Raw genomic sequence first — 57,186 nt, 5'->3', positions numbered from 1 at the left:
CCGCTTGCAAACCCCGCCACAATGCTTCGCGATGCTCCGCGGAACGGAACGGCGGGCTCATCACGTGCGCCGCCGCGCGGGTCCAGTCGGGATCGCGATACACCGCTTCGTCGATCACCAGATGGCCCGGCAACACTTCGCCGAATACGCGAAGGCCTTCGCTGCGGGCACGCGCAATCGCGTCGACCGCATCCTTCGCGGACACGTGGACGATATACACCGGCACGCCTAACACTTGCGCAATGCGGATCGCCCGATTGGCGGCCTCTCCTTCTACTTCAGGCGGCCGTGACAACGGATGCGCCTCCGGACCCGTAAAGCCTTTCGCCAGCAATTGACGCTGTAACTGAAACACCAGTTCACCGTTCTCCGCATGCACGGTGGGCAGCGCGCCGAGTTCGAGCGAGCGCGAGAAGCTGTTTACCAGCACTTCGTCGTCGGCCATGATGGCGTTCTTGTAGGCCATGAAGTGCTTGAAACTCGACACGCCGTGTTCGTGCACCAGCGTACCCATGTCGCGATAGACCGAATCGTCCCACCACGTCACCGCAACGTGAAAGCCATAATCTGCCGATGCTTTCTCAGCCCAGCCGCGCCATTCCTTGAAGGCCTCCATCAGCGATTGCTTCGGGCTCGGAATCACGAAGTCGATGATGCTGGTCGTGCCGCCGGATAGACCCGCGGCCGTACCGGTATAGAAATCGTCGCTGGCCGTGGTGCCCATGAACGGCAACTCCATATGCGTATGCGGATCGATGCCGCCGGGCATCACATACTGCCCGCCCGCATCGACGATCGTCGCGCCGGCCGGCGCCTCCAGGTCCGCTCCGATCTGCAGGATCGTGCCGCCGTCCTGCGGGTCCGCGCATAACACGTCCGCACGATACGTGTTCTCCGCGTCGATAATCGTGCCGCCGCGAATCAGGGTCGTCATGGTGCCGCCTCCTTATGAACTGCTGGTTTCGGTGCTACGTACTTCATCTGCTTCGTGCGTGGCTTATGGACACTCTCAGGCACTCGCCACGCGCGCACTCGGTCCTTTGCTCAACCTCATCCACGCGCTGTATACGATCGACGCCAACGCGAGTCCGACAAACCATGCATACGTATAGAGCGTGTTGAAAATCGCCGGCACGTTCGGAAACGATGCCGGAAACGCGGTGTGCAGGAAGCCCGGCAGATTCGGCAGCACGCCGACCACGAGCGCCACCACCGCGCCGATATTCCAGCCGCCCGTGTAACTGTACTCGCCATGCTCGTCGAACAGTTCGCGCGTGTCCAGCCGTGTGCCGCGAATCAGGAAGTAGTCGACCATCAGAATGCCCGCCACCGGACCGAGCAAAGCCGAGTAACCGACCAACCAAGTAAAGATATAACCCTGCGTGGTGGCGAGAATCTTCCACGGCATCATCACGATGGCAATGGTCGCGGTAATCATGCCACCGACGCGATACGAAATACCCTTCGGCCACAGGCTCGAAAAGTCATAAGCCGGGCCGACGAGATTCGCCGCCAGATTGCAGCACATCGTATCCAGCGTCAGGATGATCAGTGCAAGGCCGACGCCTATGCCCGTCATGCGGCTCGTCAGATCGATCGGGTCCCAGATCGCCTTGCCGTAGATCACCACGGTCGCCGATGTCACCACCACGGAGATCACCGAGAGCAAGGCCATCGGCACCGGCAAACCAATCGACTGGCCGATGATCTGGTCGCGCTGCGTTTTGGCAAAGCGCGTGAAGTCGGGAATGTTCAGCGCGAGCGTCGCCCAGAAGCCCACCATTGCCGTGAGGCCGGGCCAGAAAGTCGCCCAGAACATTCCTTCTTTCTTGCCGCCCGGCACGAATTGCGACGGCGCCGACAACATCGAGCCGAGACCGCCCGCCTTCGAGGTGGCCCACCACACCAGCGCGATACACATCACGATCTTGATCGGCGCGGACCAGCTTTCGAGCCAGCGGATCGAGTCAGTGCCGTGCACAATAAAATAGATCTGCAGCGCCCAGAACACGAGGAAACACGCGAGCTGCGTGAGCGAGATGTCGAGGAACGGCAAGGCCGCGCCGTGCAGCGCGTTGCCGGTCAGAATGTTCAGCAGCGTGTAGATCGCGCTGCCGCCAAGCCATGTCTGAATGCCGTACCAGCCACACGCGACGATCGCCCGCAGCATCGCCGGCAATTTCGCACCCTGCGTGCCGAAGGAAGAACGCACGAGCACCGCGTACGGAATGCCGTGTTTCGCGCCCGCATGCCCGATCAACAGCATCGGCACCAGCACGATCAGATTGCCGAGCAACACGGTTGCCACCGCCTGCCACGGCGACATGCCCTCCTCCGTCAATCCGGCCGCGAGCATGTATGACGCGATGTTCATCACCATCCCCACCCACAACGCGGCGAAGTGATACCACCGCCACGTGCGCTGTGCGACGCCGGTCGGCGCAAGGTCATCGTTGTAAAGACTGCTGCCCTGCGCGCCGGCCGCAAACTGCGGATCGACGGGTTGCGCTGTCTGCTTCATCGAAAGATCTCCACTGATCGTTGAGGCCCGCGCGGCTTCTGATGGCGCGTCAGGCCCTAAGGGAAAATTACAGGTTCAGTACAAGCGCTTCGCTTCGTTTCTTTTCCTACAGGTCGCTCACGTTTCAGGCTGCTTTTGCTGCGTGGGCATGCTCGGCGGTTTCAGCCGCGTCTGACTTGTCGCTTTCACCGGCATTCACCCGTGCAGGGTTGTTCGGATGCGTAGTCCAGTTCGCGTACTCGCCGCTGTCCACGCGCTCCATCGTGATGCACTGCTCGACCGGGCACACATGCATGCACAGATTGCAGCCGACACATTCGGAGTCCATCACTTCAAAATGCCGGACGCCGTCTTTTTCTTTCATGATCGCCTGGTGAGCGGTGTCTTCGCAGGCGATATGGCAGAGGCCGCACTGGATGCATTTGTCCTGATCGATGCGCGCCTTGATGTCGTACTTGAGGTTCAGGTACTTCCAGTCAGTGACGTTCGGCACGGCGCGGCCGCGAATGTCGTCGAGCGTCGCGTAGCCTTTTTCGTCCATCCAGTTCGAGAGGCCGTCGGCGAGATCGGACACGATGCGGAATCCGTAGTGCATCGCCGCCGTGCAGACCTGCACGCTGCCTGCACCGAGCACCATGAATTCGGCCGCATCACGCCACGATGAAATGCCGCCGATGCCGGAGATCGGCAGATTCGGCGTTTCGACGTCACGCGCAATTTCGGCCACCATGTTCAGCGCGATCGGCTTGACCGCCGGACCGCAATAGCCACCGTGCGTGCCTTTTCCGTCAACCATCGGCAGCGGCGACATCGCGTCGAGATCCACCGCGACGATCGAGTTGATCGTGTTGATCAGCGACACGCCGTCCGCGCCGCCTTTATAGGCCGCGCGCGAACCGAGGCGGATGTCGCTGATATTCGGCGTGAGTTTGACGAGGCATGGCAGCTTCGAGCCTTCCTTGACCCAGCGCGTGACCATCTCGATGTACTCGGGCACCTGACCGACCGCAGCACCCATGCCGCGCTCGCTCATGCCGTGCGGGCAGCCGAAATTCAGTTCCACCGCATCGGCGCCGGTGTCTTCGACAAGCGGCAAAATCCACTTCCAGTCGCGCTCGTTGCACGGCACCATCAGCGAGACGATCATCGCGCGGTCCGGCCAGTCGCGTTTGACCTGGGCGATTTCCTTAAGGTTGACGTCGAGCGGACGATCGGTGATCAGTTCGATGTTGTTCAGGCCCGCCATGCGCTGGCCGTTCCATTGCACCGCGCCATAGCGCGAGCTGACGTTCACCACATGCGGGTCAAGGCCCAGTGTCTTCCATACGACCCCGCCCCAGCCCGCTTCGAACGCGCGGTTCACGTTATAGGCTTTGTCGGTCGGCGGCGCGGAAGCGAGCCAGAAAGGGTTTGGCGACGTAATGCCGGCAATCGTACAGCGCAGATCGGCCATGTTCGGCTCCTTGGGGACTGCTGTTTTATCTTGGTGTGATACGTGGCTTAAGCGGCTTTGTGCAGTCTTACGCGGCTTTAACTGCAGTGCGGGCGAACTGCGCGTCAATCGCGGCGGCGGCAATCTTGCCGTCCTGCACCGCTTGTACCGTCAGATCGATCCCGCCAGTCGCCGCGCAATCGCCACCCGCCCATACGCCTGGCAACGAGGTTTGTCCGTTGGCATCGACCGCGATACGGCTGCCGTCCAGCGTCAACAGTTCGCGCTCGATACCGACCGGCACCAGTGTCTGCCCGATTGCCTTGAGCACCATGTCGGCTTCGACCACGAAGCGCTCCTGACTGCCATCGCCTGACGTGCGCTCGAATTCGACACCCGTCACCACGCCGCCTTCTCCGATCAAACGCACCGGCTTTGCATGCGTGACGAGCGTGACGCCGTTGGTCTGCGCGAAATCACGCTCGGCCCACGTCGCGCTCATCGACTCGACGCCGCGCCGATACACCATCGTCACCGAGGTCGCGCCGAGCTTGTGGCTTTGCACGGCGGCATCCACTGCCGTATTGCCGCCACCGATCACGACAACTCGCCGGCCCACCGGCACCGTGCCGAAGTCATTCGCCGTGCGCACCTGTTCGATGAAATCCACTGCGTTCATCACGCCGCTCAGGTCCTCGCCTTCCATCGCCAATGCGCGCACGCCTGTGAGACCAATCGCGAGGAAGACCGCATCGTGCTGCTTGCGCAGCGCGTCGAGCTCCACATCACGTCCAAGCACGACGCCGTTTTTGATCTCAATGCCGCCGATCGAGCACAACCACGCCACTTCACGCTGCGCAAAATCATCGACGGTTTTATAGGCAGCGATGCCGTATTCGTTCAGGCCACCGGCTTTCTCGTGGGCGTCATAGATCGTCACGTTATGGCCGGCCAATGCAAGCCGATGCGCACAGGCAAGTCCGGCCGGGCCCGCACCGACCACCGCGACATGCCGGCCCGTTTCAGCCGCGCGTTTGAATAGCACCTCGCCGCGCGCCATCGCCCAATCGGTCGCATGACGCTGCAACGCACCGATCGCCACCGGCTTCGCATCCTGATGGTTGCGCACGCAAGCACCCTCGCAAAGAATCTCGGTCGGGCAAACGCGCGAGCACATGCCGCCCAGCGGATTCGCCGACAGAATGTCAACGGCCGCGCCCTTCAGATTACCGTTGCTGATCTTGCGAATGAAACTGGGAATGTCGATCTGTGTCGGACACGCGTTCACACACGGCGCGTCGTAACAGTAATGACAGCGGCTCGCTGCTGCGGCCGCGGCACTCGCGTCGAGTAACGGTGCGATATCGGAGAACTCGCACGAGAGTTGATCGGCCGATAGGCGCTGAGGCGCAATATCGCCGGTTTGCTTGATGGCCATACACGTTCCTTCTTCGATGTGAGGACGTAGCCGGTCCCGCCGACTACGCTGAAGCGGAGCCGGGGCGGCATGTTTTATGGGCACTACGGTGAGGCTAGGGAAGCACTAAAACTCGCAACCACAACCCGCTACGGCTACCGCTAAAGCGTTATGAAACCGGCTCGCACGCTCGTCCGAGCATGGCGTGCAGCAAGACGTTCGCGCCCGCTTCGATCCATTCGAAGGTCGCGTCTTCGATCTCGTTGTGACTGATCCCGTCGACGCACGGCACGAACACCATCGAAGTCGGCGCGACTTGCGACAGATAGCAGGCGTCATGTCCCGCGCCTGAAACCATGTTGCGATGCGGATAACCGAAGCGTTCCGCCGCGGCGCGCACTGACTTCACGCAGGCTTCGTCGAAAGCGACCGGCGCGTAGTAGAAGATCTGCTCGAGTTCGGTTTCCAGACCGATGGTGCTGGTGATTTTCTCCACGCCCTCACGTAACGCCGCGTCCATCTTCGCGAGTACCGCGTCGTCCGGATGACGGAAGTCGACGGTGAAAAACACGCGGCCTGGAATCACATTGCGCGAGTTCGGATAGACCTGCATCATGCCGACCGTCGCACAACCGAACGGCGCGTTATCCAGCCCGATGCGATTGACCAGATCGACCACGCGCGCGGCCCCGAGCAATGCATCGCGACGGCGCGGCATCGGCGTCGGACCCGCGTGCGCCTCCTGCCCCGTCAGCGTGATTTCGTACCAGCGCTGACCTTGTGCGTCGGTCACCACGCCGATGGTTTTGTGCTCGGCTTCGAGAATCGGCCCTTGTTCGATATGCAATTCGAACGCGGCATGCAAGGGACGTCCACCGCAAGGCAGATCGCCCGCATAACCGATACGTTTGAGTTCCTCGCCGATGGTCTTGCCGTCCACATCCTTGCGCGAAAGACCGTAATCCAGTGTGAAAACGCCGGCGAACACCCCCGAAGCGACCATGGCAGGCGCGAAACGCGAACCCTCCTCGTTGGTCCAGATCACCACTTCAACCGGATGCTCGGTCTCGATGTCGTGATCGTTGAGACTGCGGATCACTTCGAGCCCACCTAGCACGCCGTAGATACCGTCGAAGCGGCCGCCGGTCGGCTGCGAGTCCGCATGCGAGCCGGTCATGACCGGCAACGCATCGGGGTTGCGCCCGGCGCGGCGCATGAACACATTGCCCATCTGATCGACACTGACCGTGCAGCCCGCTTCTTTCGCCCAACTGACGATCAGGTCGCGTCCCTGTTTGTCGAGGTCGGTCAGCGCCAGCCGGCAGACGCCGCCTTTGGGCGTCGCGCCGATCTTCGCCATCGTCATCAGGCTGTCCCACAGCCGCTTGCCATCAACCTTGATCGACGTAGCGGGTTCTGCGTGCTTCAGCGCTTCGGATACCGCGTTCATTCGTCTCGCTCCTTTCGGTGAACCGACATGAAACTGGTGCATCGGCGGCGGGTTTTGGGGCGCGGCCGCACGGCGGCGGTGCACACTCGATGCCTTTGATCGCCTCTTATACAGAGGGCAAACCCTGGGGCATCTCCCGCTCTCTCAATCCTGTCCAGTTGGACAGGTTGTAGACGATTAAGCCCGCCAAATCAACACCTTTCGTACGGCGACAAACATAGCGAGAAGCGTGCCATTGCACTGCAGCACGCATTTTTCGACGACCTCGAATGCGCGTGTCCATCCGCGCTCAAACGACTAGAATGAAGCGCGACGCGGCACACATGCCGATGCAGGCCAACATGAGAGACGACAACGTGGCTGCCGACATCACGGAAAACGACGAGACACTGGACGAAACTCGCGCGCCTTTGCGGCGGCGCAAGGCGCACATTCGCGAGTCGAATGAAGCGCATTTGCTGGCGTGCGCCGAAGCGGTTTTCGCCGAGCGAGGACTCGATGGAACCAGCACGGCGATGATTGCGGAGCGTGCAGGCTTACCGAAAGCTAACCTGCATTACTACTTCCCGACAAAACTCGCGTTGTACCGGCGCGTGCTGGAAGACCTGTTCGAAGACTGGCATCGCGCGGCGGATACCTTCGAATGCAGTGACGATCCGGTCGAAGCGATTGGCGGATACGTACGCGCGAAAATGGAGTTATCGCGCCGCCGGCCTTTAGGTTCGAAGGTGTGGGCGAGCGAGATCATCCACGGCGCGGAGCATATGGAGGACATTCTCACGGGGCGCGTGAAGCCGTGGCTGGATAGCCGGGTGAAGGTGATCGACAACTGGATTGCGCGCGGGCTGCTGGCGCCGGTGGATGCGCAAACGCTGATGTACATGATCTGGGCAACCACGCAGCATTACGCCGACTTCGACGCGCAGATTCGCGCGCTTAAAGGCAAACGCGCGCTGACACAGAAGGCGTTTGAGGTGACGACGGAGGAAGTCGTGCAGTTGGTGATTCGTGCGTGTGGGGCGGTGTCGCCGGCGCAAGGGAAAGGGTCAGCCGTTCAATGACTACTTCCATCTAGTCATTTTGGAGTACAATAGTGACTATAGGCAAATGACTATAGGAGCTACTGTGCAAGGCAATCTGGTATCGAAGTCTGAATTCAAGGCCAAGGCGCTCGAATTGTTCCGGCAAGTGGAGGCGTCCGGTGAAAGCTTGATTGTCACCGACCACGGCAAGCCAGCGCTTGAAGTCCGGCCCTATCGCGGTGTAGAACGCAGTCCGCTAGACGTGCTACGCGGCTCGGTCGTGCGTTACGACAATCCCACCGCTCCCGTTGGAGAGGATGACTGGGAGGCGACGCAGTGATCGTTCTGGATACCCATACTTTGGTCTGGTGGGTCACCGGCGATCCGACGTTAAGCAAGAAAGCAAAGACTGCCATCGCGCACGAAATGGCCGGCGGGGAAATCGTCGTGTCGGCCATTTCCGCATGGGAAATAGCCATGCTGGTGGAGCGCGAGAGGCTCCTACTCTCGATGGATGTCAGCAGTTGGCTCGCCACCGTCTCGGCAATCGAAGCTGTGCGCTTTATACCTGTCGATGTGGAAATCGCAACGAAGTCCGTCGATCTTCCCGGTGAGTTCCACAGAGACCCAGCCGACAGGATGATCGTCGCGACCGCTCGCAAGTTTGCCGTACCGCTAGTGACAAAAGACGAAAAAATTCGCGCGTATCCACACGTCAAAACGATCTGGTAAAGACCATGAGGCCCGCAGGCATGCGGGCCAATTCATGGCCAGACATCAGTCAATCAATACGTCTCCAGATGCAGCCGCCCTTCCCGCTTCAGCTTCATCCATAGCGCTTCCCAGTCGAGCTGGTGCTGTTCGCCGATTTCCTTGAGCGCTTGCAGCACGCCGTCTTCCATCCCCTTCAAGCCGCACACGTAGATATGCGTGTTGTCGTCCTTGAGCATCTGTGCGACATCGACCGCACGCTCACGCATCGCGTCCTGCACGTAGCGTTTGGGCTGTCCCGGCGTGCGCGAAAACGCCAGATTCGTGTCGATGAAATCCTTCGGCAGATTCGTCAAAGGACCAAAGTAAGGCAGCTCTTCTTTCGTGCGCGCGCCGAAGAACAACATCAGCTTGCCGGTCGCCCCTTTCAGACGACGCCGCCTACGATATTCGGTCATCGCGCGCATCGGCGCCGAGCCTGTGCCCGTGCAAATCATCAGCAGATGCGAGTTCGGATGGTTCGGCATCAGGAAGGTGCCGCCGAACGGGCCTATTACGCTGACCACGTCGCCCTTCTTCAGATCGCACAGATAATTCGAGCAGACTCCATCGAGCGCGTCGCCGTGCTGCTGGGACACGCGCTTCACGGTGAGAGAAACATTGTTGTAGCCGGGCCGCTCGCCATCGCGCGGACTCGCAATCGAATACTGCCGCGCGTGATGCGTGCGGCCATCGGCGGTCGCGCCCGGTGGCAGGACGCCGATCGACTGGCCCTCAAGCACAGGGAAAGGCATCGAGCCGAAATCGAGCACGATGTGATGGATGTCGCTATCCGTCGAGCCGTCCGTGAGCCGGTAGTTGCCGACCACTGTCGCGGTAGTCGGCGCCTTGTGCGTATAGAGATTCACGTACGGTTTCGCCGCGGACCATGGCGGCACGACCGACCCACGCACGGTATCGACTTCAATACCGCTTGCGTCCGCTGGCGCATCGCCTGAGGCTCCGGCCGCGACCGATTCATCTTCCGCAGCAGGCACCGCCATTGTGTTCTGCTCGGGCAGCACGTCCCATTTGAACTGCTCGTCAATGGAATACGCATCGGCTTTCAGCACAGTGCGCCAGTTATCGATCGAGCCAGTCGGACACGGTGGCACGCACGCCATGCAGCCGTTGCAGACATCCGCCTTGACCACATAATTGTTCTCGTCGTGCGTGATCGCATCGACCGGGCAAGTCTCTTCGCAGGTATTGCAGCGAATGCAGATTTCCGGATCGATCAGATGTTGCCTGAGAACTTCGATCGATACTGGGCCGTTCATGACTTCCTCCACCAGATATTCGTGCGAATACGACGCCGCACGTTTTCAATCGCCGTGCTCAGTTAAAGCGCACGTATTCGAAATCGACCGGCTGACGGTTCACGCCCATTGCCGGCGGCGCAATCCAGTTCGCGAACTTGCCCGGTTCGACGACGCGACCCATCAGCGAGGCGACATACGCACGATCTTCCGGCGAGGCGAGCCACTTCGCTTCATTGGCGGCCCATTCGGTCTCGCTGATCACGCGGCCGTCCGGCGACACACGCGTACCTGCAAACGTGCCGATCTGCCGGTTGAACGCTTTATGCGGCACTGTCATGCGGAAATCGATGCCAGCCTTTTCGAGCACCTTGTTCCAGCGGCCGACACCCGCCACCGAATCTTTAATGTAGTCGTCGCGCAGCACTTCATTCATCGCGTTGAGCATCGGCACTTCGCGCTCGACCAGTTTGCCGTCCTGCACGTCGAGCAGCTTGTAGCTTTGACCGTTCAATTGATGATCGTCGTCGCGCTTGTTCTCTTCATAGCGGCCCTTCAGGCCCGAGCTGTAGAACGTGGCCGCATTAGACGAATGATCGGCGCCGAACAGATCGATCGTCACCGAGTAATGAAAGTTCAAGTAGCGCTGGATGGTCGGCAGATCGATCACGCCGGCCGCGCGAATCTTCGCGACGTCGTCCGTGCCCAGTTCGTTCATCACTTGCGCCGTGCGCTGGATCACGCGCGACACACCCGATTCGCCGACGAACATGTGATGCGCTTCTTCGGTCAGCATGAACTTGGTGGTGCGTGCAAGCGGATCGAAACCCGACTCGGCGAGCGCCGACAACTGGAATTTGCCGTCGCGGTCGGTGAAGTACGTGAACATGTAAAACGCGAGCCAGTCCGGCGTTTTCTCATTGAAGGCGCCGAGAATACGCGGATTATCTTCGTCACCCGAACGGCGGCCGAGCAGTGCCTCTGCTTCCTCGCGACCATCGCGGCCGAAGTAACGGTGCAGCAGGTACACCATCGCCCACAGGTGGCGGCCTTCTTCCACGTTCACCTGAAACAGGTTGCGCAGGTCGTACATCGACGGCGCGGTCAAACCCAGATGCCGTTGCTGCTCGACCGAAGCCGGCTCCGTATCGCCTTGCGTGACGATAATGCGGCGCAGATTCGCGCGATGCTCGCCGGGCACGTCCTGCCACGCAGCCTCACCCTTGTGCTCGCCGAAATGAATCTTGCGGTCCTGTTCACCGGGCGTGAGGAAAATGCCCCAGCGATAGTCCGGCATCTTCACGTGATCGAAATGCGCCCAGCCGCCCGCGTCGACGCTCACCGCCGTGCGCAGATACACGTCATAGCCATGCGAGCCTTCCGGGCCCATATCGCCCCACCACGACAGAAAATTCGGCTGCCATTGTTCGAGCGCGCGTTGCAATGCACGGTCGTCGGCGAGATTGACGTTGTTCGGAATCTTTTCGCTGTAGTTGATCGTTGACATGGTCGGTTCCTTGGTCGGAATACAGAGCTTGCGGATGAGAGGCGCGTATCAGGCAGGGGGCGTCGGTTTCAGTTACGTTGTGTCGCGTCGAAAGAATCAAACGCGCGAGACGTCGAATTGCGCCTTGCTGCCTTTGCCGTACACCTTGAGCGCGCCCTTCTCGCCCACTGCGTTCGGCCGGTTGAAGATCCAGTTCTGCCATGCGGTGAGACGCCCGAAAATACGCGTCTCCATCGTTTCCGGGCCATTGAAGCGCAGATTCGCTTCCAGTCCGGTCAATGCATCCGGCGACATCGCCGCGCGTTCTTCGAGCGCGATGCGGATTTCGTCGGCCCAATCGATATCGTCGGGCGACGCGGTCACGAGACCCAGGCGCTCGGCTTCAACAGCTTTGATCGCCTGGCCGATCTTCGAGCGCACCGCGTCGAGCGGTTCGGCTTCTTCATAGAAGCGACGAGCCAAACGTGATTGATGCGTGACCATCGGATAGAGACCGAAGTTGACTTCCGAGAGCGTGATCGCCGGCTCTTCGTCTTCGTTGCTCGTCAGTGCCGCCATATAGCTGCGGTCGCAGGCAAACGCGAGTTCGGCGAAGGTGCCGGCAAAACACGAACCCGGCTCGATCAGCGCGAACAGCGAACGCGACGACACGTCGATACGTGCCAGCGTGCGGCGCAAGAGGCCGATCGTCTCGCGCACGAACCAATGGTCCTTGTGCTGCATCAGGGTAGCGTCGGTGGCGAGCAGATTACGGGCATCGCCTTCGGTCTTGAAGACCCAGGTGCCAACCTCGAGCTCGTTAGTGCGCATCGAGAGGATCGCGTCGTCGAGTTCGCGGGCGAACTGCAATGGCCACCAGCTCGTGCCGGCGGCGACGATCGCGTCGATCTCGGTAGGTTGTCCGGCTTGTGGCGCTTTCGCCGTGAAGGTGGCGATGCGCTTCGCACGATCGATCGTAACGTCGAGTGTTTTATAAGTCAGGCCGTCTTCGCGGTTGGTGCGTTCGATACGCGTCAGCACGACGCCTTGTGCGTCCGACGGGCGATCGCTTTGTTCGGCGAGTTCGAGCGCGCGCGCCTGAATCGTCTGATCGAACTGATTCGGCTTCACGACTTCATCCACGAGACGCCATGCTTTCGCCCGCTCACCGCGAATGCCTTCGACTACAGTACAGAAGATGTCCGCACGATCGTGACGCACCTTGCGTTTGTCGGTAACACGCGTCAGACCGCCTGTACCCGGCAGCACGCCCAGCAACGGCACTTCCGGCAGCGAAACCGACGACGAGCGGTCATCCACGAGATAGATCTCGTCGCAAGCGAGCGCGAGTTCGTATCCGCCACCGGCGCATGCACCGTTCACGGCGGCGAGAAACTTCAGACCTGAATGACGCGATGAATCTTCGAGACCGTTGCGCGTTTCGTTGGTGAATTTGCAGAAGTTGACCTTCCAGGCGTGCGTGGACAAACCCAGCATGAAGATGTTCGCGCCCGAGCAGAACACGCGATCCTTCAAGCTCGTCAGCACCACCGTTTTGACTTCAGGATGCTCGAAGCGGATGCGTTGTATCGCGTCGTGCAGTTCGATGTCGACGCCAAGGTCGTATGAATTCAGCTTCAGCTTGTAGCCGTCCCGGATCCCGCCGTCCTCGGCGATGTCGATGCCAAGGGTTGCGACAGGACCGTTGAAACTCAGCTTCCAGTGCTTGTACTGAGAGGGATCGGTGCGGTAGTCGACCGGCGCGATTGCGGTTTCTGCTGTGGGCATGGGGCGTCTCCTGACTGGACGATGCAAAACTTGTTTTTTGAACAATAGTGCATCGTCATCCCCGAGTAAAGCACTTTAGTGCATGTTTGCTAGTAAACCCTAGCTCGCACTGCATTTCAACTCACCCGTACTTCGTCCGGCGATTCTGCCGCGAGCCTTGCAGCCAGCCGGTCGCGCAGCTGCAAATAGGCGTCGGCCAAGGTTTTTTCGCTGGTGTCGAAGGTCATATCGGCGCGGCCGTATAGTTCGCTACGCCCCGCCAGGATGCGCTTCAGGTCATCCATCGCCTCCTTGTTGCCGGACATCGGCCGCAGGTCGCCTTGCGCGACGACGCGGCGCATATGCTCTTCCGGCGTGGCCTGCAGCCATACGGTAAAGCAGTGCGACAGCAGCGCGTTGAAGGTGCCCGACTCCGACACCAGCCCGCCCGGCGACGCGATCACAGCGCGCTCATGCTCGTGAATCACCGCCTCCAGCGCGCGGTGCTCATAACGCCGGTAAGCGCTCGCACCGTAAAGCGAATGAATCTCCGACGGCGGACAGCCGGCGAGTTGCTCGATCACCCGCGTCAGCTCGACGAACGGCACTTTGCGCTCCTGCGCCAGCATCCGGCCGAAGGTCGACTTGCCGGCCCCGCGCAGGCCGATCAGCGCGATCCGGTCCTTGCGATGCGGGTCACGCGGCGCCTGCGCGAACATCTCGGCAAGCGCCACGCGGGCGCGCTGCAGCGCCGCCTGGTCGCGACCCTGCAGCAGTTCACGGATCAGCAGCCATTCGGCGGAAGCCGTGGTTTCGTCGCCGATCACTTCGGCCAGCGGGCAGTTCAGCGTCGCCGCGATTTGCCGCAACACCAGCACCGATGCGTTGCCCATGCCCGACTCCAGATTCGCCAGATGACGCTCCGACAAGCCGGTTTCAGTCGCCAGCGTCTTGCGTGTCATGCCACGGCGCGCGCGCAGCAAACGCACGCGATCACCCATCGCGGTTAGAAAAGGATCGCGCTCCGCCCCACGCTCAGCCCCGCTGTCGGCACCGCGGCTGGCCCCGGTGGCGCGGCTCGCGTCCTCATCGGCAGGATCGTCCAGCGGCGCGGAAGAGTAATTTTGGTTCATGTTTAACTGCCTATTGAATACGTTACATGTACTATAGTGCTTGACATGGCATTGGTGAACAGTTAATTTTCGCCAAATATTGATCCAATAACAAACGCTGTCGAGGTTTTTCGGCGGCGTCACGGAGACGGCGCAACGGCACGCATGAATTAAGGTGCGTGCGCGTGCTGATCTGGAGGCTTGCATGTCCCCACATGACTTTCAACGCCTGATTGCGGGCGTGACAGAGCAACTCGCCGGCCGCCCGCTCGACGGCACGCTGACCACGTGGCTCAACGACACGTATCCCGCAAACGGCGCGACCTTCCGCGAACTGGCGGATGCCTGCCGCACCGGCGTGGCCGAAGGCTGGCTGTGCAATCGCGAAGGCGGCGGCATTCGTTATGGCCGGATCTTCAAGGCCTTGCCGGAAACCCACGGCTTTTCCGTCGACGTGGTCGATATGAAGGATATTGCCGGTCCGCATCATGTGCATCCGAACGGCGAAATAGATCTGATCATGCCGCTCACCGAAGGCGCTACCTTCGACGGTCATCCGGCAGGTTGGTGCGTGTACGGTCCCGGCAGCGCGCATCGGCCGACCGTTGCGAATGGCCAGGCGCTGGTGCTGTATCTGCTGCCGCAAGGCGCGATCGAATTCACGCCCACCGCAGCGTAGCGGCACGAGACAAGCTTCACACGATCAGACAGTAAGCATCGAGCGGATCAAGAGCACATAACCGCCAGACCGCCCCCACCCGATGGAGGAGACATATGGAAGCCCTGCTGGAAACGGCTGCGAGTCGGCCCGCGCCGACTGTCGAAGCGCCGCCCGCGATATTCAATTTCGCGGCCTACCTGTTTGGATTGAATGAAGCGCGCGCCGCCAAGACTGCCTATATCGACGACACCGGCACGACCACCTACGGCGAACTCGAAGAACGGGCCCGGCGCTTCGCAAGCGCATTGCGCACGCTTGGTGTGCATCCGGAAGAACGCGTGCTGCTGGTGATGCTCGACACCATCGAACTGCCAATCGCCTTTCTCGGTGCGCTCTATGCGGGCGTCGTGCCGGTCGTCGCGAACACCTTGCTCACCACGGCCGACTATGTGTACATGCTGACGCACAGCCATGCGCGCGCCGTGATCGCATCCGGCGCATTGCTGCCGAATGTCACGCAGGCGATGGATACCACCGAACACGACGGTTGCCAGTTGATCGTTTCACAGCCCCTTGACGGCGAGCCTTTGACGGCGCCGCGCCTCAACGATCTGATCGACGCGGCCACACCGGCCACCAAGCCTTCTGCGACAGGTTGCGACGATATCGCGTTCTGGCTGTATTCGTCCGGCTCGACCGGCAAGCCGAAAGGCACCGTCCATACGCACGCGAATCTGTACTGGACCGCCGAGTTGTACGCGAAGCCGATTCTTGGCATCGTCGAAAGCGATGTAGTTTTCTCGGCGGCCAAGTTGTTCTTTGCATACGGTCTGGGTAATGGGTTGACGTTCCCGCTTTCGGTTGGCGCTACGGCTGTATTGATGGCGGAACGCCCCACCGCCGACGCGATTTTCACGCGCCTCGTGCGGTATCGCCCGACCATTTTCTACGGCGTACCGACGCTCTACGCGAGCATGCTCGTCTCACCCAACTTGCCCGAGCGCGCCGCTGTCGCGATGCGCGTGTGCACGTCGGCGGGCGAAGCGCTGCCGCGTGAAATTGGCGAGCGCTTCACCGCGCATTTCGGCTGCGAAATTCTCGACGGCATCGGCTCGACCGAGATGCTGCATATCTTCCTGTCGAACCGCACGGGTGAAGTCGAGTACGGCACCACGGGCCGGCCCGTTCCCGGCTATGAAGTCGAATTGCGCGACGAAGCCGGACATCCGGTGCCCGACGACGAAGTCGGCGATCTGTTTATCAAAGGACCGAGCGCGGCGCTCATGTACTGGAGCAATCGCGAGAAATCGCGTGCGACCTTCCTTGGCGAGTGGATCCGCAGCGGCGATAAATACCGCCGCCTCGCGAATGGCTGCTACGTGTACGCGGGCCGCAGCGACGACATGCTGAAAGTGAGCGGTCAGTACGTATCGCCCGTCGAAGTGGAGATGGTTCTGGTGCAGCACGAAGCGGTGCTCGAAGCTGCGGTGGTCGGCGTGGATCACGGCGGCCTCGTCAAGACCCGCGCGTTCGTGGTGCTGAAGCGTGAATTCACACCGTCTGAGATACTCGCGGATGAGTTGAAGAATTTCGTCAAGGGACGGCTCGCGCCGCACAAGTATCCGCGCGATATCCTGTTCGTCGACGATTTGCCGAAAACCGCTACCGGCAAGATTCAACGCTTCAAACTGCGCGAACAATCATAAGGTGATCCATGCAGAAGCCCGCAACCGCAACCCTTGCTAGCGAATTCGCTGAACTGCCCGCCACGGCATCGCATGGGCCGTTGCGCATCGAATATCGTTGGGTGAATGAAGCGGCGGTCGATGCACCTATCGCCGTCTTCCTGCACGAAGGACTGGGTTCCATCGCGATGTGGCGCGACTGGCCGCAAGTCTTGTGCGAGCGGCTCGGCATGCGTGGTCTCGTTTATTCGCGACCCGGTTATGGACTATCCGCACCGCGTGCGCACGACGTCAAATGGCCGGTCGATTTCATGACCTCACAAGCGCGCGACATCCTGCCCGCGTTGCTCGATGCGCTCGATATCGGCACGCAGGAACGCAAGCGCATGTGGGTGATCGGCCATAGCGACGGCGGCTCGATCGCGCTGCTCTACGCGGCGCAGCATCCGGATGAATTGGCCGGCGCGATAGCAATCGCACCGCATGTATTCGTCGAAGACATCTCTGTGGAAAGCATCGCGCAAACCAAGCAACTCTACGAGACCACCGATCTGCGCAGCAAACTAGCCCGCTATCACGCCGACGTCGATTCGGCGTTCTATGGCTGGAACGATATCTGGCTGAATCCGGCGTTCAGGGAATGGCGCATCGTGGATGAACTCGCCGCCATCAAGCAGCCTTTACTCGCAGTGCAAGGCCACGACGACAACTACGGCACCATGGCGCAAATCGATACGATCGGCGAGCGCGTGCCGCATGCGCAATTGGTGAAGCTCGATGCTTGCGGACACTCGCCACATCGCGATGCACCGGATGCGTTGAATGACGCGATTGCGGGGTTCGTTGCAAAACAGCGCTAGCCCGAAACGACCGCACCGAAACGCCGTACAACTGCGCCGCCCCCGGCGCAGTTTTTTATGCGACATAAATAGAAAAGCGTGCCACTCGCAAAGCACCTCCACGATCAAGCGCTTTAATCCCCCGCTCTAAAAGATACCGTTGCGCAAGCATTCAATATGCTTGTAGACTTCGCCACAACCTCGCTGATTTCTTTAATCGCCAGAAACATAAAAAACAACAAATTCGCTTAATGATTTCGCACCGCTTCAATGCAAACGAACAAACTGGCGTTCTTTGATAACACTCGGCCATACGGTCTATTGAGTGCGCTCATCGCGCTGCGTCGGGCGGCTCAGCCAGTTCGTTCCCATTTCAGATTCGCCAAACGCTCTTTCCGCTTTCCGTCTCACCTCCGCATGAGGCCGGTCGAACGACGTGTGTAACCAACCGGTCATTCTCTCCTTTTGTGTTCTCTCACCTGAAGATCATCGACATGGGCCAGATTATTGTTGTTCTTTTCTTCGCCGCCATTATCGGCGCGGCAGCTGTATTCGCTTCTAAATCGCTGCGCAAAGACCATGAGCCGCAAATGCGCTACGGCGTTATCACATTCGTCCTGGTTGTAGCTGTCGGCATGCTGTTTTCGTGCTTTACGCAGGTCTCGCAATCGCGCATCGGCGTAGTCACAACCTTCGGGCATATCGAATCGGACACGCTGTCCGAGGGCCCTCACCTCGTCAGCCCGGTATCGCGCGTGCATGAGGTATTCATTGGACTCGACGTCGCCAAGGTAGAAGGCGCGCAAGCTGCATCGAAAGACCTGCAGTCGGTGCATACCGACCTGACGATGAACTATCGCGTCGATCCCAACAAGGTTCGCGCACTGTTTGCGATGGCGCCGTCGCTCGAATATGAGGCGTCGTATGTGCAGCCTGCGATGTTCGAAGTGTTCAAGGCGGTCGCCGCGCGCTACACCGCGGAAGAACTCGTCACAAAGCGCCAGCAGGTATCGACCGACATCATGAGCGGCCTGATCACCAAGCTCAAAGGCTACGGCTTTCTGATTCAGGACATCAACATCACCAACTTCAAGTTCAGCGCCGCATTCGATCAGGCGATCGAGGCGAAGGTCACCGCCAGTCAGCGCGCCGAACAGGCCGAACGCGAACTCGCGCGCGTGAAGTTCGAAGCGGATCAGCAGATTGCCAAGGCACGCGGTGAAGCGGAATCGATCGCGATTCAGGCGCAGGCCGTCAAGACCAATGGCGGACAGGAGTATCTGCAGTTGCAGGCGATCAATCGCTGGGACGGCAAGCTGCCGACCTATATGGGCGCCGGTGCGCCGCTGCCTTTTCTGAACATCGAGAAGTAAGGCGCAACGTGGCCGCTGCCCGATGGATGGGCAGCGGCGTTTCTACCTCTCCCCGCTCAAATCACGGTCGAAAGTCCCAACGTCAATACGAGCGCCGTGACCGAAATGATCGTTTCGCAAACGGTCCACGTCTTGAAGGTTTGCGGCACAGTCATCCCGAAGTACTCCTTCACCAGCCAGAACCCGCCGTCGTTCACGTGCGACAGAATCAGCGATCCCGCGCCGGTGGCCAGCACCAGCAACTCGGGCCGCACACCGCCCGCCGTACCCACCGCCGCTGCCGCGATCGGTGCAATGATGCCGGCCGCCGTTGCCATTGCCACAGTCGCCGAACCCGTCGCCACACGAATCAACGCCGCCACCAGCCACGCGAGAATCAGCAGCGGTACGTGCGCGCCCGTCGCGACATCGACGATCGCCTTCGACGCGCCGCTATCGATCAGGATGCGCCCGAAGCCCGCACCCGCTCCCACCACCAGCGTGATACTTGCCGTCGGCGCCAGACACTCGTTGGTGAACTTGAGGATCTGCTCGCGATTAAAGCCACGCGACTTGCCGAACGTGTAGAAGCTCAACAGCACGGCCAGCAACAGAGCCATGTCCGGATGGCCAATCAGACGCAGCGCGTTGTTCATCGACGATTTGGCCGGCACAATCACGTCGGCCCAACTGCCGACCAGCATCAACAACACCGGCAACAGCACCGTCAACAACGTGATGCCGAAGCCCGGCAGTTCCTGATGCGAGCGCTTCGCGTCCTGTTCGATGAACTGCTGCGCCATCGGGTTAAAGCCGTCGAGCACGACAAAGCGCGCGATCAGCTTCGAGAACAGCGGGCCGGCCACAGCCGCGGTCGGAATGCCGACAATCAGCGCGTAGAAAATCGTGTGACCGATATCCGCGTTGTAGGCCGTGACCGCGAGCAACGCAGCCGGGTGTGGCGGAATCAGACCGTGCACGACGGACAAACCCGCCACCATCGGAATGCCGACGCGAATCATCGACGTACCGGTCCGCTGAGCGACGTTGAATGCAATCGGAATCAGCAGCACGAAACCGACTTCAAAAAACACCGGCAGGCCGACGAGGAACGCGATGCACATCATCGCCCAATGCACGTTCTTCGGCCCAAACAAGTCGATCAGCGTACGCGCGATACGTTCCGCACCGCCCGATTCGGCCATCATCTTGCCGAGCATCGTACCGAGCCCAACCACGATGGCAATATGGCCGAGCGTGCCGCCCACGCCGGTTTCGAACGACTTGAGAATCGACGTCGCCGGCATGCCGACGGCGAGTGCCAACGCCACCGACACCATCATCAACGTGATGAACGGATTCATCTTGAAGCGCGCGATCAACACGACCAGCGCGATGATGGCAATCAATGCATAGACGAGTAACAGACTTCCTTGAACGGTCGCCATAGGTGCTCCTGAAGAGAAAGAGCCGCGCCGCAGCTTCCGTTAGCCGGAATGTTGTATGCGCAGCGGCGCGGGCGACAGACTTAGAACTTGTGACGGATGCCGGCGACGGTCACGAACTGGCCGTTGTTGCTCGACGGATTCGAAATGCCTTCGACCCATGCGTGCGAACCGGACGCGCGTTGGTAGATGCCGTTCAGGTAGAGGTCCGTGGTCTTCGACAGGAAGTACTCGCCGCCCACGCTCAGCTGGTTGTAGTGAGCGTTGGTCGCTGTGGTGCCGCTGGTGTTCTGCGTCGTGTAGATGTAGCCGAGCGCGAGCAACGTGGCCGGCGTGAACTGATACTTCAGGCTGGCCTCATAGTTGGCGAAACGCAGGCTGCCGCCGCTCAACAACTGGAACTGCGAGTTCGTATACAGCAGCGCGACGGTTGCCGGGCCGAACACGTACGAACCGCCCGCGCCCCACACCTGGTTGCGCTTCACGCCGCTGATGATCGACGAACTGGTGCTGTAGTAGTTGTCAGACGGCGCCGCACCCGCGGTGCTGGTAGCCGGCTGATTGACCAGCGAGTACGCCGCGTCCAGGTGCAGCGGACCGTTCACGTAATCGGCGCCGACGCTCCATGCGCGATTGTTGGCGAACTCACCCGCCGTATTCGAGAACGCGTACATTGCGTTCGCGGTGAAACCCGCATAGGTCGGCGTGGTGTACTTGACCGCATTGTTGGTGCGGTACGTGTTGTTGATATCGTCGTTGTCGTAGATCGCGTTGCCGTACTGGCTCATCGCGCCGACGCCATTGATCTGCATGTTCGACAGATAGTCCTGCACGCTGTTGTACTGACGGCCGAGCGTGATCGTACCGGCCTTGCTGTTGGAGAGCGCCACCCATGCGCTACGGCCAAAGATGCGGCCGCCCTGACCGGCTGCGCCACTCTCCAGGCTGAAGCCGTTTTCGAGCTTGAACAGAACCTTGTTGCCGCCGCCCAGATCTTCGCTGCCGAGCAGGCCCCAACGCGAGCCCTGCACATTACCCTGCGTCGCCTGATAAGCCTTCTCACCCTTCTGATTATTGGTGAAGGTAAAGCCGGCATCGACAATGCCGTACAGCGTCACGCTGCTTTGTGCGTGGGCGGCCTGCGCGGCGAGTCCGGCGGCAGCGAAAGCGATGGCCGTACGAAGAATCTGCTTGTGCATCATGGTTTCCTCAAGTCGAAAGAAAAGCGAACGCCGGTCACACAATGGTGTTCCGGCGATATGAGTAGTACTAAGCGGGCAAGTCAAAGCGGCACCGGAATTAAATCCGGCGCTACGGTCAAACAACGGTCATCGATCAATCGATATGAACCGGGAGAGAATCAACCCGGCCAATTACGGCGCGCCGCAATGCGGCGCGCGTCGCGCTGGTAAAACGGCGTAACCACGGGTTCGGGCGACTGTCGTGCGCGCTCGAGCTCGGCAGTCAGCCGCGCCAGTACGGTCTGCTCTTCGCCCGGGTGCAGATTGCACGGGTCGATGAAAAAGAAATGCAGTTCCGCTTCATGATCACGCACGATCACCGGCGCCTCGCCTTCGGGTGGCCGCGCGAGCGCATCGGCGAGGTCCCACGCAGTGATACGGGCCTGCCGGGGATCGATATGCAGTTTCAGACGATCGAGCGGATTGCCGGTCGGATCGGCGTCGATCTCAGCCCAGACGCCGTCGCAACGATTCAAGGTCTCGCGCCACAGCGTGAGATAGCCGCGTTCGCGAGCGCGAACCGCGACATGGTCGCGCTGCTGCCATTGTTCGAGCGCGGTAATCGCGCCCACAATGCCTTCCTTGCCGACTTTCATGCCGCGGCCAATGCCGCCGTTCTGGAAATACGCGGCACGTACCAGCGTTTTATTACCCGCGACGATGCCGGCGGTCAGCCCACCGAGAAATTTGTGCGCCGAATAAAGCGCAAAATCAGCGCCGGCTTCGATAAAGCGTTTGAGGTCGTATTCGGAAGCCGCGTCGACGATCACAGGCACACCCTTCGCGTGCGCAACCGCAATGAATTCTTCGAGCGGGATCATGCCGAATTGCACCGTATGATGCGAAACCACGTAAAGCGCCGCAGCCGTGCGTTCGGTGATGCCGGTATTCAACTGGTAGCCGTGCGCTTCGGTTGCCGCACCCACCGGCACGACGCGCGCGCCGGACAAACGGATCGCCTGGTCCACCGGTGCGCCATAATTGACGAGGTGACCGGTTTGAATCACGACTTCGTTGCGCTGCAGGGCGCTCGTATCGGGCAGCCGTTCGATCAGGCCGTGGTCATCGCCCGTCATGGTCGCGGCGATGCAAAGCGTGATCGCCGCCGAGCACGACGCGGTGATATACCCGGCTTCGCTGCCGCACGCCTCGGCAATCGCCGCTGAGGCTCTGCGTTGCAGATCGTCGATCTCGACGAATTGCGGCAGCACCTGCGCCACCGCGTCGATTACCGGCGCGCTAACGATGGACGCGCCCAGACTCGTCATCGTGCCTGAAGCATTGATGACAGGGCGTAAGCCAAAGCGAGAGCGAATGTCCATGAAGCGCCTCCGACCGGGTATTTCTTAATTATGGAATATATGTTGTAATTGCGGATCAGTCTAGCATACAATCACCCTGCGTCAACTGGACAAAAACATCTCGCGTCAGAGGAGCACGATGGCTCGCACGTCCCGACCTTCCGCGTCCGAAGCAGTACCCGCGGCGCCTTCAGCCAGCACCGAAGCACAGGCTGAAACTGCCGCGCCGCGCACGCGCACCAGCGCGATCGAGCGCGCCGTGCAGATTCTCGACGCGCTCCAGCAGGCAAACCGCCCGGCCACCGCGTATGAAGTCGCGCGCATGGTCGGCGCGCCGCTGTCCACCGTGTATTCGATCATCAACGATCTGGTCGAGAAGAACCTATTGGCGCGGCGCATGGACGGCACGATCTGGCTCGGCTCGCGTCTGTACGGTTACGGTTTGACGTACGCCAGCTCGCTCGACTACCTCGCGGTCGCTCATGAAGAAATGCAGCGGCTCTCCGCCGAAGTCGAAGAAACCGTGCAGGTCTGCGGACTCGAAGACGGCATGATGGTCGTCCAGCAAATGGCCGAAGGGCCGGGCCACTTCCGTGTGACCTCGCGAGTGGGCAGCCGCGTGCCGCTCAATTGGACCGCGTCGGGACGCTTGCTCGTCGGGCACCTGCCGGATGCCGAACGGGTCGCGTTTTTTGCGCAGCACGCGCAAAGCTCGCCTACCGGTCGCGCGGAAACCCGGCCGCAAGTGCTCGCGCAGATTGCCCGCGAGGCGCTGGAGGCGCGGCTGTCGATTCAGATCGGCGAATCGGATGCGTCCGTGGCGTGTCTCGCGGCGCCCGTGCTCGACAACACCGGCGCGTGCGTTTTCACGATTTCGATCGTGATGCCCGAGGCGAAAGCCGAGCTTGGCACCGAACGGTTCGCACAAGCTGTGCAGGCGGTGGCCGCCCGGATCGAAGCGCGCCTCGGCTGGCGGCATCGCGAGCAGGACCCGGCGGCGTAAGGCCGCCCGGGCCCGAAGCACGAAGAAGCATTAAAGAAGCATGAACTCCAAACCCGCGCGCAACGCTGACTCCTTAAAGACCGCTCACCATCACTTCCCCACCGATGAACTGCTACGACCGGCTGCACACGCGCGGCCTCAAGCTCCCGCAAGTGCCGACGCCGATCGGCAATTTCACGCACTGCACGCGCGAGGGCAATCTGCTGTTCCTATCCGGCCAGGGTCCGCTCGACGAATCCGGCTCGCTGATGACCGGCAAGGTCGGCGCCACCGTCAGTGCGGACGAAGCGTACCGGCACGCTCAGATGGTCGGCCTGAATCTGCTTGCCGTGCTGCATAACGAACTGGGCGATTTACGGCGCGTGAAGCAGGTCGTCAAGCTGCTTGGCATGGTCAACGCGGCGCCGGATTTCACCGAGCATCCGCGCGTGATCAACGGCTGCTCGGATCTTTTCGTCGATGTATTCGGCGATGCCGGTCGGCATTCCCGCTCGGCGGTCGGCGTGGGCTCCCTGCCGGGCAATATTACCGTCGAGATCGAGGCGATCGTCGCGATCCAGGATTGACCGACGCCCAATTCTCAACAAATACCCAAATTTCCACATCTTCACAAAAGTTACACAGGTAAGCGACTATTCTTGCGCATCGCTGACCTGGGCGCGTGGATGCCCTGGCGCATCCTCCCCGTGCCGGAGACATTGCCATGTCTGTTGTGTCGAAGCCGTCCATTGCCTTCTATCGCAAACGTTTGGTGGGCGCACTGGCCGCCGTGTCGCTCTGCATGCTGCTCGGCGCTTGCGGCAACGACGATCCCGCACCGGACACGGGCACCACCCATTCTACCGACGGCGCCGGCGATAACGGCGGCGCTTCACAGGTTCTGTCAGCGAATCCTTCTTCCGCTTCACCAGCGTTACCCGCAGTCACGATTCAAACCCCAGCACTGCCCGCATCAAGCGCCGACGCGGCGCTGTCCGCTGCCGCTTCGACGCCGCTCGCTACACCCGTCATCCACACCGTAGATTGAGTTCCGCGCCCCATGCGGCGCGTGGCTCACGCGCCGCATGGCTCGTTCCTCTTATGAAGATCGAAAGCCAAAACCATGACTTCAAAAAATCGCCGTGATTTTCTGCGCTCCGCCGCGCACGCCGCCGGTTCCGCCACCGCGTTGAGCATGTTGCCGCTGGGCATTCGCAACGCCCTCGCCATTCCAGCCAACAATAAGACCGGCACGATCCGCGACGTCGAGCATATCGTCGTGCTGATGCAGGAAAACCGCTCGTTCGACCACTACTTCGGCACGCTCAAGGGCGTACGCGGTTTCGGCGACACGCGCGCGATCAACCTGCCCAACGGCAAGCCGGTCTGGTACCAGCCGCTCGCCGCGGATGTCGGCTATGTGTTGCCGTTCCGCCCCACCGCGCCAAACCTCGGTCTGCAATTCCTGCAAGATCTCGCGCACGACTGGACCAGCACGCACGCTGCATGGAACGGCGGCCGCTACGATCAATGGGTGCCGTCCAAGGGCACCACGACGATGGCCTACCTCACGCGCGACGACATTCCGTTTCACTATCAACTCGCCGACGCCTTCACGATCTGCGACGCGTATCACTGCTCGCTGATGGGCCCGACCGACCCGAACCGTTACTACATGTGGAGCGGCTGGGTCGGCAACGACGGCAACGGTGGCGGCCCGGTGATCGACAACTCGGAACTCGGCTACGGCTGGTCAACATATCCGGAAGTGCTGCAGAACGCCGGCATCACCTGGAAGATCTATCAGGACATGGGTACAGGACTCAACGCCAGCGGCTCGTGGGGCTGGACGCAGAATCCGTACATCGGCAACTACGGCGATAACTCGCTGCTCTACTTCAACCAGTACCGCAACGCGCAACCGGGCAACCCGCTGTACGACAATGCCCGTACCGGTACGAACGTGGCGAATGGCGACGGCTACTTCGACATCCTCAAGCGCGACGTGCAGAACAACGCGCTGCCGCAAGTCTCGTGGATCGTCGCGCCGGAAGCGTATTCCGAGCACCCGAACTGGCCGTCGAACTACGGTGCGTGGTACGTCGATCAGGTTCTGCAGATTCTCACGTCGAATCCTGAGGTGTGGAGCAAGACGGTACTGCTGATCAATTACGACGAAAACGACGGCTTCTTCGATCATATGGCGCCGCCGTTCGCGCCGGCATCGAGCGCAAACGGCTTGTCGACCGTCGACACCAGCAATGAAAACTATGCGGGCAGCGGCAGCACGCCGGCGGGTCCGTATGGACTCGGACCGCGTGTGCCGATGCTGGTGGTCTCGCCGTGGTCGAAAGGCGGCTACGTGTGCTCGGAACTGTTCGACCATACGTCGGTGATCCGCTTTATCGAAAAGCGCTTCGGCCAGCAGCATAATCTCGGCGAATCGAACATCACACCGTGGCGTCGTGCAGTGTGCGGCGATCTGATGTCGGCGTTCAACTTCAGCACCCCGAACGACGCGTTCCCGACTCTGCCGAGCACGGCCGGCTATGTGCCGCCCGATCAGAATCGTCATCCGGACTATGTACCGCTGCCGCCGCTCGTACAAGCCGTGCCGAAGCAGGAACCCGGCGTGCGCCCGGCGCGCGCGCTGCCGTACGAACTGTTCGTACGCGTGCACGGTGAAGGCGCGGAGAACAAGCTGACGATGCGTTTCGTCAATTCGGGCCGCGCGGGCGCCGTGTTTCTCGTCTATGCAGCCAATGGTCTCGCTGCGCCGCTCACCTACACGGTTGAAGCCGGCAAGCGGTTGCAGGATCAACTGCCGTTGAATATCGACGGCACGTACGATTACACGGTGTACGGCCCGAACGGCTTTCTGCGCCGCTTCGCGGGCAAGCCGGTCGCAAGAAGCTGGTGGCACGGCTCCGACATTGCACGGCCGGAAGTCGCCGAAGGCTACGACGTCGCCAACGGCAATCTGCAATTGCGACTGGAAAATGTGGGCAGCGCGCGCTGCCAGTTCACCATCGTCAATGCCTATGACGCGCACAACGTGGTCAAGCATTCGGTGCGCGGCGGCGATACTGAACAGCTGTACCTCGATCTGCGTAACGCATACGGCTGGTACGACCTTGTGATCACCGTCGACACGGATCCGTCGTTCGCACGACGCTTCGCCGGACACGTGGAAACCGGCCGGAGCAGCATGAGCGATCCGGCGCTGGGGAGCTAAGCTTCAGTTCGGTTTCGATTCAGTCCGTACGAAAAGAAGCGGCCGCTGCGATAAAAAGCAGCGGCCGCTTTTTTGTCTTCGCGTCTTGATGTGTAAGCCTTAATCTCAAGCCGCCACAGCCGACCTCACCGACTCACGCTCGCGCATTTTCTCTCGAATCGCCTGTACGACGAACTCCGCATCACGCGCCACGCCCGAGAAGCGCCCCGATCCCCATGTATGCAGCCACGGCAAACCGACGAAATACAAACCGTCGATCGGTGTAATGCCACGGACATGCGCCGGATAACCGCGACCGTTGAACACCGGCGCGTCGAGCCAGCTAAAGTCGGGAGTAAAACCGATGCACCAGATAATTGCCGAAATGCCGCTAGTGTGGAGATCAAGTGTCGTACGTTCTTCGGCTGGTCTCCAGACGGGTTCGTAGACTTCACCCACCGGTGCGTCGATGCCATGCTTTTCAATGAAACCGTCAATGCTCGCGTTGATCCGGTTGTACGTGTCATCCGCGGCGTCGAGATTGGCGGCGAGCGTCGGGGCGAAATGGAATTGCCCGTCGCACAGGTCGTCGAGCCTGCCGTATAGCTCCATGCCTTCAGCGGCGAACTTGCGCAGATCGATGTCACGTCCGCCGTCGCGGCCGGTCACATAGTGATTGGTGTTGTCCCGCACGCCTTCGCGCAGGGGATGCTTTTCCACCGGCATGTCGTAATACTGCATGTCGGCGAGCCAATCGACCACGTCACGTCCCCGATAGAAACGCGCACAGCGTGGCGCCTCGCCGACCGCGAGCACAACCTTGCGTCCGGCCAAATGCAGGTCTTCCGCGATCTGCGCGCCGGATTGCCCCGTGCCCACTACCATGACCGCGCCGTCGGGCAAGGTCTCTGGATTCCGATACGCTGACGATTGCAACTGCACGATGCTTGCGGGCAAGCGCTCGGCGAGACGCGGCACGATCGGCGTGTGATAGCCACCCGAGGCGACCACGACCTGATCCGCTGTGAAATCGCCTTGCGTGGTCACGATCGCATAGACGCCGTCGTCGCGCTGCTTCACGCGTTTGACTTCCGCGTGCTCGATCACCGGTGCTTCGACGTGCGCGATGAAACCGTCGAGATAGCCGATGATCTCGTCCTTCTTCATGAACCCGTGCGGATCGTCTCCCAGGTAGGGGTAACCGGGCAACGCACACTGCCAGTTCGGCGTCACGAGACAGAACGCGTCCCAGCGTTGCTGCCGCCACGTATGCGTCACCGTGTTCTTTTCCACAACCAGATGGTCGATGCCGGCCTGCTTGAGGTAATAGCTGACCGACAGGCCCGCCTGCCCGCCGCCGATGACGAGCACGCTGTAATGCCCGTCAGCGCGCCCAGGATGGGTTGGATTCGACATGATGCGTCCTCTGCAAAAATAAGCGCCTAGCTGAATTCGATAACCTTGACGGTCGCTTCGGGTCGATCGCGAAAACGCTCGGCTTCGCGTTCGATCTGCGCGAGCTGATCCATCGCCGCCGAGCAGGCAAAGCCGTACTTCTCGCGCACGCGCTCCGAAGCGATACCCAACGCCTGCCGCGAACGTTCGACGAAGTCGTCCAGCGCATAGGCCTCGCCAGGTTTGAAGAAATCACCAATGACGAGCGACGGCGAATAACAGTTCGCTTCATCGCCATCGGGCCACTGAATCCGAAAGTGCATGACAGGCATCGCAAATCCTCAATTGATCAATGAATAGCTAATGCGCGCGCTGCCAGCAATTGGCGGTACACGTCGACGTGACGCCGCGCGCTTGCGGCCCAACTAAAGCGTGCGAGTAACCTGGGCACGGCCTGCTCGAAATCAATTCGACTACCGCTGCCGCCGAGAGCACGTAGCAACGCCGCCGCTATCGACTCGACATCGGTCGGATTCGCCCAGTAACACGTGGAGTCGTCGAGATACTCGGTGAACGGCGCGATTGCCGAGGCAACCACCGGCGTGCCACTAGCAAGCGCCTCCAGCACCACCAGACCGAAGCCCTCGCGCAACGACACCATCGACAACACGTCTGCGCTGCGAAAGAGTGCGGGCATGGCAGCGTCTTCGAGCGGCCCGGTGACGACCACGCTTTCGTCCGGGCCAATCGAAAGCCCCAGCTCCGCCGCTCGCTTAAGCACGCCGCGAGCGTAGGCGTCATGGTTGAGGAGGCTCGCGCCGCCGGCAATCACAAGTTGCGCGCCCGGCAACGTGCGCAGCACCAACTCGAATGCTTCGAGCAGTGCAAGTGTGTTCTTGCGCGCCTCGATTCCGCCCACTGAAAGGACGATCGGGCGGCCATCAATGCCTAAGCGCTGCCTGATCTGCGCATCGTGCGCATCTTCGTCAGGCGTGAAACGTGCGATGTCGACACCGTTCGGCACCGTCAGCGCCGCAATACCGAAAGTCGAACGCATCTCTCGCGTCCATGTATCGCTGACACACAACACTTGCTCCGTATCCTCGTACGCCCGCCGCTGCCATGCAGCAAGCCGGGGATCGTCGAAATGATCCAGGTGATGAACGGTGCGCATGAAACCACGAATGAGTCCTTGCGCTCTCAGTTCCGCGAGTGCGTTGCCGCTGATACTGTCCTGCGCGTGCAAGACATCAAACGACCACGCGTCGTGTTCCATCAAGGTCTGCTTGAATGCATGGATACGCGCCTCCACCATGGCAACCGTGCTGGTCTGCGATAGCGTGATCGGCGCATAGACCACGCGGCATGGCGGCAGGCGAAACAGCGTCTCGCCCGGCGCAGCCGGCGCAAACACGGTCACCTCATGACCGAGCGCGGTCAACGCGGTCGCCAGTTCAAGCGTATGCACAACCCCGCCACGCGGATTGACAGAATGCGTCAGCAACGCGATACGCAACGGGTTCATCGCAAACCGTCCTTCGCGATCATGAACGGCTCGCGATTAAAATCCCACAACACCGCCGGCTCATCGTGGTGACGCAAAACCACCTCACACGTCGCATCGACCGAACCGATCACCGCGCAAGCGAGCGAACGCGAATCGAACTGCGCCTGCACGGCGTCCACCTGATCTTCTCGAACCGATAGCAGATAGCCGAAGCTCGGAAAAGCGGTGACCCAACGCTCCAAGGGGACGTCAGCAGGCTTCGGAATACGCTCGAGATTGATTCGCGCACCCACTCGTGAACACTCGAGAAGCATCAGCGCCGTGCCGAGTGTGCCGGCCATGCTGATGTCCTTCGCCGCGTCGCATAGGCCACTTTCCGCCAGCCGCGGAAGCAGTTCGAGATCCGTTCTCAAACGTTCAGGCGGCGCACCCACCGACGCATTCCAGAACGGATACGGTTCCTCGAAGTGCCCGCGCAGATCGACGGCCATCATCAAGCGGTCACCAGGCTTCGCATTGAAGCTCGACAAGAGCGCTTTCGCGCGCCCCACGATCGACACCGCCAGTTGCGCCGCATCGCTGCGCGTATTCGTATGACCGCCGACTAGCGGTACGCCATAAGCAACGGAGGCCGCCGCCATGCCGGCGAGCACCTCCTCGGCGGCGCCGATGCCTCGACTCCATAGCGCATCGACCACCGCCAGCGGCCGTCCGCCCATCGCGTAGATATCGCTGATGTTGACCATCACGCTGCTGTAGCCGGCGAACCACGGCATAGCGCTCACGAAATCGCTGACCATGCCTTCGATCGCGAACAACAGGTAGCCATCGCCATCGGCAATGGCCGCGCAATCGTCGCCAAGTGCAACAGCCTGAGCGAGGTCCTGCGTGCCACCAGGCAAACGCCGGGCGAGTGAGCCGACCACGTCGACGATATCCGTCTTGTGCCGAAACCCGCGACTTTCGCGCAGGCTGGCGACGAGATCGGCCACGCTTGTCATGCCGCGCTCCGTGCGGAAGCTGCGCGGTGCGGTTGAGTATGTGTCACGAAGCCGCTATACGGCGTCACGCATGGCGGATACCAATCCAGTTGCGCCTGCATCAGATGATGCGGCCGGCCCAACAACGTTTCCTCTGCAAGCACGTCCCAATGCATTGCGCAAAAGAGCGGCACGTTCTGGCTCTGCACATGGGCGAGAAAAGTCTCGCAGCCGAGCGCATGGGCACTGCTCACGGCGAGACGAATCAGCGTCGCGCCGACTTTTCCGTAGCGGCGAAACGCGGCATGCACGGCCAGACGTGAACCGAACCACACGCTGCCCTCATCGCGATGAATCCGCACCGTGCCGACCACCTGCTCCGGCATGCCGGCAACACAGCTCACTGCCACCAGTTGCTGCGCGTGCGTGTCGATATCGTCGCGATCGTCGCCAACAAAAATGCCCTGCTCGATGCAGAACACCGCGCGCCGCAACTTGTACGCTTCATCGGCTTCCCAATCCAGCGTCGTCCACTTGATCCGGAATTCGCTCGGCGCATAAGGCGCGAAACCCGCGTCGCCTTCCAGTGCCTCGCCCGCGATCGCTTCACCGAACATGATCACTCCTCGTACGACGACAACGACGAACACGCGCCGCATTTACCGCAGCCGGCTTTGATATCGCTTGAGCGCATCGCGGCCACGTTCAGCATTGCGCCGAGCGGTTGCAGAACGGACTTCATGAATTCAGGCGTGGGTGCGGGATGATCTTCGAGCGGCGTCCCACTGATCGGCACGAAGGGCACAACGAACGGATAGACACCAAGCTCGATCAACTCGCGCGACATGGACAGAATGGCCTCCGCGCTATCACCAAGACCGGCGAGTATGTACGTACTCACCTGACCGCGTCCGAACACAGCAACTGCCGCCTTGAACGCTTCCATGTAGCGCGCCAGCGGCACGCTCGCCTTGCCTGGCATGATGCGTTCGCGCAACGCGGGCGTCACCACTTCGAGATGCATGCCGAGCGTATCGATGCCGCTCGCTTTCATGCGCGCGAACCAGCGGTCGTCGTCGGGTGGTTCGCATTGCGCCTGGATCGGCAGATCGACCGCCGCTTTGATAGCGAAGGCGCTTTCGCACAGAATCTGCGCGCCGCGATCGGACGTGGGCGGCGTGCCGGTGGTCAGCACCATATGCTTGACGCCGTCGAGCAATACGGCCGCGCGCGCCACTTCGGCCAATTGCTCCGGCGTCTTGCGCGCAATCGTGCGGCCTGCTGCGAGCGATTGCCCGATCGCACAGAACTTGCAACTCTTGCGACGACTCTCGTAGCGGATGCAGGTTTGTAGCACCGTCGTGGCCAACACGTCCGCACTATGCAGTGCGGCAATGTGCGAGTAAGGCACGCCGTCGAGCGTCTGCATGCCGTAAAAGCGCGGGGCTTTAGGAAAGCTGATATTGGCAATCGGGATCGTGCCGCGCAGCAAGGCGCTCGAGCCGTTTGCGTCCGGCGTCTGTGCGACGAACGGCGAGTGCCAGGCGGTGCTCGTATGCACCGGCACCATGATCGTCACGCCGTCCACCGTCACAGCCTTGTGGTCCGATGGTCCTGCGCCGCCGCGCCGGCTCGCCGCGCCCGCATCCGGAGACACGAGCCGCAAACCAGCCGACTGCAATTCAGTCATCAATTGCCGGCTCGCTGCCGACAGTGTCTCGCTGGAGCTCATCGCGCCATCCCTCGTTTGAATTGAAACCCGTGCTCGAAGCACTGGACCAGGCCGGCATCGGCGCGACGGTTTCCGCCGGCCGCCGGTTGATCGCAAGACTCAGCAATTCCGGCCGCGCGTAGTGGCCGACCGAATCCATCATGCGTTTGCGCTTGGTGATCAAGGCCATGTCGAGATCGGCGATCACCATGCCTTCGCCTTCACGAAGCGGCTGCGCCAGATGCTGTCCTTCCGGCGACACGATCGCGGTGTTGCAGCCGCCACGCAGCGCCTTCTGCAAATTCGTATCGGGTGTGACCGAGGCAATCTGCACTTCGCTCAGCCAGCCCGTTGCATTGACCACGAAACAGCCCGACTCCAGTGCGTGATGCCGGATCGTCACTTCGATCTGATCGGCGAAGATCGGTCCCACCAGTGACCCGGGAAACTGGCTGCAATGAATCTCCTCGTGCTGCGTCATCAACGCATAGCGCGCGAGCGGGTTGTAATGCTCCCAGCACGCGAGCGCGCCGACACGCGCCACCGCCGTTTGCGCGACCTTCAGGCCGGCCGCATCGCCCTGCCCCCAGATCATCCGTTCATGAAACGTCGGCGTGATCTTGCGACGTTTGAGCACCAGTTGGCCGTCCACGTCGAAGATCAACTGCGTGTTGTAGAGGCTGCCGTGATCGCGCTCATTGACGCCGAGCACCACCACCATCCGATGCAAACGCGCCTGCTCGGCCACCGCTTGCGTCACCGGGCCCGGCACGATCACGGCTTCCTCGTAGAGCTTCATGTGATCGGCGCCGGAAGCAACCGGTGGACGCACGAAAGAAAAGTACGGGTAGTACGGCACGAAGGTTTCGGGGAATACGATCAGTTGCACGCCTTCGCGCGCAGCTTTCTCGATGGCCTCGCATACCTTCTCGAGGGTGCCGCCGCTGCGCTCGAAGTCCGGTGCGATCTGGACCGCGGCGGCACGCACGATGCGTTTGTCGGACATAGTGGTCACCCGCCTCTCGTCAAACCGTCCACGTGTGGATGATCAGCGCGTTGTCCTTGCGATGAAGCAGCTGGATATCGAGCACGTCGAGCGGACTGATCGGGCGAATACCTTCGATCAGCGACGCTTCGCCGTGCCCGTACAAGGCTTGCAGCGCGAAGCGGCAGGCGTACACCTTGCCGCCCTCTTCCATGAACTTCATCAGTTGCTTGTTGAAGTTCAGGTGGCCGGGGAACGCTTCGTCGCCGAGCGTTGGAAAGCCGCGTTGCAGACCGAGCGTGACGCCCGGCCCGTAAAGGAGCACCGACGTCTCGAAGCCTTTGCGTTGCAAGCGCGTGGCTTGCAACAGATTGACGAAACCGATCGACCCCTCGAACGCGACCGTATGAAACGTGACGAGTGCCTTCTCGCCTGGTTCGGCCTTCACGTCTTCGAAGACTTTCTCTTCGTAGTCGACAAGGTAATCGCCTTTCTGATGCAGCGGTTTATTGACGGCTGGCATGACACTCTCCGATCAGGGTTGCTAAGTGAAAGATGGCGCGCTCAATCCGTGCGCGCTTCTCTCAATGCAACGGCCGTGCCATTGATCGGTCATGCCAATGCGATCAATCAGCAATCAATTCCGCCTCGATTCGACATGCGACTCGAAAAATTTTTAGGCGTGAAGCTTGCATACAGCCGGGGCGTCGCGGGCAAGAGTTCCCACTCCCGCGATATCGCACCAGCCAAGTGCGAATTTCCTGCCGGGACGAGTCGGCGTGGTGCACTCATTCACCACAGACGATCAATCCGATCATTGATCGCATCTGGATGCGATCAATGAACTTCACCCCCAGCCGAAGGCTACAAATGAGCAGCCCAACACATCACTGGATCAAACGCCTCGCCGAGACCCGCAAGCCGGCCTACCTCGCGATTCCCGATCTGATCGAAGAAGATCTCGCCACCGGCCGCCTGCGTCCACGCGACCGCTTGCCGGGACTGCGCGATCTGGCGGAAGAACTCGCGCTGAACTACACGACCGTGGCGCGCGCGTATGCGGAAGCGCGCAAGCGCGGCCTGCTGGATTCGCGCGCGGGCAGCGGCACTTTCGTGCGTGGTCGAACCGCCACCTTGCCGCTCGCCAGCGGCAGCAGCATCGAGATGTCGATGAATACGCCACCCGAGCCGCCCGATTTCGCGGCCCGTTTGCGCGATTCGGCAGCGCGCCTGATGAGCGGCAGCGATCCGTATCAATTGCTGCGCTATCAGGACTTCGGCGGCTCGGCTGCCGACAAGGACGCGGGCGCAGAATGGCTGAAGCGTCGCGTGCCGCATTGCGACGCGCAGAACGTGCTGGTGTGCCCCGGCATTCATAGCGCGCTGGTGGCGCTCGTCTCGCAGTTGGCGCGGCCCGGCGGCACGATCTGTCTCGACACGCTGGCTTACCCCGGCATCAAGGCCATTGCCGCCCAACTCGGCGTGCGTCTGCAGGCCCTGCCGCGCGACGACGAAGGCCCGCTCGCGCACGCCTTCGAAGCGCTCTGCAAGACCGACAAGCCGAGCGCGTTCTATTGCAATCCGACGCTGCAGAATCCAAGCACGTTGACGCTCACGCACAAACGGCGCGAGGCACTCGCCGATGTCGCGTTGCGCTACAGCGTTCCGATCATCGAAGACGATGCCTATGCAATGCTGCCGCAGAGTGCGCCCGATGCGCTCGCAAGCTTCGCTCCCGAACTGACCTACTACGTAACGGGTTTATCGAAAAGTCTCGGCGCCGGTCTGCGAGTGGCGCATCTGCACGCACCGACTGCCCGGCAAACGCAGCGACTCGCCGGCGCGTTGCGCGCGACAACAGTGATGGCGAGTCCGTTCACCGTCACGCTCGCAACACAATGGATCGTCGACGGCACCGCGCTCGATATGCTCAACGCAATCCGCAATGAATCGCGCGCACGCCAGGCGATTGCATCGCGCATGCTCGAAGCGTGGCCTTACGAAGCGCACGCGGATGGCTTTCATTTGTGGTTGCCGGTGCCGGCCGAAAGCGGCTGGAGTGCATCCGAACTCGCATTGCAACTGCGCAACCAGGGCATTGCCGCCGTTGCAGGAGCGGCGTTTTCCACCGACGGCAATCCGCCGAACGCAATGCGTGTGTGCCTCGGTGGTTCAAAAACGCGCGACGAATGCGAAGAGGCACTGCGCATCGTGGGTGAGACACTCGATCATCCGCATCATCTGCATTCTCCGGTGATGTGAAACCATCTGTGCGCATCGGTATATAGCGTCATCTCCGGCGTTATCGTCATACGAATACAGCGCCTGCAACTCACTGCCAGGGCGCTGTTTCGGCATCCATTGAAAACCCCGCAGCCCGCGAAAAAGTGTGTAGCATCGCGCCGCGCCGCCACGAGCGGCGTTGCCGGCCGCCGTCAGAAACTGAAAGCATTACCTGCTCAAGTCCCCACTGCCGGCGCCGTATACCGCGTATGAGGCCCCCGCCTCACCGACTACGGTTCACTGCTTACTCCGAAAAACTTCCAACATGTTCTCCTCCATTCGCGCGCGCATCGTCGCCCTGTGCGTCGCCATCGTTGTGGCTGCGCTCGCTGCTAACGCGGTTCTCAACTATGTCGTCGCCAACTCGTACAACGCCGATGCGATCGAAAGCAGTTTGAACGCTGTCGAAAGCGGTCATGCAGACGGTATCGAAGATTGGATCGCCTCCAATAGTCGGATGATCAACTCGCTGCAGGACGCAGTGCTGCAACCCGATCCATCCGCCGCGTTGAAGCAGATCGCAGCAGCCGGCAAGTTCACCAACGTGTATGTCGGCTACGCGGACAAGACCGCGAAGTTTTCGGACCCGACCGGCATTCCGCCCGACTACGATCCGACCGGCCGTCCCTGGTACAAGCAGGCCGCCGCAGCGGGCAAGCCGGTAGTAACGCCGCCCTATGTGGACGTGGGCACGGGCAAGCTGGTGGTCGCATTCGCCGCGCCCGTGGTGCGCGACGGCGTGGTGAAAGGCGTGGTGTCCGGCGACGTCGCGATGGACAGCGTGATTGCCAACGTCAAGGCGATTCATCCGACGCCCGCGAGCTTCGGCATGTTGATCGACGCGAGCGGCCATATCGTCGCGCATCCGGATGCCAAGCTGACCTTGAAGCCGGTATCGGACCTCGCCCCCGCACTGACCAGCGACAAGCTGACTGCGCTTTTCAGCGCCGAGCACCCTGTCGAAGTCGACGTGAGCGGCAGCACGAAGCTGCTGCGCGCCGAGGCGATTCCCGGCACCGACTGGTACGCGGTCGTCGCGCTCGACAAATCAGAAGCGACGGCGGGCATGCGATCGCTGTTGACGGCTTCGGTGATCGCCTTGATCGTGATCGCCGCCATCGCCGCCGCCATCGTGGCCGCGGTCACCGCCGCGTCGTTCCAGCGCCTGTCGAAAGTACGCGATGCGATGGACGCGATCGGCTCGGGCGAAGGCGATCTCACGCAACGTCTGCCGGCCGTCGGCAATGACGAAGTCGCGCAGATCGCGCGCTCGTTCAACACCTTCATCGACAAACTCAGCCACGTGATGCGCCAGATTCGCGATGCCAGCGAATCGGTACGCGTGGCCGCTAATGAAATCGCTGCGGGCAACGTCGATCTGTCGGGCCGCACCGAATCAGCGGCAGCCAGCCTGCAACAGACGGCGGCGTCGATGGAAGAAATCACCTCGACGGTTACGCAATCGGCGAGCGCCGCGAAGCAGGCCGACGATACGGCCGTGTCCGCGTCGCAGGTCGCCTCGCGCGGCGGCGTAGTGATCTCCGAAGTGATTACGACGATGGGCGAGATCGAACATGCGTCGGTGAAGATCTCGGACATCATCGGCGTGATCGACGGCATTGCATTCCAGACCAACATTCTCGCGTTGAACGCAGCGGTGGAGGCCGCGCGCGCCGGCGAACAGGGGCGCGGTTTCGCGGTGGTTGCCGGCGAAGTGCGCAGCCTCGCGCAACGCAGCGCGCAAGCCGCGAAGGAAATCAAGGCGCTGATCGAAGCAACCGTGGCGAGCGTGACCTCCGGGTCGGGCCAGGTGCGCCAGGCCGGCGAGACGATGACAGAGATCGTCAGCAACGTCGCTAATGTGACCACCATCATTTCCGAAATCACCCAGGCGGCCAACGAGCAAACGCGTGGCATTCAGGAAGTGAACCGCGCGGTCAGCCAACTCGACGAGATGGTTCAGCAGAACGCCGCGCTGGTGGAGGAATCCACGGCGGCCGCCGCCGCGTTGCAAAGCCAGGCCGTGAGTCTTGCCGGTGCCGTGACGCAATTCAAGCTGGACTAAGGTCCACCAAAGGAAATCGCAGTGACGTTCTATAGAAATCTGAAGATCGCCGTCAAGTTGGCACTGCTCGGCGCGGTGCTGCTCGCCGCGACCATGGTGGTGGGCCTGGAAGGATGGCATGCGCTGTCGAATACCCATGCACTCCAAATCCAGTCCGCGCAAACGCTCAGCCAATACGCGCAAGCCGCCGACACGGCGCGCGTCGCACAGGTCGAATTCAAGAAACAGGTGCAGGAATGGAAAGACCTGTTGCTGCGCGGCGCGGATCCGGCTGCGTTCGCCAAGTACCGTGACGCCTTCAGCAAGGAAAGCGGCACGACGCACGCCGCGCTGTTGCGTCTGAAGGATCAACTGAGTGCATTGGGTGCCAACGTTGACGGCGTCGACAAGGCGCTCGCCACGCACGCCTCGTTGCAGGACAGTTACCTCGACGCGCTCAAGCACTACGACGCGGCCGATCCGAATACGGCGCACATCGTCGATGGTCTCGTCAAAGGCATCGACCGCGCACCGACCGCCGCTATCGACGACATCGTCGCCCTGGTGATGCAGCAGGCGCAAGACTCCAGCGTGCGCACGGGCGATGCCGCGGAACATGCGTACACGCTCGCCTGCGTGCTGCTGTTGTCGGTCGTGATCTGCTCGCTCGGCGTGGGCACCTTCGCGGTCTGGTTCCTGAGCCGTAGCATCACGGTGCCGGTCAGGCAAGCGGTAGGCGTCGCGCAAGCGGTTGCGGCAGGCGATCTGCGTGCCGATGTCGCCGTGGTGAGTCGAGACGAAACCGGTCAGCTGCTAATCGCGCTCAACGAAATGAATCAACGCCTGCGGCACATCGTCAGCGAGATTCGTGAAGGCGCACACACGATATCCTCGGCGACGCAGGAGATCGCCGCGGGTAACCTCGACCTGTCGGCGCGCACGGAGCAGCAGGCCGCCTCGCTCGAGGAAACCGCCGCGTCGATGCAGCATTTCACCGACTCGGTTCAGCGCAACGCCAGCAACGCACGCGAGGCCACCACGCTCGCTCAAACCGCAGCGCAAGCGGCACGCGACGGCGGTGTGGTGATGACCGATGCCGTGCGCACCATGGGCCAGATCGATGCGGCGTCCAAGCGCATCGTCGATATCATCGCGGTGGTTGAAGCGATCGCTGCGCAGACCAATATTCTGGCGCTTAACGCGGCGGTTGAAGCGGCGCGGGCCGGCACGCAGGGACGCGGTTTCGCGGTGGTCGCGAGTGAAGTGCGCAGTCTCGCTCAACGCTCGGCCGATGCCGCGCGTGAGATCAAGGCGTTGATTCGTGAGTCGGTGGCCACGATCGACGCCGGTACGCAGTTGATCAATCACGCAAGCAATACGATGGACGGCGTGGTGCAAAGCGCGGGCAGCGTGACGCGTATCGTTGAGGCGATCGCGACGGCCAGCGTCGATCAGGCTGCAGGTATTGCGGAAGTGAACGATGCGGTCACGCAGATGGATCAGGTGACGCAGAGTAATGCGGCTTTGGTGGAGCAGGCGGCTGCGGCGGCCGATGCGGTGCAGAGTAAGGCTTCAGGGTTGGTGCAAAGTGTGAGTTTCTTTCGGATTGGTGCTGTAGCTTCTTAATCAAGACTCAAAGTCGAGGCCGCCGAGTAATACCGTCGGCTCGGCCTGGGTGTGCGAGATGAAGTCCAGTTCGCGGACGTGGCGCCAGGCTTCTAGCTTGCGGGGTAACGCGGCCAGGTAGCCGGCGAAGCGGGCTGGGCCTTCTGCGCCCATCAGGCGTTCTATTTCGTCGCTGTCCCAGGTTAGGTATAGGTTCAACGGGTGTGTGTAGTGGCGGAGGTCTTCGATCGGGGTTGCGTGGATTCGCACTCGGGTGGGGTGGCCGTGGCCGCCGTAGGGGAGGACTTCTGTGTGCACTGTCGTGGCAAAACAGGCGGAGATTGCTTCCGCGATGCGAGGGGCGAATTGTTCGTCGAAACGGGTTACACTCTCTGGACGCATCTATGTCTCCGATGTTCTGTGCGATGAACGGAGCATCGTAGCATGTGAGACGGCCGCGATCGCCGAGGCGATGGGTGTCAAAGAATCGACAGTTGAAACTTACGCCAAGCGCGCTTTCGCGAAGCTTGGCGTGAATTCGCGCCGCGGGTTGTTGTCGCTGGTGCATGGGCAAGAGGCGACCAAGGCGGCGTAATCAGATCGGGCGCTGCGTTTCACGTTCGGGCAAGCGACCCACCACAGCCTCACCCTCCTCCGCGGCAATCGTGCCGGACGTGACAACCGGTCTCGCCAACGCCGCCTTCAGCTTGTCGCGATCCAGCTCCTTCTCCCATGCCGCAATCACGATCGACGCCACACCGTTGCCCATGGTATTGGTTAGCGCACGGCACTCGGACATGAAACGGTCGATGCCGAGAATCAGCACCATCGCCGTCACCGGCACGGTCGGCACGACCGAAAGACTCGCGGCCAGCGTGACAAAGCCTGCCCCTGTCACGCCGGTCGAACCTTTCGACGTCAGCATCGTCACCGCCAGCAACGTAATCTCCTGAGCAATCGTCAAATGGGTATTGGTGGCCTGGGCGAGAAAAAGCACCGCGAGCGTCATGTAGATATTGGTGCCGTCGAGATTGAACGAGTAACCCGTCGGCACAACCAGCCCGACAATCCCGCGCGAGCATCCGAGCCGTTCGAGCTTCTCCATCAACTGCGGCAACGCTGCTTCCGATGTCGACGTGCCGAGCACGATCAGCAGTTCGTCCTTGATGTACACGACGAAGCGCCACAAGCTGAAACCGCATGCCCGCGCAATCAGGCCGAGCCCGCACGAGACGAACAGGAATGCGGTCAGATAGAACGTGCCGATCAGTTTCATCATCGGCAGCAAGGAGACGATGCCATATTTGCCGATCGTGAACGCGATGGCGCCGAACGCGCCGATTGGCGCGAGGCTCGTAATCATGCGCACAATACGGAAGAAGGTTTTCGACAGCAGTTCGATCAAACCGATGACGGGTTTCGCGGGTTCGCCCATCACCGCGAGCGCGGTGCCGAACAACATGGCGATCAGCAGCACTGGCAGAATATCGCCCTGGGTGAACGCACCGATGAACGTCTCCGGGATGATGTGCATGAAGAAACCCGCGAGCCCTTCGCCGTGCGCGGCTTGTGCGGCGTAACTGGATATCGCGCCCGCATCGAGGGTAGCGGGATCGACGTTAAAGCCCACACCGGGTTTCAGCACGTGCGCGGCTAGCAAGCCGATAGCGAGCGCGAGTGTCGACACCATTTCGAAATACAGCAGCGCTTTGCCACCCACGCGGCCGACCTTGCGCATGTCATGCATGCTGGCGATGCCGGTCACGACCGTGCAGAAGATCACCGGGCTGATGATCATGCGCACGAGTTTGATGAAGGCGTCGCCGAGCGGCTTCATCGCCACCGCATCCGCCGGCAAGAAGTGGCCGACGATCACACCGACAACGATCGCCACGATCACCTGCACGTACAGCACCTTATAAAGCGGTTTGCGCTTCATGTCTCCTCCGTTTTTTAAAGGCAAAGCGCGTCCCTTCCCTTCTGCCGGGGAATCGGTCACACGCGTTTCGGCTGAATGGCGGCGCAAGGGCCGCCAGGGGATTTACAGCACGGCGGCCCAAGGATGCCGTTTGAAATGGATCCGCTCGAACGCTTCAATCGCGGGGAGTGAAGCGAGCGTGAGATCGATGGTGTCCATGCCTTCAATCACCATCTGTTTGTGACGCGCGCCGAGCGGGAACGTGAACACGCGACCACTGGCGGCCGTCACCGTTTGCTGCTCGATGTCGATATGCAATCGTGCAGCCGGATGTGTCGCAGCATCTTGCATTAGAACGTCGACTGCTTCGCGATCCAGTTGCACCAGCAACAAGCGGTTATTCATCGCGTTCGAATAGAAGATCTCCGCGAAACTCGGCGCGATCACGGCTTCGAAACCGAATTGCTGAAGCCCCCACACAGCATGCTCACGACTCGAGCCGCAGCCGAAATTCGAGCCGCCGATCAGGATGCGTGCGCCGCGATACGCCGTCTGATTCAACACGCAATCCGGGCGCGGCTCGCCTTCTGCGTCGAAACGCAGGTCATACAGCAAGCCCTCGCTCAACCCGGCCTTGTCGATGATGCGAAGAAACTGCTTCGGCATGATCTGATCGGTGTCGAGGTTTTCGATCGTCAATGGCGCGGCACTCCCGTCGATTTCGGTGAGTCTCGTTAGCATGATTGCGTCTCCAGGGTGCGGACGTCGGTGATGCGCCCGGTTAGCGCGGCGGCTGCGGCCATCGCGGGACTCATCAGATGGGTGCGGCCGCCGCGTCCCTGACGTCCTTCGAAGTTGCGGTTGGTCGTGGATGCGCAGCGCTCGCCTACCGCAAGAAAATCGTCGTTCATCGCGAGGCACATCGAACAGCCCGGCTCACGCCATTCGAAACCGGCATCGCGCAGCAGCGCCGCAATGCCCTCCGCTTCGGCCTGGCGGCGCACGCTGCCCGAGCCCGGCACGACCATCGCGCGCACGCCTTCTGCGACGTGGCGCCCTCGTACGATCGCAGCGACCACGCGCAGATCTTCGATACGTCCATTGGTGCACGAACCGATGAACACGCGATCGATCGGCGTGCCTGCAATCGGTTGGTCTGAATCGAGCCCGATATAGTCGAGCGCGCGCCGCAGTGCGGCAGCGGCCTCCGGCGTTTGCTGTGCAGCCTCACCGGGAATGCGCTGATCAACCGCAATCGCCTGATCAGGGCTCGTACCCCATGTGACGAACGGCGCGATATCGTGTGCGTCGAAATGATGTTCGGCATCGAAACTCGCACCGGCGTCCGATTTCAGTTCGCGCCAGTCGTTCATGGCTGCAGCCCACGCGGCATCGTCCAGTGATGTTGCGTGCGTGCGGACGTAGTCGAACGTGGTCGCGTCGGGTGCGATCAATGCGGCTCGCGCGCCGGCTTCCACGGTCATGTTACATAAGGTCATGCGCGCTTCCGCGGACAGCGAGGCGATCGTCGAGCCTGCGAACTCCACCGCGTAACCGCGCGCACCCTGTGCGCCGATACGGCTGATGATCCACAGAATCACATCCTTCGACGACGTGCCGTAAGGCAACGTCCCGTCGATCGTGATACGCATGGTTTGCGCAACGCGATAGACCAGCGTTTGCGTGGCAAGCACGTGCTCGACCTCCGAGGTGCCGATGCCGAAGCCCAACGCGCCGAGCGCGCCGTACGTAGTCGTGTGACTATCGCCGCATAGCACGACCATGCCTGGGCGAATCAAACCGCGTTCTGGCGCGACGATATGTTCGATGCCTTGCAGGGGATCGTTCGCCGCATGCAGTTCGATACCGGCCTGATCGCAGTTGCGTGCGAGGTTGTTCGCCTGCAACAGCGAAGCGGCATCGCGAATCACGCGCGGCGATTCCGCATGCGTGGGAATGATGTGGCTGACCACCGCCAACTGCTGCCGCGGACGACGCACGGGCCGCGCTTTCGCCGCAAGCGCGCTGAACGCCTGCGGGCTGGTGTATTCGTTCATCAGATGCAGATCGACATACAGCAGCACGTTTTGCGCATCGATACGGGTGACGACATGCGAATCGACGAGCTTCTGGTAAAGGGTTCGTTTTGACATGATGGGTCGACCGGCGACTAGGACTGCAAGAACGGCAGGACGCGTTCGAGCAACAACTCGGGCGCTTCCTCGGGAATGTAGTGGCCGCACGGCAAGGCCTCGCCGCTCACGTGCGCCGACCACTGACGCCATTCGGCAAGCGGCTCGAAACATTGCTCGATGACGCCCTGCGCGCCCCACAAAGCCAGAAAATCGCACTCGATCTTCTGTCCTTCCGCGAGCGACGCACGGTCGTGATCGAGGTCGATCGTGATGCTCGCGCGGTAATCTTCACAGATGCCGTGCGCGGTGGCAGGGTCCGACAGACAGCGCAAATACTCGGCGTAGGCGGCATCGGTGAACGGCGTCAGCCCGGCGCTGCGTGCACCTATGGTCTGCTTCAGATAGAGATCGGGATCGGCGCGAATCAGCGTTTCGGGAAACGGCGCGGGACGCACGAGAAAAAACCAGTGCCAGTAAGCGCGCGCAAACGCGAACGACGTTTGCTCATACATCGCGAGTGTCGGTGCGACGTCCAGCGTGACCAGCTTCGTCACGGCTTGCGGATGATCGAGCGCCATGCGCGCAGCAACGCGTCCACCCCGGTCGTGACCGACCACGGCAAATTGTGTGAAGCCATGGGCGCGCATCAACGACACCTGATCTGCGGCCATGCGGCGTTTCGAATAGTTGCTATGGTCGGGCTCGCCTTGCGGTTTGCCGCTGTCGCCGTAGCCGCGCAGGTCCGCGGCAATGACCGTGAAGTGTTGGGCCAGCGTGGGCGCAACCTTATGCCAGATCGCGTGGGTCTGCGGATGGCCGTGCAGCAGCAGTAAGGCCGGGCCGTTGCCGCCGCGGATTGCGTGGATCTGGGTGCCGTCGACGTGGATCGACGCGTCGGTGAAACCTGTAAACATCGTTGCCTCCCGTATCTGAAAGCAGTCTAGTTGAAGCCTGCAGCGACGGGGTTTCCAGTGAGGCAATCCGAAATTAACTTTCAGGAACGAATCGACGGGCGGTTTTCGCCTTGCGACGCGGAGTCAGGGTCGCCAGGGCGGCCGTGGACGAAACTCCCGTTGCAGATGTTGCAGAAAGGTCTTGATTCGTGCCGGCATGCCCGTCCTTTGGTGAACAAGCGCGATGACGTCAGCATCCGGTAACTTCCAGCCTGGCAGCAGCCGGATCAGCGAGCCATTTTGTAATTCCTCCGCTACGTCCCATTCCGACCGAAGCATCACCCCTCGCCCTTCGCGAGCCCACTGGTGAATCACATCGCCGTCGTTCGAACTCAGGCCAGAGGAAACACGAACGCCCCGTGAAGTACGCCCCTTCGAAAAATGCCACAACGTCACGTCCTCGTTGTTTTGACGAAGGGCGATGCAGGGAACGTTCGCGAGGTCTTCGGGGTTGACGGGGGAACCGTATCTTTTCAGAAAAGCGGGGGACGCGCAGACGTAGCGAGCGTTCGGCGCAATCACGTACCTGACAAGGTTCGAAGGGCCCAACTCGCCGATATGAACGACGATGTCATAGCGGTCGTATTCTTCAATGAGCGGGCGGTCGGACAATGTCAAGGAGACGTCCACATCCGGGTGAGCGTCCTTGAACGCAGATGCGATGCGGGCTACGTATCGACGCCCGAAACCAAGTGGCGCGTTGACTTTCAAGCCACCGACCAATTGCCCTCTTCGTCTACCCAACTCTGCGAGCAACGAATCAAAGTCACGAAGAAGCTCTGCGCCTTTGGAACAGAGCAGTTCGCCCTCTTCCGTGAAGCGCAATTGTCTCGTCGAGCGGTCCAGCAAATGGACGTCAAGCTTCGTCTCGATCTGCTGCAATCTCTTCGTGACCGCCGACGGCGTGACGCCCAACTTGCGAGCTGCGCCCGCAAGGCTGCCAGCTTCGCGAATGCTGAGCAGGAATCTTATGTCGACGGCATCATTCATGAAGAAACGAGCTTACTGCTTCTCGGTTTTATGAGGCGGGGTGGTAGTCAACACGGAGCGTATCGCGGCCGTCTTGTGAGATGCATTGTAGCAGCGGCGAAATGCGCCTCACGGACATCATCACAAGTCCAGACGCAACCGTGGCCCAACCTCTACAAAACCCGCGGACAGATAGAACGCAAGCGTCCGGGCCCACCGTGGCTGATCAGGCGCGCCGACGTCGAGTCGCTTCCATCCTCGTTCCTTGCCGAACTTCGTAGCCTCGCGGACCAGCGCTGCAGCTACTCCACCCGACCGGTATTCCGGCCGAACGTATAGCTCCGTGATCTGTCCGAAAGCTCCTCCCGCATATATCGCCACGCCTTCTGTCATGAGAATTACGCCTACCGGACTCTCGCCTTCGAGCGCCACATATCCGAAGCACCGACTCGTTTGGCTCAGAACAGCTTCGGCGATAGACACTCGGTCCGCAGGTTCAAGTTCGCCATTGAGAAGCTCCGTCAGAAGCTCATCCACAAGGTGCGCAACGAAATATGCATCGGTCGGTGCAACAGGACGGATATGCGTCATGGTGATCCCCTTTTACTATCTCGCGCGGTGCGGTCAAAAAGCTGTTGGCCTGACACTCATCCACGGCAATGCCTCATATAATGGCAACACGTAGTCATCTTTGAACTGTTCCTTCACTGAAGGCGCCATGCCAAAATCTCAGAACCAGCCGCCCGCTGGAGAATCTCCGGACATTGAGGTAGCAGAGAAGCAGATCGACCCAGCAGTAGAAAAAGTGTCCCGTGCTTTGTCTGCGCAGATTCATGCCTTTCGAACGTCAGCAGGAATCGCTTCAGGCACGCTCGCGAAAATGGCCGGCATTTCGCATTCGATGCTCTCGAGAATCGAAAAAGGAACGGCGACGCCATCGATAGAAACGCTCACGCGGCTTGCGAATGCTTTGGGCAAACCGGTGTCGCGTTTTTTCGTCGACCAGAGCGAACGCCACGACTGCTCGTTCGTACCCGCTGGACAAGGCGTGACTGTCGACCGCGAAGGTTCGTCGTACGGCCACATCTATCGGCTCGTTGGCCACGTATTGTCAGGCAATCTTTCCGTGGAACCGTATGTCGTTACGCTCGACGAGAAGTCCCAACCCTGGTCAACCCACCAGACAACTGGAATCCAGTTCCTTCACGTGCTTGAAGGCAAGATGAAATACCGGTACGCCAATCGGCTCTACGATCTGAAACCCGGTGATAGTTTGCTGTTCGACCCGAATGCGGCGCATGGTCCGGAAGACATCGAGAGCGTGCCGGTCAAATTTCTCGCCGTATTCTTCAACATCCGGGAATACAGCTAGAAAATTGAGGCCACCGCTCCTGCATCGGCCTCTCGCACATGTCGGTTTACCGCTGTGACCGCTGCAGTTCTGCGAATTGCTTTGCTACGACGCTCTCCCGACTGGCGACAATCTCTCCTGCCCCAACACGCTCCCGGCCGTACACAATCCACGCGTCATCGGGCGACCCGATCGTTGCATCCACCCGCAGCTTCTCCGGTTGAGAATCAAAATAGTATCGATAGACAAGCGCGGAATCGCACTCTCCTTTCATCAGTCGCTCGAAGGCCACTGGAATTGAGACCGCCGGAATCAGTTTCGAATACGAACTGAGGTCGGCGTATTCATCCGTTGCAGGGGAAACCAGCGAGATTGTTTCCGGCTTGCTCACCTCTTTACGCGTGAGGATCGCCAATGTTTGACTCGGCGAAATAAAGGTGTCGACAACGAATCTCTCGCGGAAGTTACTGCCCATCACGCGTGGGGTATCTGGATGAACCGCGCACTGAACAAGATAGTCGATTTCGTCCGCGTCAAACGCAGCCAGGGCATCGTCGAAATTGCCGAAGAGTTTGACCTCGGCCTCAAGCCCGTGGAATTCAATGTAACGACGAGTCACGTACTCGTGGTTCGTCCCGGATGGGCCGAGCGTGCCAAACCTGATTGTGGCCATGCTTTACTCCTGAAAATTCGCGCGCATCTTCAACGTGGCGCATTCATTTTTGAATCATCTGACTGAGGAAGCGCTTCGCGCGTTCAGTCTTCGGTGCGTCGAAGAAATCGGCGGGCTCGCTGTCTTCCACGATTTCGCCCTGGTCCATGAACAGAATGCGATCGGCCACCGCTCTTGCGAATCCCATTTCGTGCGTGACGCAAAGCATAGTCATGCCGTCTTGCGCGAGCAGCGTGAGCGTATCGAGCACCTCTCTGACCATCTCCGGGTCAAGTGCCGACGTCGGTTCGTCCAGAAGCATGATGGTGGGCGACATGCAAAGCGCTCTCGCGATAGCAACCCGCTGCTGCTGACCACCGGAAAGCTGCGCGGGGTATTTCGTGGCGTGACTCGCAACGCGAACACGTTCAAGCATTTCGAGCGCCCGTGCTTCAGCCTCCTTCCGCTTCAGTCCGCGAACACGCATCGGAGCCAGGGTGCAGTTTTCCAGCACCGTCATGTGCGGAAACAGATTGAAATGCTGAAACACCATGCCAACGTCGGCACGCACCATGCGCACATGTTTCGCATCGCCGGTGAGCTCGATTCCGTCGACGTGCACATCTCCCGAATCATGCTTCTCAAGCCGATTCACGCAGCGAATCAGTGTCGATTTTCCAGAACCGGACGGCCCGCACAGAACGATTTTTTCGCCGCGGCGGACATTCAGCGAAATAGAGTTAAGTACATTGAACGCGCCGAAACTCTTTGAGAGTCCCTTGATCGATATGGCGAGTTCGTTGTTCGGTACCGTATTCATGGCGGAAATCCTGTGCGTTTCGTGCGACTCAACTATCGAGCCGCGTAGGTGTCTGGGCGTGGAATGCGCGAGCCGCCGGGCTCTCCTTCCAAGCTACAACCTGACCGTCAGACAATCGCTCACGGCCATAGACAATCCACGGATCGTCAACGGTACCGATTCGCTCGTCGATTCTGAACCGCGTGGGGTTTTCGATTGCAAGAGACGAGTACGTCAGACCACTTTCGTATTTGCCTGAGAGAAGTCCATCCGCAACCGACGCTGTCGAGGTCTCCGGAATGAGCGTCAGTCCATCTGTATTGACATAGTCACGCGTGGCCGGTTGAAGTGCGAGCGTTCGAGGTGTGCCGATATCAACTCGGGTCACCACCGCCATGTCTTTGCTGGAAGAGACGAAGGCATCGATGACGAACAATTGCTTGCGGTACTTCGCGACGATGTCGGCCGTTGAAGGATGCACTGCAACCTGAACGATATAGTCGGCCTCGCCGTCGATCACCATGCGCGCGGCCTCGTCAAAGCTCAACACCAGAGTCATCGATGCTTTTTCTTCCAGACCGTGATGTTGAATGTATCGGGCAGTCACAAACTCGTGATTGCTACCACTGGGCCCAAGTGTCAGAAACCGAAGCAATTTGCGTTTCTCCATTAACTTTGTGTAGGGGACTCGGGAACATGAGTCCGCCTATAAAGATGTGCTGCAAGAAGACTAGGCTATGTGGGTGTCGCCAGAATCTGAAGACTTCAGCATTGCGGGTTGCTTAGGTTTTCGAGGATTGGCGACGTTGGTGTCCTTGCCTGTTCTGCGTGCGATGTTCTGCTCGAGGATCCGGAACGCATGCGACAGAAAGAACGTCATCGCGAGATAAATCAATCCCGCTCCGACGAAAATCTCATATGGCGCATAGGTCTCACTCACCAATAGCTTCGACGTTCCCGTCAATTCCATGATGGTCACCGTCGATGCCAGCGACGTCGCCTTCAGATTCAGAATCGTTTCGTTGGCGTACGCGGGGATTGCAATACGAATGGCGATCGGTGCTTTAACGCGACTGAGTATCGAAGCTCGACTTAGCCCGAGTGCCTCGGCAGCTTCCACGATGCCTTTGGGCACCGCAGACAGTGCCCCCATCAAAATGCGCGCCGTGTACGCGCCCGAATTCAACCCCAGCGCAATGACGGCGCAGGTGAACGGGTCACGCAGAAGCGGCCAGAACACGGAGTGTCGAATAAAAGAGAACTGTCCAAATCCATAGTAGAGAAAGAACAGTTGCACGAGCGCCGGCGTGCCGCGAAATGCGCCGATATAAAACTTGACGCAAGCGCTCAGAACCTTCGACGAACTCAATCCCATGAGCGCTGTGGGCACACCCACAATGAGACCCACAACCACGATGCAGACAAACAACTCAAGCGTGACGGGCAACGCAGCAAGCAGACGCGGAAGACTCGAAATGAGCAATGAGAAATCAAACATGGCTCACCTCGCCAATGCGGTCGACGTCTTGCGTCGAACCGTACTAAAGACATTTGTCAGGGCGAAGCTGAGAACAAAGTACAGCACGCCGGCAACAAGGTAAAAGAAGAATGGGCGATTGGTTGCCTCAACGGCGAAGCCTGTTCTTCGCATCAAGTCTTCCAGGCCAACCAGCGAAACCAGCGCCGTTTCTTTCAGGAGTACGGTCAGTTGATTCCCGAAAGCCGGGACTGCGAGGCGCCACGCCTGGGGTGCAATAACGTGGACAAAACTCCCCGTACCCGTCAACCCCAGCGCTGCGGCGGCTTCAAACTGCCCGCGCGGAACCTCCAGAATCGCTCCCCGGAAGATCTCCGTTGCATAGGCGCCAAACACCAGTCCAAGCGACACCGCACCCGCACCGAACGCATTGATTTCAATGGATCGGCCGAGGACATGAGAAAGGGTTGCGCTGCCGCCGTAGTACACCAGGAAGATGACCAGCAGGTCCGGAACACCTCGTATCGTGGTTGTGTAGGCCCCGGCGAAATGACTGAGAATCCGCATGGGAGACAACTTGGCAGCGGCCATCAGGATTCCGATGACCGAGCCGATCGCTGTGGCCGCGAGTGCGACCAGCAACGTCGTCACGGCCCCGAGCAGGATGAGCCCGCCATAACCATTCAGAGTGAAATCGACCATGCTGGCTCCCGCTTTACATCAGAGAGAAAGGGAAATACTTCTTTCTGATCTGATCGTAGGTGCCGTTCGCCATGATTGCGGCCAACGCAGCGTTAATCCGATTACAGAGCTCGGCGTTGTCGAGACGAACGGCAATTGCGTTTCCGTCTCCGAGTACGCCGCCTTTGAATTCGGGTCCGACGAACGCAAAGTCTTTCGAGTCAGGCCGTTTGAAGAAGTCGGAGTAGAACGTCGCCTTGTTGCCGATGATGAGGTCGACACGACCTGCAACGAGGTCCAACTCCGGCTGACGCGTATCGTCATACAGAACGAGTGACGCCGTCTTGTCGTAACCGTTAGCGACCAGCCACTGGTGCTGCGAGGCGCCGCGTTGAACGCCGATGCGTTTGCCTTTCAGGCCCGCAGGCGACACGTCCTTGATCCCGCTGTCTTTCGCCGCGATAAAGCTGGACGTCGTGTCCTTGTACTTGTTGGTGAACAGCACCTGTTTGCGACGCGCGGGCGTTGTCGACATCGACGCAACGATTGCGTCATACCGATTGGCCTGAAGACCGGGAATGATGCCGTCCCATGCCTGCGCAACGATCTGGCATTTCACCTTCATCTGTGCACAGAGGGCATTCGCAATGTCCACATCGAAACCCTCCAGCTGGCCGGAGGCATCTTTAAAGCTCCACGGAGGATAGGTGCCCTCTGTGGCGACTCTCAGCGTGTCGCCCTCGGAAAAAGCGGGCACCGACATGACCAACGCTGTCGCCGCCAGGGCGCAGGTGACCAATCCTCGAAGACGTTGAAACAGGCTGTGTGACATGGCAACTCTCTCGTCGCGATTGCTGCGCCCCGGATGTTCCGTCGCATTGGAAGTAAAGGTAGCCCGTCGTTAATTTAACGTCAATATTTTAATTTTATGCAAATTCCCTAATCGGGTTTACGCTCAGATGGGCACCGCGGGATGGGTCGAAAGTCGTGCCGTAGACGGAACTCGGGACGTGCGTCGACCTTCCCGGAGACGGGATGGAAGCACGTGTTCGATGGGCTTAGCGAGCGTGCGGCAAGCGAGGCGCTGCAGGGCTGTCACGCGGGTCGGGTGAATATCCGGCGCGTGTGTTTGTGGTCAGCCGGCGCGTTTGTTTCGTTGAGCGCGATTTGCTCGCCAGCGAATCAGCAGGCCGACCAATGCGGCGAAAGCCGCAGTGGCCGCGTAGCCGGCGAGGCGAATGGCATCCTCACTCGGGAGACGCGAGACCAACACAATGACGATGGCGATTGCAAGTAGCGCGATACATGCGATTGCCCATTTCATCTCCGTCTCCCCTGAAGTTTGATGTGCTGCCGGATGCACGGCTATCTCGCCGTTTTGTTAAGCATACCCGCGAGTGAGGCACCGTCGCTTCGTTGCGACTCAAGCAGCCACCCCTCTGCCACTTCCGTGCGCCTGCTCAAGGATGAACTCGATAAAACTCGCTGCCGCCCGCGTGTGATGCCGGTTCGGCATGTAGAGCAGGTACATGTTCGTACCGAAGATGCTTAGACGCCATTCATCGAGCGCCGTCACCACGTCGCCGCGGCGCAGGTCGTCCTGCACCACGTAGTCGGGCACCAAACCGACGCCTAGACCGGCCAGCACCGCCTGGCGCAAGAACAGGAAGTTCTCGGAAATAATCGTCGGCTCAAGCAGCACTTCGTGGCGTTCGTCGCGCAGATACGCCGCCACCCGCAACTGCCTGCCGACCACCGCCGCCGTAATCAAGGGCGCAGTGCGCAAATCATCGAGACGCACCGGCATGCCGCGACTCGCAGCAAAATCCGGCGACGCGCAGGCAACGTATCGCACCGGCCCCATGTCTCGTGCGACGAGATTCTGCGGCGGCTCCGACATCACCCGAACCGCGATGTCGACCTCGTCGCGCATCAGGTCCTCGACCCGATTCTCGAACATCACGTCCAGCACGATGCCCGGATACAGACGCTTGAACGCGATCAGCCAGTCCGACATCACCAGTTGCCCGTAACCGCTCGGCACACTCAACCGCACCCGCCCCTGCAAGCTCTGCCCGAGCGTAGTCACCGATTCGCGCGCGGCCAGCAGCGCATTCTGAATGGTGCGGCCATGCTCGTATAACTGCAGACCGATTTCAGTCGCTTCGACCCGGCGCGTGGTGCGCCTGACCAGCTGCAGCCCGATCGAGCGCTCCAGCTGGTTCAGGTGGTAACTCACATTCGCTCGGCTCATTTTCAGCCGGCGCGCGGCTTCGCTCAGGTTGCCCGCGTCGAGGATATCAACCAGCAAGGTCAGCGAATTGACGTCCATGGCATAACCTTTGTCAAAATATCTTTGACAGTCTGTCAACCGTCTATGCAATTGTCAATAAACCTTGACCAACCCACAATCGGAGAATTCGCCAGGCCCGGTATGCCCACTCTGCCCCGATATCAATCAGGAGACGACACGATGACCCTCAACCCTTCCGCCGACGTTGTAACGCGCGAATTGCGCGGCAAAGTCCTGCTGGTGACCATCGACCACGCACCGGTCAACGCCTTGTCCGCCGACGTGCGGCGCGGCCTGCTCGCCGCCATCGAAGCAGCGGATGCCGACAAGGCGGTCGAAGCCGTGCTGATCGTCGGCGCCGGGCGCAACTTCATCGCGGGTGCGGACATTCGCGAGTTCGGCAAGCCGCCGGTGCCGCCGTCACTGCCGGACGTGTGCAACCGTATCGAGGCATGTTCGAAGCCGGTGGTGGCCGCTATTCACGGCGCTGCGCTCGGCGGCGGCCTGGAAGTGGCGCTCGCAGCGCACTACCGTCTCGCCGTGAATGGCGCGAAGCTCGGTTTGCCTGAAGTGCAACTGGGCCTGCTGCCGGGCGCAGGCGGCACACAGCGTACGCCGCGTCTGATCGGCGCGCAGGCCGCCCTCGATCTGATCCTGAGCGGTCGCCACGCCAGCGCGAAAGAAGCGCTCGCGCTTGGCCTCATCGACCGGTTCGGCAGCAGTGACGACATCCTCGCTGAAGGACTCGCCTACGCGCAGGAACTGCTGGCCGCTCACGCGCCGGTACGGCGCACGCGCGATGCCGCTGCGCTCAGCGACCGCGCAGCGAGCCTCGCCGCCGTCGCCACGGCGCGCGCGGAAACGGCGAAGAAATCGCGCGGTCTGTTTTCCCCGCTAAAAATCGTCGATGCCGTGGAAGCCGCCATCGAACAGCCTTTCGAAGAAGGCCTGCGGCTCGAACGCAAACTGTTCCTCGAATGCATCGACAGCCCGCAGCGCGCCGGCCTGATTCACGCGTTCTTCGCCGAACGCGAAGTGCTCAAAGCCCCGGAAACACGCGATACCAAACCACGCGCGCTGAACAAGATCGGCGTGGTGGGTGGCGGCACGATGGGCGCGGGCATTGCCGTCGCCGTGCTCGATGCCGGCCTGCCGGTGACGATGATCGAGCGCGACGACGCGTCGCTCGCACGCGGTCGCGCGCACATCGAAAAGGTCTACGACGGCCTGATCGCCAAAGGCCGCATGAGCGCGGAAAAGAAAGCCGACGTGATGACACGCTGGCAAGGCAGCACTTCATACGACGCGCTCGCCGACACCGATCTGGTGATCGAAGCGGTATTCGAAGACCTGTCGGTGAAAAAAGCCGTGTTTGCCGAACTCGATCGCGTTTGCAAACCGGGCGCCGTGCTCGCCACCAACACGTCGTATCTCGACATCGACGCGATTGCGGCCAGTATTTCCCGTCCTGCGGATGTGATCGGCCTGCACTTCTTCTCCCCCGCCAACATCATGAAGCTGCTGGAAGTGGTGGTGCCGAAGCAGGTCAGCGCCGACGTGGTGGCCACCGCGTTCGAACTCGCCAAGAAGCTGCGCAAGACGCCGGTGCGAGCCGGCGTGTGCGACGGTTTCATCGGCAATCGCGTGCTGGCGGTGTATCGCAGCGCGGCCGACGCGATGATGGAAGACGGCGCGTCGCCGTACCAGATCGACGCGGCCGTGCGTGCGTTCGGCTTCCCGATGGGCCCGTTCCAGGTGGTCGATCTGGCAGGCGGCGACATCGGTTGGGCCGCGCGCAAGCGGCGCGCGGCCACACGGAACCCCAACGCGCGCTACGTGCAGATCGCCGACCGTCTTTGCGAACGTGGCTGGTTTGGCCAGAAGACCGGCCGTGGTTTTTATCTGTACCCCGAAGGTTCGCGCAGCGGCGCACCCGACCCTGAAGTCGAGGCCATCATCGACGCCGAACGCGAGCGCGCCGGCATCACGCCGCGCACGTTCACCGACGAAGAAATCATGCGCCGCTACATGGCCGCGATGATCAACGAAGGCGCCAATGTCGTGCACGAAGGCATCGCGCTGCGGCCGCTCGATGTCGACGTGACCTTCCTCTATGGCTACGGCTTTCCGCGCTATCGCGGCGGTCCGATGAAATACGCCGATAGCGTAGGCCTCGCCACGGTTCTCGCGGACATTCGTGAATTCGCCAAAGAAGACCCGCTGTTCTGGCGTGCGTCGCCGCTGCTGGTCGATCTGGTCGAGCGCGGCGAGGATTTCGCGAGCCTCAACCAGTCAGCTTGAGACAGCACGTTATTTGGAGCATTCTCGACCGACAGGGGGCGCGCCCGCCTGCCCGCTCACTCGCCGGTCCGGTAAATATCTAGGGGAAGAACCCGCTATGGATCTGAACTTCACGCCTGAAGAAGAGGCTTTTCGCACTGACGTGCAGCGGTTTTTGCGTGACAAACTCCCGCAACGTCTCGCCGACAAAGTACACGGCGGCCGCCGCCTCACGCGCGACGACATGGCCGAGTGGCACGCGATTCTCAACGCGCAGGGCTGGCTCGCCAATCATTGGCCGAAGGAGTACGGTGGCCCAGGCTGGAACGCCGTGCAGAAATTTATCTTCGAGAATGAATGCGCATTGGCGGGCGCACCGCGCGTCGTGCCGTTCGGCGTCAACATGCTCGGCCCGGTGTTGATCAAATACGGCAACGAAGCGCAAAAGCGCCACTGGTTGCCGCGCATTCTCGATGGTTCGGACTGGTGGTGCCAGGGCTACTCAGAACCGGGCGCGGGCTCAGACCTCGCATCGGTCAAGACCACCGCGGTACGCGGCAGCGATGCGCAAGGCGAACACTACATCGTCAACGGTCAGAAGACGTGGACCACGCTTGGCCACTACGCGAACATGATCTTCTGTCTCGTGCGCAGCGCCACCGACGTGCGCAAGCAGGAAGGCATCAGCTTTCTGCTGATCGACATGAACACGCCAGGCGTCGAAGTGCGGCCGATCATCACGCTCGACGGCGAGCATGAAGTCAACGAAGTCTTCTTCACGGATGTGCGTGTACCGGCTGAGAACCTCGTGGGCGAAGAGAATAAAGGCTGGACCTACGCCAAGTACCTTCTCACGTATGAGCGCACCAATATCGCGGGCGTTGGCTTCTCGGTCGCTGCGTTCAACCGGCTGCGCAAGATCGCCGCGAAGCAGCAACGCAACGGACGGCCGCTCGCTGAAGATCCGTCGTTTGCCGCACGCATGGCGCGCGTCGAGATCGATCTGGAGAACATGAAGACCACCAATCTGCGCGTGATCGCGGCGGTGGCCGGCGGCGGCGTGCCGGGCGCCGAGAGTTCGATGCTGAAGATTCGTGGCACCGAGATTCGCCAGGAGATCTCCTCGCTCACGCGCCGTGCGATGGGGCCGTATGCGCAACCGTTCGTCGAGGAAGCCTTGCACGATGGCTTCGAGGGTACGCCAGTCGGTCCAGACGAAGCCGCGAGCGCTGCCTCGCTCTACTTCAACAACCGCAAGCTGTCGATCTTCGGCGGCTCCAACGAAATCCAGAAGAACATCATTTCCAAAATGATCCTGGGACTGTAAGGGGCGGACGTCATGAATTTCCAGCACACCGAAGACCGCCGCATGCTGGCGGATACGCTCAACCGTTTTGTCACCGAGCAATACGCCTTCGAAACGCGCGACCGCATCGCAGGCTCGCCCGAAGGCTTCAACACCGACCTGTGGAATCGCTTCGCGGAACTCGGCATTATCGGCGCGTTGTTCGATGAATCGCAGGGCGGATTTGGCGGTGGCGGCTTCGATATCGCCGTCGTATTCGAGAGCCTGGGTCGCGGCCTCGTGGTCGAGCCGTTTCTCGATACGCTGATCGTCGGCCAGGCGATCGCGCGGGGCGGCAATGAAGCGCAAAAGGCCGCGCTTGGCGAATTGATCGACGGATCCCGGATCGTTGCGCTCGGGCATGGTGAGCCGGACGGCCACTACGAACTGTCGCGCGTCACAACACGTGCTCAGCGTGTTGGCGACGCATGGCAGTTGAATGGCGCGAAGGCGGTGGTTCAGCTCGGCGAGCACGCTTCCGTTTTTCTGGTCTCCGCACGCACCGCAGGTGCTGATGACGCCGAAGCCGGCATCACGCTCTTCCTCGTGCCGCGCGACGCCGCGGGTGTCAGCGTGCGTGGCTATCGCAAGATCGACGGCGGCCGTGCGGCCGAGATCACGTTCGACAACGTCATGCTCGCCGACGATGCGGTGCTCGGCGCAGCTGGAGAAGGCTTTGCGACGCTCGAATACGCGATCAGTTGCGGCGTGCTTGCGTTGTGTTCCGAAGCGGTCGGCGCGATGGATGTCGCGAAAGACTACACACTCGAGTACCTGCGCACGCGCAAGCAGTTCGGCGTGCCGATCGGCAGCTTCCAGGCGTTGCAACATCGGATGGCGGATCTGCTGCTCGAGATCGAGCAGGCGCGATCGGCGGTGATCAATGC

The 57,186-nt window shown here is 60.8% G+C and carries 54 protein-coding genes (2 of these 54 cut by a window edge); 19 read left to right on the top strand and 35 right to left on the bottom strand.

Annotated elements, in window-relative coordinates; all coding sequences use genetic code 11:
• The 5 genes from hydA to KHO30_RS22765 form a co-directional block, all read right to left on the bottom strand.
• Nucleotides 1-934 carry the 5' portion of a dihydropyrimidinase gene (hydA, locus tag KHO30_RS22785; RefSeq protein ID WP_200621958.1) on the bottom strand. It extends 518 nt beyond the left edge of the window, so 934 of the gene's 1,452 nt are visible here — the first part of the coding sequence; the start codon lies at nt 932-934; its stop codon lies beyond the left edge, outside the window.
• A gap of 75 nt (nt 935-1,009) precedes the next feature.
• Entirely contained in the window at nt 1,010-2,521 is a 1,512-nt protein-coding gene (locus tag KHO30_RS22780) for an NCS1 family nucleobase:cation symporter-1 (protein WP_211702406.1), read from the bottom strand.
• 124 nt (nt 2,522-2,645) lie between these two features.
• Complete coding sequence (gene preA, locus KHO30_RS22775) at nt 2,646-3,974, bottom strand: NAD-dependent dihydropyrimidine dehydrogenase subunit PreA (protein WP_211702405.1); 1,329 nt, start codon at nt 3,972-3,974, stop codon at nt 2,646-2,648.
• Nucleotides 3,975-4,041: 67 nt separating this feature from the next.
• Entirely contained in the window at nt 4,042-5,391 is a 1,350-nt protein-coding gene (locus KHO30_RS22770; protein WP_200651111.1) for an NAD(P)-dependent oxidoreductase, read from the bottom strand.
• Nucleotides 5,392-5,539: 148 nt separating this feature from the next.
• Nucleotides 5,540-6,820 carry a Zn-dependent hydrolase gene (locus tag KHO30_RS22765; RefSeq protein WP_211702404.1) on the bottom strand — a complete coding sequence of 427 codons (1,281 nt, stop codon included), beginning with the start codon at nt 6,818-6,820 and terminating at the stop codon, nt 5,540-5,542.
• Between the two features lie 302 nt (nt 6,821-7,122).
• Between KHO30_RS22765 and KHO30_RS22760 the strand changes: the two genes are divergently transcribed.
• The 3 genes from KHO30_RS22760 to KHO30_RS22750 all read left to right on the top strand — a co-directional run bounded on the left by KHO30_RS22760 (nt 7,123) and on the right by KHO30_RS22750 (nt 8,574).
• Complete coding sequence (locus tag KHO30_RS22760; RefSeq protein ID WP_211702403.1) at nt 7,123-7,881, top strand: TetR/AcrR family transcriptional regulator; 759 nt, start codon at nt 7,123-7,125, stop codon at nt 7,879-7,881.
• Nucleotides 7,882-7,945: 64 nt separating this feature from the next.
• On the top strand, nt 7,946-8,182 hold the full coding sequence (locus KHO30_RS22755) for a type II toxin-antitoxin system Phd/YefM family antitoxin (RefSeq protein ID WP_093643110.1): 237 nt from the start codon (nt 7,946-7,948) through the stop codon (nt 8,180-8,182).
• On the top strand, nt 8,179-8,574 hold the full coding sequence (locus KHO30_RS22750; protein ID WP_093643113.1) for a type II toxin-antitoxin system VapC family toxin: 396 nt from the start codon (nt 8,179-8,181) through the stop codon (nt 8,572-8,574). The genes KHO30_RS22755 and KHO30_RS22750 overlap by 4 nt, the downstream gene beginning before the upstream one ends.
• A 53-nt stretch (nt 8,575-8,627) precedes the next feature.
• On the opposite strand, the gene boxA is transcribed toward KHO30_RS22750, so the two are convergent.
• From boxA to KHO30_RS22730, 4 genes are all read right to left on the bottom strand, one after another.
• The gene (boxA, locus tag KHO30_RS22745) at nt 8,628-9,872 is read right to left on the bottom strand and encodes a benzoyl-CoA 2,3-epoxidase subunit BoxA (RefSeq protein WP_211702402.1); all 1,245 of its coding nucleotides are present in this window, start codon (nt 9,870-9,872) and stop codon (nt 8,628-8,630) included.
• Nucleotides 9,873-9,930: 58 nt separating this feature from the next.
• Entirely contained in the window at nt 9,931-11,358 is a 1,428-nt protein-coding gene (gene boxB / locus KHO30_RS22740) for a benzoyl-CoA 2,3-epoxidase subunit BoxB (protein ID WP_093643119.1), read from the bottom strand.
• A 96-nt stretch (nt 11,359-11,454) separates the two neighbouring features.
• The gene (gene boxC / locus KHO30_RS22735; RefSeq protein WP_211702401.1) at nt 11,455-13,125 is read right to left on the bottom strand and encodes a 2,3-epoxybenzoyl-CoA dihydrolase; all 1,671 of its coding nucleotides are present in this window, start codon (nt 13,123-13,125) and stop codon (nt 11,455-11,457) included.
• A gap of 116 nt (nt 13,126-13,241) precedes the next feature.
• Nucleotides 13,242-14,237 (bottom strand): helix-turn-helix transcriptional regulator, encoded by a 996-nt coding sequence (locus tag KHO30_RS22730; RefSeq protein WP_093643125.1) that lies wholly within the window; start codon nt 14,235-14,237, stop codon nt 13,242-13,244.
• Between the two features lie 184 nt (nt 14,238-14,421).
• Here KHO30_RS22730 and KHO30_RS22725 point away from each other — a divergent pair, with 184 nt between their 5' ends.
• The 4 genes from KHO30_RS22725 to KHO30_RS22710 all read left to right on the top strand — a co-directional run bounded on the left by KHO30_RS22725 (nt 14,422) and on the right by KHO30_RS22710 (nt 18,774).
• Nucleotides 14,422-14,895: a DUF4863 family protein gene (locus tag KHO30_RS22725; RefSeq protein ID WP_093643128.1), complete on the top strand. Its 474-nt coding sequence runs from the start codon at nt 14,422-14,424 to the stop codon at nt 14,893-14,895.
• A gap of 95 nt (nt 14,896-14,990) precedes the next feature.
• Nucleotides 14,991-16,583 (top strand): benzoate-CoA ligase family protein, encoded by a 1,593-nt coding sequence (locus tag KHO30_RS22720; protein WP_211702400.1) that lies wholly within the window; start codon nt 14,991-14,993, stop codon nt 16,581-16,583.
• Between the two features lie 8 nt (nt 16,584-16,591).
• The gene (locus KHO30_RS22715; RefSeq protein ID WP_211702399.1) at nt 16,592-17,422 is read left to right on the top strand and encodes an alpha/beta fold hydrolase; all 831 of its coding nucleotides are present in this window, start codon (nt 16,592-16,594) and stop codon (nt 17,420-17,422) included.
• Nucleotides 17,423-17,895: 473 nt separating this feature from the next.
• Nucleotides 17,896-18,774: a prohibitin family protein gene (locus KHO30_RS22710; RefSeq protein ID WP_093643137.1), complete on the top strand. Its 879-nt coding sequence runs from the start codon at nt 17,896-17,898 to the stop codon at nt 18,772-18,774.
• Between the two features lie 56 nt (nt 18,775-18,830).
• On the opposite strand, the gene KHO30_RS22705 is transcribed toward KHO30_RS22710, so the two are convergent.
• From KHO30_RS22705 to KHO30_RS22695, 3 genes are all read right to left on the bottom strand, one after another.
• A complete protein-coding gene (locus tag KHO30_RS22705) occupies nt 18,831-20,201 on the bottom strand; it encodes a GntT/GntP/DsdX family permease (RefSeq protein ID WP_175051262.1) in 1,371 nt (456 codons plus the stop codon).
• An 80-nt stretch (nt 20,202-20,281) separates the two neighbouring features.
• Nucleotides 20,282-21,400, bottom strand: coding sequence for a porin (locus KHO30_RS22700; protein WP_482053587.1), 1,119 nt, complete (start codon nt 21,398-21,400; stop codon nt 20,282-20,284).
• A gap of 158 nt (nt 21,401-21,558) precedes the next feature.
• Nucleotides 21,559-22,761 (bottom strand): aminotransferase class V-fold PLP-dependent enzyme, encoded by a 1,203-nt coding sequence (locus KHO30_RS22695; RefSeq protein ID WP_211702398.1) that lies wholly within the window; start codon nt 22,759-22,761, stop codon nt 21,559-21,561.
• A 118-nt stretch (nt 22,762-22,879) separates the two neighbouring features.
• On the opposite strand from KHO30_RS22695, the gene KHO30_RS22690 reads away from it, so the two are divergent.
• From KHO30_RS22690 to KHO30_RS22675, 4 genes are all read left to right on the top strand, one after another.
• Complete coding sequence (locus KHO30_RS22690) at nt 22,880-23,743, top strand: IclR family transcriptional regulator (RefSeq protein WP_200618887.1); 864 nt, start codon at nt 22,880-22,882, stop codon at nt 23,741-23,743.
• Nucleotides 23,744-23,847: 104 nt separating this feature from the next.
• The gene (locus KHO30_RS22685) at nt 23,848-24,309 is read left to right on the top strand and encodes a RidA family protein (RefSeq protein WP_054040495.1); all 462 of its coding nucleotides are present in this window, start codon (nt 23,848-23,850) and stop codon (nt 24,307-24,309) included.
• A gap of 137 nt (nt 24,310-24,446) precedes the next feature.
• Nucleotides 24,447-24,770, top strand: coding sequence for a hypothetical protein (locus tag KHO30_RS22680; RefSeq protein WP_211702397.1), 324 nt, complete (start codon nt 24,447-24,449; stop codon nt 24,768-24,770).
• 75 nt (nt 24,771-24,845) lie between these two features.
• Nucleotides 24,846-26,957: a phosphocholine-specific phospholipase C gene (locus KHO30_RS22675; RefSeq protein ID WP_200618889.1), complete on the top strand. Its 2,112-nt coding sequence runs from the start codon at nt 24,846-24,848 to the stop codon at nt 26,955-26,957.
• A gap of 105 nt (nt 26,958-27,062) precedes the next feature.
• Here KHO30_RS22675 and KHO30_RS22670 read toward each other — a convergent pair whose 3' ends face one another.
• Genes KHO30_RS22670 through KHO30_RS22635 form a run of 8 tightly spaced genes read right to left on the bottom strand, consistent with a single transcriptional unit; the run spans nt 27,063 to nt 34,037 of the window.
• Nucleotides 27,063-28,352, bottom strand: coding sequence for an MSMEG_0569 family flavin-dependent oxidoreductase (locus KHO30_RS22670; RefSeq protein WP_211702396.1), 1,290 nt, complete (start codon nt 28,350-28,352; stop codon nt 27,063-27,065).
• Nucleotides 28,353-28,378: 26 nt separating this feature from the next.
• A complete protein-coding gene (locus KHO30_RS22665; RefSeq protein WP_093643161.1) occupies nt 28,379-28,663 on the bottom strand; it encodes an MSMEG_0570 family nitrogen starvation response protein in 285 nt (94 codons plus the stop codon).
• Between the two features lie 17 nt (nt 28,664-28,680).
• The gene (locus KHO30_RS22660; RefSeq protein WP_211702395.1) at nt 28,681-29,856 is read right to left on the bottom strand and encodes an MSMEG_0565 family glycosyltransferase; all 1,176 of its coding nucleotides are present in this window, start codon (nt 29,854-29,856) and stop codon (nt 28,681-28,683) included.
• A complete protein-coding gene (locus KHO30_RS22655; RefSeq protein ID WP_211702394.1) occupies nt 29,853-30,839 on the bottom strand; it encodes a sll0787 family AIR synthase-like protein in 987 nt (328 codons plus the stop codon). The genes KHO30_RS22660 and KHO30_RS22655 overlap by 4 nt, the downstream gene beginning before the upstream one ends.
• A complete protein-coding gene (locus KHO30_RS22650) occupies nt 30,836-31,435 on the bottom strand; it encodes an MSMEG_0567/Sll0786 family nitrogen starvation N-acetyltransferase (protein ID WP_211702393.1) in 600 nt (199 codons plus the stop codon). Before KHO30_RS22650 ends, KHO30_RS22655 begins: the two co-directional genes overlap by 4 nt.
• Before the next feature lie 2 nt (nt 31,436-31,437).
• Nucleotides 31,438-32,508 carry an MSMEG_0568 family radical SAM protein gene (locus tag KHO30_RS22645; protein ID WP_200618950.1) on the bottom strand — a complete coding sequence of 357 codons (1,071 nt, stop codon included), beginning with the start codon at nt 32,506-32,508 and terminating at the stop codon, nt 31,438-31,440.
• Nucleotides 32,501-33,535, bottom strand: a complete 1,035-nt coding sequence (locus KHO30_RS22640; RefSeq protein ID WP_211702422.1) for a Nit6803 family nitrilase — start codon at nt 33,533-33,535, stop codon at nt 32,501-32,503. The genes KHO30_RS22645 and KHO30_RS22640 overlap by 8 nt, the downstream gene beginning before the upstream one ends.
• 19 nt (nt 33,536-33,554) lie before the next feature.
• Nucleotides 33,555-34,037, bottom strand: coding sequence for an MSMEG_0572/Sll0783 family nitrogen starvation response protein (locus tag KHO30_RS22635; protein WP_054040483.1), 483 nt, complete (start codon nt 34,035-34,037; stop codon nt 33,555-33,557).
• Between the two features lie 347 nt (nt 34,038-34,384).
• Here KHO30_RS22635 and KHO30_RS22630 point away from each other — a divergent pair, with 347 nt between their 5' ends.
• From KHO30_RS22630 to KHO30_RS22620, 3 genes are all read left to right on the top strand, one after another.
• Entirely contained in the window at nt 34,385-35,776 is a 1,392-nt protein-coding gene (locus tag KHO30_RS22630; protein WP_211702392.1) for an aminotransferase-like domain-containing protein, read from the top strand.
• Between the two features lie 286 nt (nt 35,777-36,062).
• Nucleotides 36,063-37,862 (top strand): methyl-accepting chemotaxis protein, encoded by a 1,800-nt coding sequence (locus KHO30_RS22625; protein ID WP_211702391.1) that lies wholly within the window; start codon nt 36,063-36,065, stop codon nt 37,860-37,862.
• Nucleotides 37,863-37,883: 21 nt separating this feature from the next.
• A complete protein-coding gene (locus KHO30_RS22620; RefSeq protein ID WP_211702390.1) occupies nt 37,884-39,467 on the top strand; it encodes a methyl-accepting chemotaxis protein in 1,584 nt (527 codons plus the stop codon).
• Here KHO30_RS22620 and KHO30_RS22615 read toward each other — a convergent pair whose 3' ends face one another.
• Nucleotides 39,468-39,848, bottom strand: a complete 381-nt coding sequence (locus KHO30_RS22615) for a DUF5594 family protein (protein WP_211702389.1) — start codon at nt 39,846-39,848, stop codon at nt 39,468-39,470.
• Here KHO30_RS22615 and KHO30_RS39655 point away from each other — a divergent pair.
• Nucleotides 39,799-40,041, top strand: coding sequence for a LuxR C-terminal-related transcriptional regulator (locus KHO30_RS39655; RefSeq protein WP_211702388.1), 243 nt, complete (start codon nt 39,799-39,801; stop codon nt 40,039-40,041). The genes KHO30_RS22615 and KHO30_RS39655 overlap by 50 nt on opposite strands.
• On the opposite strand, the gene KHO30_RS22605 is transcribed toward KHO30_RS39655, so the two are convergent.
• From KHO30_RS22605 to KHO30_RS22580, 6 genes are all read right to left on the bottom strand, one after another.
• Nucleotides 40,042-41,385: a dicarboxylate/amino acid:cation symporter gene (locus KHO30_RS22605; protein WP_211702386.1), complete on the bottom strand. Its 1,344-nt coding sequence runs from the start codon at nt 41,383-41,385 to the stop codon at nt 40,042-40,044.
• A gap of 102 nt (nt 41,386-41,487) precedes the next feature.
• Nucleotides 41,488-42,105: a 3-isopropylmalate dehydratase small subunit gene (gene leuD / locus KHO30_RS22600; protein ID WP_211702384.1), complete on the bottom strand. Its 618-nt coding sequence runs from the start codon at nt 42,103-42,105 to the stop codon at nt 41,488-41,490.
• Nucleotides 42,099-43,517, bottom strand: a complete 1,419-nt coding sequence (gene leuC / locus KHO30_RS22595) for a 3-isopropylmalate dehydratase large subunit (protein ID WP_211702382.1) — start codon at nt 43,515-43,517, stop codon at nt 42,099-42,101. Before leuC ends, leuD begins: the two co-directional genes overlap by 7 nt.
• 17 nt (nt 43,518-43,534) lie before the next feature.
• A complete protein-coding gene (locus KHO30_RS22590; RefSeq protein ID WP_200618901.1) occupies nt 43,535-44,413 on the bottom strand; it encodes an alpha/beta fold hydrolase in 879 nt (292 codons plus the stop codon).
• A 123-nt stretch (nt 44,414-44,536) separates the two neighbouring features.
• The gene (locus tag KHO30_RS22585; RefSeq protein WP_093643202.1) at nt 44,537-45,442 is read right to left on the bottom strand and encodes a LysR family transcriptional regulator; all 906 of its coding nucleotides are present in this window, start codon (nt 45,440-45,442) and stop codon (nt 44,537-44,539) included.
• A gap of 120 nt (nt 45,443-45,562) precedes the next feature.
• Nucleotides 45,563-46,012, bottom strand: a complete 450-nt coding sequence (locus KHO30_RS22580) for a GNAT family N-acetyltransferase (RefSeq protein ID WP_200651089.1) — start codon at nt 46,010-46,012, stop codon at nt 45,563-45,565.
• A 127-nt stretch (nt 46,013-46,139) separates the two neighbouring features.
• Here KHO30_RS22580 and KHO30_RS22575 point away from each other — a divergent pair, with 127 nt between their 5' ends.
• The gene (locus KHO30_RS22575; protein WP_200618904.1) at nt 46,140-46,793 is read left to right on the top strand and encodes a helix-turn-helix domain-containing protein; all 654 of its coding nucleotides are present in this window, start codon (nt 46,140-46,142) and stop codon (nt 46,791-46,793) included.
• 46 nt (nt 46,794-46,839) lie between these two features.
• On the opposite strand, the gene KHO30_RS22570 is transcribed toward KHO30_RS22575, so the two are convergent.
• From KHO30_RS22570 to KHO30_RS22535, 8 genes are all read right to left on the bottom strand, one after another.
• The gene (locus KHO30_RS22570) at nt 46,840-47,445 is read right to left on the bottom strand and encodes a hypothetical protein (RefSeq protein WP_093643207.1); all 606 of its coding nucleotides are present in this window, start codon (nt 47,443-47,445) and stop codon (nt 46,840-46,842) included.
• 43 nt (nt 47,446-47,488) lie between these two features.
• Nucleotides 47,489-48,244, bottom strand: coding sequence for an amino acid ABC transporter ATP-binding protein (locus tag KHO30_RS22565; protein WP_211702380.1), 756 nt, complete (start codon nt 48,242-48,244; stop codon nt 47,489-47,491).
• A 28-nt stretch (nt 48,245-48,272) separates the two neighbouring features.
• Nucleotides 48,273-48,782 (bottom strand): hypothetical protein, encoded by a 510-nt coding sequence (locus KHO30_RS22560; RefSeq protein WP_211702378.1) that lies wholly within the window; start codon nt 48,780-48,782, stop codon nt 48,273-48,275.
• A gap of 171 nt (nt 48,783-48,953) precedes the next feature.
• A complete protein-coding gene (locus KHO30_RS22555; protein ID WP_093643213.1) occupies nt 48,954-49,721 on the bottom strand; it encodes an ABC transporter permease in 768 nt (255 codons plus the stop codon).
• A 3-nt stretch (nt 49,722-49,724) separates the two neighbouring features.
• Entirely contained in the window at nt 49,725-50,402 is a 678-nt protein-coding gene (locus tag KHO30_RS22550; protein WP_093643216.1) for an ABC transporter permease, read from the bottom strand.
• Nucleotides 50,403-50,415: 13 nt separating this feature from the next.
• Nucleotides 50,416-51,213, bottom strand: a complete 798-nt coding sequence (locus tag KHO30_RS22545; RefSeq protein ID WP_200618907.1) for a transporter substrate-binding domain-containing protein — start codon at nt 51,211-51,213, stop codon at nt 50,416-50,418.
• A 303-nt stretch (nt 51,214-51,516) separates the two neighbouring features.
• Nucleotides 51,517-51,705, bottom strand: coding sequence for a hypothetical protein (locus tag KHO30_RS22540; RefSeq protein ID WP_200618908.1), 189 nt, complete (start codon nt 51,703-51,705; stop codon nt 51,517-51,519).
• A gap of 99 nt (nt 51,706-51,804) precedes the next feature.
• Nucleotides 51,805-52,713, bottom strand: a complete 909-nt coding sequence (locus KHO30_RS22535; RefSeq protein WP_211702376.1) for a LysR family transcriptional regulator — start codon at nt 52,711-52,713, stop codon at nt 51,805-51,807.
• Between the two features lie 141 nt (nt 52,714-52,854).
• On the opposite strand from KHO30_RS22535, the gene KHO30_RS22530 reads away from it, so the two are divergent.
• The 3 genes from KHO30_RS22530 to KHO30_RS22520 all read left to right on the top strand — a co-directional run.
• A complete protein-coding gene (locus tag KHO30_RS22530) occupies nt 52,855-54,975 on the top strand; it encodes a 3-hydroxyacyl-CoA dehydrogenase NAD-binding domain-containing protein (protein WP_211702374.1) in 2,121 nt (706 codons plus the stop codon).
• A gap of 97 nt (nt 54,976-55,072) precedes the next feature.
• Entirely contained in the window at nt 55,073-56,281 is a 1,209-nt protein-coding gene (locus tag KHO30_RS22525; RefSeq protein ID WP_211702372.1) for an acyl-CoA dehydrogenase family protein, read from the top strand.
• A gap of 12 nt (nt 56,282-56,293) precedes the next feature.
• On the top strand, nt 56,294-57,186 hold the 5' portion of the coding sequence (locus KHO30_RS22520) for an acyl-CoA dehydrogenase family protein (RefSeq protein WP_211702370.1). The gene runs 238 nt beyond the window's last position; 893 of the gene's 1,131 nt are visible here — the first part of the coding sequence; it begins with the start codon at nt 56,294-56,296; its stop codon lies beyond the right edge, outside the window.

The organism is Paraburkholderia aspalathi, from assembly GCF_905220735.1.
Taxonomy (GTDB): Bacteria; Pseudomonadota; Gammaproteobacteria; order Burkholderiales; family Burkholderiaceae; genus Paraburkholderia; species Paraburkholderia aspalathi.
Note: the sequence above shows the minus strand (reverse complement) of the source record. Positions and strands in the feature narration are given on the sequence as shown.

Coding starts and splice junctions, on each gene's coding strand:
- KHO30_RS22670 (WP_211702396.1), bottom strand. CDS start 28,352: ATGTCGAATCCAACCCATCCTGGGCGCGCTGACGGGCATTACAGCGTG.
- KHO30_RS22765 (WP_211702404.1), bottom strand. CDS start 6,820: ATGAACGCGGTATCCGAAGCGCTGAAGCACGCAGAACCCGCTACGTCG.
- KHO30_RS22635 (WP_054040483.1), bottom strand. CDS start 34,037: ATGCCAGCCGTCAATAAACCGCTGCATCAGAAAGGCGATTACCTTGTC.
- KHO30_RS22540 (WP_200618908.1), bottom strand. CDS start 51,705: ATGAAATGGGCAATCGCATGTATCGCGCTACTTGCAATCGCCATCGTC.
- KHO30_RS22590 (WP_200618901.1), bottom strand. CDS start 44,413: ATGTTTACAGGTTTCACCGACGCGTCGATCCACGTCGACGGCACCCAG.
- KHO30_RS22535 (WP_211702376.1), bottom strand. CDS start 52,713: ATGGACGTCAATTCGCTGACCTTGCTGGTTGATATCCTCGACGCGGGC.
- KHO30_RS22625 (WP_211702391.1), top strand. CDS start 36,063: ATGTTCTCCTCCATTCGCGCGCGCATCGTCGCCCTGTGCGTCGCCATC.
- KHO30_RS22655 (WP_211702394.1), bottom strand. CDS start 30,839: ATGACAAGCGTGGCCGATCTCGTCGCCAGCCTGCGCGAAAGTCGCGGG.
- leuC (WP_211702382.1), bottom strand. CDS start 43,517: ATGTCAAAACGAACCCTTTACCAGAAGCTCGTCGATTCGCATGTCGTC.
- KHO30_RS22645 (WP_200618950.1), bottom strand. CDS start 32,508: ATGACTGAATTGCAGTCGGCTGGTTTGCGGCTCGTGTCTCCGGATGCG.
- KHO30_RS22720 (WP_211702400.1), top strand. CDS start 14,991: ATGGAAGCCCTGCTGGAAACGGCTGCGAGTCGGCCCGCGCCGACTGTC.
- KHO30_RS22680 (WP_211702397.1), top strand. CDS start 24,447: ATGTCTGTTGTGTCGAAGCCGTCCATTGCCTTCTATCGCAAACGTTTG.
- preA (WP_211702405.1), bottom strand. CDS start 3,974: ATGGCCGATCTGCGCTGTACGATTGCCGGCATTACGTCGCCAAACCCT.
- KHO30_RS22630 (WP_211702392.1), top strand. CDS start 34,385: ATGAGCAGCCCAACACATCACTGGATCAAACGCCTCGCCGAGACCCGC.
- KHO30_RS22545 (WP_200618907.1), bottom strand. CDS start 51,213: ATGTCACACAGCCTGTTTCAACGTCTTCGAGGATTGGTCACCTGCGCC.
- KHO30_RS22530 (WP_211702374.1), top strand. CDS start 52,855: ATGACCCTCAACCCTTCCGCCGACGTTGTAACGCGCGAATTGCGCGGC.
- KHO30_RS22725 (WP_093643128.1), top strand. CDS start 14,422: ATGTCCCCACATGACTTTCAACGCCTGATTGCGGGCGTGACAGAGCAA.
- KHO30_RS22525 (WP_211702372.1), top strand. CDS start 55,073: ATGGATCTGAACTTCACGCCTGAAGAAGAGGCTTTTCGCACTGACGTG.
- KHO30_RS22675 (WP_200618889.1), top strand. CDS start 24,846: ATGACTTCAAAAAATCGCCGTGATTTTCTGCGCTCCGCCGCGCACGCC.
- KHO30_RS39655 (WP_211702388.1), top strand. CDS start 39,799: ATGCGAGGGGCGAATTGTTCGTCGAAACGGGTTACACTCTCTGGACGC.
- KHO30_RS22615 (WP_211702389.1), bottom strand. CDS start 39,848: ATGCGTCCAGAGAGTGTAACCCGTTTCGACGAACAATTCGCCCCTCGC.
- KHO30_RS22650 (WP_211702393.1), bottom strand. CDS start 31,435: ATGTTCGGTGAAGCGATCGCGGGCGAGGCACTGGAAGGCGACGCGGGT.
- KHO30_RS22700 (WP_482053587.1), bottom strand. CDS start 21,400: ATGATGCACAAGCAGATTCTTCGTACGGCCATCGCTTTCGCTGCCGCC.
- KHO30_RS22760 (WP_211702403.1), top strand. CDS start 7,123: ATGAAGCGCGACGCGGCACACATGCCGATGCAGGCCAACATGAGAGAC.
- KHO30_RS22730 (WP_093643125.1), bottom strand. CDS start 14,237: ATGAACCAAAATTACTCTTCCGCGCCGCTGGACGATCCTGCCGATGAG.
- KHO30_RS22665 (WP_093643161.1), bottom strand. CDS start 28,663: ATGCCTGTCATGCACTTTCGGATTCAGTGGCCCGATGGCGATGAAGCG.
- KHO30_RS22605 (WP_211702386.1), bottom strand. CDS start 41,385: ATGAAGCGCAAACCGCTTTATAAGGTGCTGTACGTGCAGGTGATCGTG.
- KHO30_RS22575 (WP_200618904.1), top strand. CDS start 46,140: ATGCCAAAATCTCAGAACCAGCCGCCCGCTGGAGAATCTCCGGACATT.
- KHO30_RS22570 (WP_093643207.1), bottom strand. CDS start 47,445: ATGGCCACAATCAGGTTTGGCACGCTCGGCCCATCCGGGACGAACCAC.
- KHO30_RS22710 (WP_093643137.1), top strand. CDS start 17,896: ATGGGCCAGATTATTGTTGTTCTTTTCTTCGCCGCCATTATCGGCGCG.
- KHO30_RS22640 (WP_211702422.1), bottom strand. CDS start 33,535: ATGTCCGACAAACGCATCGTGCGTGCCGCCGCGGTCCAGATCGCACCG.
- boxB (WP_093643119.1), bottom strand. CDS start 11,358: ATGTCAACGATCAACTACAGCGAAAAGATTCCGAACAACGTCAATCTC.
- KHO30_RS22560 (WP_211702378.1), bottom strand. CDS start 48,782: ATGACTCTGGTGTTGAGCTTTGACGAGGCCGCGCGCATGGTGATCGAC.
- KHO30_RS22580 (WP_200651089.1), bottom strand. CDS start 46,012: ATGACGCATATCCGTCCTGTTGCACCGACCGATGCATATTTCGTTGCG.
- KHO30_RS22780 (WP_211702406.1), bottom strand. CDS start 2,521: ATGAAGCAGACAGCGCAACCCGTCGATCCGCAGTTTGCGGCCGGCGCG.
- KHO30_RS22695 (WP_211702398.1), bottom strand. CDS start 22,761: ATGGACATTCGCTCTCGCTTTGGCTTACGCCCTGTCATCAATGCTTCA.
- KHO30_RS22555 (WP_093643213.1), bottom strand. CDS start 49,721: ATGTTTGATTTCTCATTGCTCATTTCGAGTCTTCCGCGTCTGCTTGCT.
- boxC (WP_211702401.1), bottom strand. CDS start 13,125: ATGCCCACAGCAGAAACCGCAATCGCGCCGGTCGACTACCGCACCGAT.
- KHO30_RS22705 (WP_175051262.1), bottom strand. CDS start 20,201: ATGGCGACCGTTCAAGGAAGTCTGTTACTCGTCTATGCATTGATTGCC.
- KHO30_RS22715 (WP_211702399.1), top strand. CDS start 16,592: ATGCAGAAGCCCGCAACCGCAACCCTTGCTAGCGAATTCGCTGAACTG.
- KHO30_RS22660 (WP_211702395.1), bottom strand. CDS start 29,856: ATGAACCCGTTGCGTATCGCGTTGCTGACGCATTCTGTCAATCCGCGT.
- KHO30_RS22585 (WP_093643202.1), bottom strand. CDS start 45,442: ATGAATGATGCCGTCGACATAAGATTCCTGCTCAGCATTCGCGAAGCT.
- KHO30_RS22565 (WP_211702380.1), bottom strand. CDS start 48,244: ATGAATACGGTACCGAACAACGAACTCGCCATATCGATCAAGGGACTC.
- boxA (WP_211702402.1), bottom strand. CDS start 9,872: ATGAACGGCCCAGTATCGATCGAAGTTCTCAGGCAACATCTGATCGAT.
- KHO30_RS22770 (WP_200651111.1), bottom strand. CDS start 5,391: ATGGCCATCAAGCAAACCGGCGATATTGCGCCTCAGCGCCTATCGGCC.
- KHO30_RS22690 (WP_200618887.1), top strand. CDS start 22,880: ATGGCTCGCACGTCCCGACCTTCCGCGTCCGAAGCAGTACCCGCGGCG.
- KHO30_RS22685 (WP_054040495.1), top strand. CDS start 23,848: ATGAACTGCTACGACCGGCTGCACACGCGCGGCCTCAAGCTCCCGCAA.
- leuD (WP_211702384.1), bottom strand. CDS start 42,105: ATGCTAACGAGACTCACCGAAATCGACGGGAGTGCCGCGCCATTGACG.
- KHO30_RS22550 (WP_093643216.1), bottom strand. CDS start 50,402: ATGGTCGATTTCACTCTGAATGGTTATGGCGGGCTCATCCTGCTCGGG.